The 55,769-nt window shown below is 68.1% G+C and carries 52 protein-coding genes and 2 pseudogenes (1 of these 54 running past the window's edge); 18 read left to right on the top strand and 36 right to left on the bottom strand.

The genetic code is table 11. From position 1 onward, the window contains the following. Positions 1-214: 214 nt before the first annotated feature. The gene (locus H566_RS0111945; protein WP_169732525.1) at positions 215-1,732 is read right to left on the bottom strand and encodes an MFS transporter; all 1,518 of its coding nucleotides are present in this window, start codon (positions 1,730-1,732) and stop codon (positions 215-217) included. An 85-nt stretch (positions 1,733-1,817) separates the two neighbouring features. Here H566_RS0111945 and H566_RS24695 point away from each other — a divergent pair, with 85 nt between their 5' ends. Then, a complete protein-coding gene (locus H566_RS24695; protein WP_034411686.1) occupies positions 1,818-2,753 on the top strand; it encodes a LysR family transcriptional regulator in 936 nt (311 codons plus the stop codon). Between the two features lie 24 nt (positions 2,754-2,777). On the opposite strand, the gene H566_RS0111955 is transcribed toward H566_RS24695, so the two are convergent. Then, entirely contained in the window at positions 2,778-3,158 is a 381-nt protein-coding gene (locus tag H566_RS0111955) for a low molecular weight protein tyrosine phosphatase family protein (protein WP_051378682.1), read from the bottom strand. Between the two features lie 491 nt (positions 3,159-3,649). Further along, positions 3,650-4,465 (bottom strand): abortive infection family protein, encoded by an 816-nt coding sequence (locus H566_RS28320; RefSeq protein ID WP_084545025.1) that lies wholly within the window; start codon positions 4,463-4,465, stop codon positions 3,650-3,652. Positions 4,466-4,551: 86 nt separating this feature from the next. Between H566_RS28320 and H566_RS28325 the strand changes: the two are divergent. After that, positions 4,552-4,890: pseudogene (locus H566_RS28325) on the top strand (transposase); the annotation flags it as partial. 109 nt (positions 4,891-4,999) lie between these two features. On the opposite strand, the gene H566_RS30485 reads toward H566_RS28325, so the two are convergent. Then, positions 5,000-5,515, bottom strand: coding sequence for an NINE protein (locus H566_RS30485; protein ID WP_211238081.1), 516 nt, complete (start codon positions 5,513-5,515; stop codon positions 5,000-5,002). Between the two features lie 63 nt (positions 5,516-5,578). Between H566_RS30485 and H566_RS0111970 the strand changes: the two genes are divergently transcribed. Next, positions 5,579-6,586: an IS110 family RNA-guided transposase gene (locus H566_RS0111970; RefSeq protein WP_034411506.1), complete on the top strand. Its 1,008-nt coding sequence runs from the start codon at positions 5,579-5,581 to the stop codon at positions 6,584-6,586. 470 nt (positions 6,587-7,056) lie between these two features. Here H566_RS0111970 and H566_RS29005 read toward each other — a convergent pair whose 3' ends face one another. The 7 genes from H566_RS29005 to H566_RS0111995 form a co-directional block, all read right to left on the bottom strand. Beyond that, positions 7,057-7,674, bottom strand: coding sequence for a TRADD-N-associated membrane domain-containing protein (locus tag H566_RS29005; RefSeq protein ID WP_156924406.1), 618 nt, complete (start codon positions 7,672-7,674; stop codon positions 7,057-7,059). Positions 7,675-7,784: 110 nt separating this feature from the next. Further along, positions 7,785-8,345 (bottom strand): hypothetical protein, encoded by a 561-nt coding sequence (locus tag H566_RS29010; protein WP_156924407.1) that lies wholly within the window; start codon positions 8,343-8,345, stop codon positions 7,785-7,787. Between the two features lie 531 nt (positions 8,346-8,876). Beyond that, positions 8,877-9,383 (bottom strand): hypothetical protein, encoded by a 507-nt coding sequence (locus H566_RS0111975; protein WP_028311623.1) that lies wholly within the window; start codon positions 9,381-9,383, stop codon positions 8,877-8,879. 215 nt (positions 9,384-9,598) lie between these two features. Continuing rightward, positions 9,599-10,078, bottom strand: coding sequence for a DUF2269 family protein (locus H566_RS0111980; protein ID WP_028311624.1), 480 nt, complete (start codon positions 10,076-10,078; stop codon positions 9,599-9,601). Positions 10,079-10,081: 3 nt separating this feature from the next. Beyond that, positions 10,082-11,425, bottom strand: coding sequence for an SDR family oxidoreductase (locus tag H566_RS0111985; protein WP_028311625.1), 1,344 nt, complete (start codon positions 11,423-11,425; stop codon positions 10,082-10,084). 4 nt (positions 11,426-11,429) lie between these two features. Continuing rightward, positions 11,430-12,047 carry a methyltransferase domain-containing protein gene (locus H566_RS0111990; protein ID WP_028311626.1) on the bottom strand — a complete coding sequence of 206 codons (618 nt, stop codon included), beginning with the start codon at positions 12,045-12,047 and terminating at the stop codon, positions 11,430-11,432. Between the two features lie 51 nt (positions 12,048-12,098). After that, entirely contained in the window at positions 12,099-12,518 is a 420-nt protein-coding gene (locus H566_RS0111995) for a secondary thiamine-phosphate synthase enzyme YjbQ (RefSeq protein WP_028311627.1), read from the bottom strand. A gap of 232 nt (positions 12,519-12,750) precedes the next feature. Between H566_RS0111995 and H566_RS0112000 the strand changes: the two genes are divergently transcribed. Next, the gene (locus tag H566_RS0112000) at positions 12,751-13,698 is read left to right on the top strand and encodes a helix-turn-helix transcriptional regulator (RefSeq protein WP_169732526.1); all 948 of its coding nucleotides are present in this window, start codon (positions 12,751-12,753) and stop codon (positions 13,696-13,698) included. Positions 13,699-13,735: 37 nt separating this feature from the next. Here the strand turns inward: H566_RS0112000 and H566_RS0112005 are convergent, their stop codons facing one another. Then, entirely contained in the window at positions 13,736-15,076 is a 1,341-nt protein-coding gene (locus H566_RS0112005; RefSeq protein WP_028311629.1) for a type II toxin-antitoxin system HipA family toxin, read from the bottom strand. Further along, positions 15,073-15,327 (bottom strand): helix-turn-helix domain-containing protein, encoded by a 255-nt coding sequence (locus tag H566_RS0112010; protein WP_028311630.1) that lies wholly within the window; start codon positions 15,325-15,327, stop codon positions 15,073-15,075. Before H566_RS0112010 ends, H566_RS0112005 begins: the two co-directional genes overlap by 4 nt. Positions 15,328-15,422: 95 nt before the next feature. Between H566_RS0112010 and H566_RS0112015 the strand changes: the two genes are divergently transcribed. After that, positions 15,423-16,022, top strand: a complete 600-nt coding sequence (locus tag H566_RS0112015) for a hypothetical protein (RefSeq protein WP_028311631.1) — start codon at positions 15,423-15,425, stop codon at positions 16,020-16,022. 47 nt (positions 16,023-16,069) lie between these two features. Here the strand turns inward: H566_RS0112015 and H566_RS0112020 are convergent, their stop codons facing one another. From H566_RS0112020 to H566_RS0112045, 6 genes are all read right to left on the bottom strand, one after another. After that, entirely contained in the window at positions 16,070-16,894 is an 825-nt protein-coding gene (locus H566_RS0112020; protein WP_028311632.1) for an alpha/beta fold hydrolase, read from the bottom strand. A gap of 101 nt (positions 16,895-16,995) precedes the next feature. Next, the gene (locus H566_RS0112025) at positions 16,996-18,597 is read right to left on the bottom strand and encodes an MFS transporter (protein WP_028311633.1); all 1,602 of its coding nucleotides are present in this window, start codon (positions 18,595-18,597) and stop codon (positions 16,996-16,998) included. Continuing rightward, positions 18,590-18,985, bottom strand: coding sequence for a DoxX family protein (locus H566_RS0112030; RefSeq protein ID WP_034411509.1), 396 nt, complete (start codon positions 18,983-18,985; stop codon positions 18,590-18,592). Before H566_RS0112030 ends, H566_RS0112025 begins: the two co-directional genes overlap by 8 nt. Further along, positions 18,985-20,883, bottom strand: a complete 1,899-nt coding sequence (locus tag H566_RS0112035; RefSeq protein WP_028311635.1) for an amidohydrolase — start codon at positions 20,881-20,883, stop codon at positions 18,985-18,987. The genes H566_RS0112030 and H566_RS0112035 overlap by 1 nt, the downstream gene beginning before the upstream one ends. Next, complete coding sequence (locus H566_RS24700; protein WP_034411511.1) at positions 20,876-21,214, bottom strand: XapX domain-containing protein; 339 nt, start codon at positions 21,212-21,214, stop codon at positions 20,876-20,878. Before H566_RS24700 ends, H566_RS0112035 begins: the two co-directional genes overlap by 8 nt. Positions 21,215-21,231: 17 nt before the next feature. Continuing rightward, the gene (locus tag H566_RS0112045; protein ID WP_028311636.1) at positions 21,232-21,885 is read right to left on the bottom strand and encodes a hydrolase; all 654 of its coding nucleotides are present in this window, start codon (positions 21,883-21,885) and stop codon (positions 21,232-21,234) included. A 372-nt stretch (positions 21,886-22,257) separates the two neighbouring features. Here H566_RS0112045 and H566_RS29015 point away from each other — a divergent pair, with 372 nt between their 5' ends. Continuing rightward, positions 22,258-23,190 carry a DUF2971 domain-containing protein gene (locus H566_RS29015; protein ID WP_156924408.1) on the top strand — a complete coding sequence of 311 codons (933 nt, stop codon included), beginning with the start codon at positions 22,258-22,260 and terminating at the stop codon, positions 23,188-23,190. 361 nt (positions 23,191-23,551) lie between these two features. Here the strand turns inward: H566_RS29015 and H566_RS29640 are convergent, their stop codons facing one another. From H566_RS29640 to H566_RS0112055, 5 genes and pseudogenes are all read right to left on the bottom strand, one after another. Continuing rightward, positions 23,552-23,737, bottom strand: a complete 186-nt coding sequence (locus H566_RS29640; protein ID WP_211238092.1) for a transposase — start codon at positions 23,735-23,737, stop codon at positions 23,552-23,554. Next, entirely contained in the window at positions 23,713-23,928 is a 216-nt protein-coding gene (locus H566_RS30565; protein WP_425387931.1) for a hypothetical protein, read from the bottom strand. The genes H566_RS29640 and H566_RS30565 overlap by 25 nt, the downstream gene beginning before the upstream one ends. Positions 23,929-23,939: 11 nt before the next feature. Continuing rightward, a pseudogene (locus H566_RS27475) lies at positions 23,940-24,416 on the bottom strand (IS5 family transposase); the annotation flags it as partial. A 352-nt stretch (positions 24,417-24,768) separates the two neighbouring features. Further along, positions 24,769-25,233 (bottom strand): hypothetical protein, encoded by a 465-nt coding sequence (locus tag H566_RS29020; protein ID WP_156924409.1) that lies wholly within the window; start codon positions 25,231-25,233, stop codon positions 24,769-24,771. Positions 25,234-26,744: 1,511 nt separating this feature from the next. Then, positions 26,745-27,464, bottom strand: coding sequence for a pirin family protein (locus H566_RS0112055; RefSeq protein WP_028311637.1), 720 nt, complete (start codon positions 27,462-27,464; stop codon positions 26,745-26,747). Between the two features lie 145 nt (positions 27,465-27,609). Between H566_RS0112055 and H566_RS0112060 the strand changes: the two genes are divergently transcribed. Beyond that, entirely contained in the window at positions 27,610-28,518 is a 909-nt protein-coding gene (locus H566_RS0112060) for a LysR family transcriptional regulator (protein WP_028311638.1), read from the top strand. Here the strand turns inward: H566_RS0112060 and H566_RS0112065 are convergent, their stop codons facing one another. The 4 genes from H566_RS0112065 to H566_RS0112080 all read right to left on the bottom strand — a co-directional run bounded on the left by H566_RS0112065 (position 28,519) and on the right by H566_RS0112080 (position 34,748). Continuing rightward, positions 28,519-31,722 (bottom strand): efflux RND transporter permease subunit, encoded by a 3,204-nt coding sequence (locus H566_RS0112065; RefSeq protein ID WP_028311639.1) that lies wholly within the window; start codon positions 31,720-31,722, stop codon positions 28,519-28,521. It abuts the gene before it with no gap. A 10-nt stretch (positions 31,723-31,732) separates the two neighbouring features. Beyond that, positions 31,733-32,968, bottom strand: coding sequence for an efflux RND transporter periplasmic adaptor subunit (locus tag H566_RS0112070; RefSeq protein ID WP_028311640.1), 1,236 nt, complete (start codon positions 32,966-32,968; stop codon positions 31,733-31,735). 14 nt (positions 32,969-32,982) lie between these two features. Beyond that, positions 32,983-34,275, bottom strand: coding sequence for a TolC family protein (locus H566_RS24710; protein WP_034411513.1), 1,293 nt, complete (start codon positions 34,273-34,275; stop codon positions 32,983-32,985). A gap of 113 nt (positions 34,276-34,388) precedes the next feature. Next, positions 34,389-34,748: a hypothetical protein gene (locus tag H566_RS0112080; RefSeq protein WP_028311641.1), complete on the bottom strand. Its 360-nt coding sequence runs from the start codon at positions 34,746-34,748 to the stop codon at positions 34,389-34,391. 222 nt (positions 34,749-34,970) lie between these two features. On the opposite strand from H566_RS0112080, the gene H566_RS0112085 reads away from it, so the two are divergent. From H566_RS0112085 to H566_RS0112115, 7 genes are all read left to right on the top strand, one after another. Next, entirely contained in the window at positions 34,971-36,140 is a 1,170-nt protein-coding gene (locus H566_RS0112085; protein WP_028311642.1) for a methyl-accepting chemotaxis protein, read from the top strand. A 14-nt stretch (positions 36,141-36,154) separates the two neighbouring features. Then, complete coding sequence (locus H566_RS0112090; RefSeq protein WP_028311643.1) at positions 36,155-36,526, top strand: response regulator; 372 nt, start codon at positions 36,155-36,157, stop codon at positions 36,524-36,526. After that, positions 36,523-36,873: an STAS domain-containing protein gene (locus H566_RS24715; RefSeq protein ID WP_084545028.1), complete on the top strand. Its 351-nt coding sequence runs from the start codon at positions 36,523-36,525 to the stop codon at positions 36,871-36,873. The genes H566_RS0112090 and H566_RS24715 overlap by 4 nt, the downstream gene beginning before the upstream one ends. Continuing rightward, positions 36,870-39,134, top strand: coding sequence for a chemotaxis protein CheA (locus H566_RS24720; RefSeq protein ID WP_051378684.1), 2,265 nt, complete (start codon positions 36,870-36,872; stop codon positions 39,132-39,134). Before H566_RS24715 ends, H566_RS24720 begins: the two co-directional genes overlap by 4 nt. Positions 39,135-39,195: 61 nt before the next feature. Then, complete coding sequence (locus H566_RS24725) at positions 39,196-40,872, top strand: methyl-accepting chemotaxis protein (RefSeq protein WP_034411515.1); 1,677 nt, start codon at positions 39,196-39,198, stop codon at positions 40,870-40,872. A gap of 3 nt (positions 40,873-40,875) precedes the next feature. After that, positions 40,876-41,421 (top strand): chemotaxis protein CheW, encoded by a 546-nt coding sequence (locus H566_RS0112110; protein WP_084545029.1) that lies wholly within the window; start codon positions 40,876-40,878, stop codon positions 41,419-41,421. Between the two features lie 10 nt (positions 41,422-41,431). Further along, entirely contained in the window at positions 41,432-42,394 is a 963-nt protein-coding gene (locus H566_RS0112115) for a CheR family methyltransferase (RefSeq protein ID WP_084545030.1), read from the top strand. A gap of 93 nt (positions 42,395-42,487) precedes the next feature. Here the strand turns inward: H566_RS0112115 and H566_RS0112120 are convergent, their stop codons facing one another. Continuing rightward, positions 42,488-43,681, bottom strand: coding sequence for an MFS transporter (locus tag H566_RS0112120; protein ID WP_028311646.1), 1,194 nt, complete (start codon positions 43,679-43,681; stop codon positions 42,488-42,490). Positions 43,682-43,777: 96 nt separating this feature from the next. On the opposite strand from H566_RS0112120, the gene H566_RS0112125 reads away from it, so the two are divergent. Continuing rightward, positions 43,778-44,746, top strand: a complete 969-nt coding sequence (locus H566_RS0112125; RefSeq protein ID WP_028311647.1) for a LysR family transcriptional regulator — start codon at positions 43,778-43,780, stop codon at positions 44,744-44,746. 21 nt (positions 44,747-44,767) lie between these two features. Here the strand turns inward: H566_RS0112125 and H566_RS0112130 are convergent, their stop codons facing one another. Both H566_RS0112130 and ssuD read right to left on the bottom strand, forming a co-directional pair. After that, complete coding sequence (locus tag H566_RS0112130) at positions 44,768-45,619, bottom strand: amidohydrolase family protein (RefSeq protein ID WP_028311648.1); 852 nt, start codon at positions 45,617-45,619, stop codon at positions 44,768-44,770. 11 nt (positions 45,620-45,630) lie between these two features. After that, positions 45,631-46,863: an FMNH2-dependent alkanesulfonate monooxygenase gene (gene ssuD, locus H566_RS24730; RefSeq protein ID WP_084545031.1), complete on the bottom strand. Its 1,233-nt coding sequence runs from the start codon at positions 46,861-46,863 to the stop codon at positions 45,631-45,633. A 447-nt stretch (positions 46,864-47,310) separates the two neighbouring features. Here ssuD and H566_RS0112140 point away from each other — a divergent pair, with 447 nt between their 5' ends. From H566_RS0112140 to H566_RS29025, 3 genes are all read left to right on the top strand, one after another. After that, positions 47,311-48,642 (top strand): acyl-CoA dehydrogenase family protein, encoded by a 1,332-nt coding sequence (locus tag H566_RS0112140; RefSeq protein WP_084545032.1) that lies wholly within the window; start codon positions 47,311-47,313, stop codon positions 48,640-48,642. Next, positions 48,639-49,697 (top strand): sigma 54-interacting transcriptional regulator, encoded by a 1,059-nt coding sequence (locus tag H566_RS24735; RefSeq protein WP_051378685.1) that lies wholly within the window; start codon positions 48,639-48,641, stop codon positions 49,695-49,697. Before H566_RS0112140 ends, H566_RS24735 begins: the two co-directional genes overlap by 4 nt. 198 nt (positions 49,698-49,895) lie before the next feature. Then, entirely contained in the window at positions 49,896-51,236 is a 1,341-nt protein-coding gene (locus H566_RS29025) for a hypothetical protein (RefSeq protein WP_156924410.1), read from the top strand. Between the two features lie 128 nt (positions 51,237-51,364). Here the strand turns inward: H566_RS29025 and H566_RS0112150 are convergent, their stop codons facing one another. The 5 genes from H566_RS0112150 to H566_RS0112175 form a co-directional block, all read right to left on the bottom strand. Further along, positions 51,365-51,958 (bottom strand): nitroreductase family protein, encoded by a 594-nt coding sequence (locus tag H566_RS0112150; protein WP_028311650.1) that lies wholly within the window; start codon positions 51,956-51,958, stop codon positions 51,365-51,367. Positions 51,959-52,158: 200 nt separating this feature from the next. After that, positions 52,159-53,247 (bottom strand): porin, encoded by a 1,089-nt coding sequence (locus tag H566_RS0112155; RefSeq protein WP_028311651.1) that lies wholly within the window; start codon positions 53,245-53,247, stop codon positions 52,159-52,161. Positions 53,248-53,395: 148 nt separating this feature from the next. After that, complete coding sequence (locus H566_RS0112165) at positions 53,396-54,160, bottom strand: class II aldolase/adducin family protein (RefSeq protein ID WP_051378686.1); 765 nt, start codon at positions 54,158-54,160, stop codon at positions 53,396-53,398. Positions 54,161-54,234: 74 nt separating this feature from the next. Further along, the gene (locus tag H566_RS0112170; protein WP_028311653.1) at positions 54,235-55,233 is read right to left on the bottom strand and encodes a ketopantoate reductase family protein; all 999 of its coding nucleotides are present in this window, start codon (positions 55,231-55,233) and stop codon (positions 54,235-54,237) included. Further along, positions 55,230-55,769 carry the 3' portion of an alpha-hydroxy acid oxidase gene (locus H566_RS0112175; protein ID WP_156924411.1) on the bottom strand. 654 nt of this gene lie beyond the right edge of the window, so the window shows 540 of its 1,194 coding nt (coding positions 655-1,194); its start codon lies beyond the right edge, outside the window — the gene reads right to left on this strand; the stop codon is at positions 55,230-55,232. The genes H566_RS0112170 and H566_RS0112175 overlap by 4 nt, the downstream gene beginning before the upstream one ends.

Here is a 55,769-nt window from a genome sequence, read left to right on the forward strand (position 1 = left end):
CGCGCCGGGGCGGGGGCGTAGCCAGGCGCGGTGTGGCTGGCGCCGGACTCGTCGCGCGCGACGCCCTGCTCGCCCAGTACCAGTGCCTCCTGGCGTTCATCGCGCCCGGCGGCTTCAACGCTCACGCCCAAACCGCGCGCCTCCCGATTGCACGCGGCGCATGACCGGACACGACACCAACCTCCACCGCCAGATGCACAGGGAGCCGCCCCCCTCACCGAATCACCCGCTGCCCTGCCACCACCACCCCCAGCGGCAACACCCCCACCGCCAGCAGCGCAAACACCAACCGCGCCGCCACCAGCCCATCCGCCTCACCCCCGGCCGCCGCCAGCCCGCGCAGCGCATCCGCGATCCAGCCACCCATGCCCGCCCGCGCCCCCTCCCCGCCCGCGAACACATGCAGCGAGAACGTCGCCAGCGCGATGCCCGACGACAGCCCCAGCTGCCGCACCACGTTCTTCACCTGCGTCGCATGCGACAGCACCTCGGGCGGCAGCTCGATGAAGGTGTTGAGCGCGACCGGCCCCATGAACAGCGGCAGCGCCAGCCCCACGAGCAGCCCGGCGCACACCATCGACGGCAGCGCCTCGGTGCCGGTGCGCGCGATCGCCAGATTGCCGGCGCCGACCAGCACCAGCCCCACGAGCATCCACACCCGGTGGCGCGGCCAGCGCAGGCCGTACATCAGGTGGAAGAGCGCCATCGCGAGGCTCGCGACCACGCTGGCCGAGCACACGAGCGCCGTCGCGCCGAGGCCCACGCCGCCGGCCACATGCAGCAGCCAGGGCAGCATCAGGCCGCTCGCGCCGATCAGCGCATAGCCCGCGAAGTAGAGGCACAGCCCGACCAGATAGCGCTGCCGCGCGAGGCCGCGATAGTCGAGCAGCGGCCGCTCGTGATGCCACTGGCGCCAGGCGAAGGGCAGCAGCGCCACGGCCGAGCCGCCGGCCACGAGCGCGAGCATCGGCAGCTCGGCAGGCGCCACGCCGATCGCCTGGATCGCGTATTGCAGCCCGAAGCTGCCCACCGCGAGCCACAGCAGCCAGCCCCAGTGCGCCTGCGAGCGCGCCTCGGGCGGCGTGATGTCGGTGGGCAGATGGCGCAACGCGAGCCGCGTGACCACCGCCGCCCACGGCAGCGCCGCCAGAAACAGCCCGCGCCAGCCCACCGTCTCCAGCAGCAGCGCGGCCAGCAGCGGCGCCAGCGCCGACGCCGTGAACATGCCCGTCACGAAAGCCTTCATGCCCGCGAGCCGGTTGGCCGGCGGCAGCGTGTTGACCACCAGCCGCCCGGCCGTGAAGAAGGTGGCGCCACCCAGCCCCTGCAGCAGCCGCCCGAGCATGAACAGCGCCGGCCCGTCGGCGCAGGCGCACACCAGGCTGCCGGCCGCATGCACCAGCAGCGAGCCGGCCGCGAAGCGCCGGTAGCCCAGGCGCTCGACCATCCAGCGGTGCTTGCACAGCATCACGATCGCGGCCACGCCGTAGAGCGTGTAGGCCAGCCCGAACTGCGCGGCCGTCAGCCCGAGCGCGTGCATGAGCTGGGCCGCGCTGAACATCACCATGCCGTTGCCGAGCAGCTCGACGCCGGTGAGCGCGCCGATGCCGAGCAGCCGCGTCCGCAGTGGCGCGGCCGTCGCGGGCGCGCCGGCGACGCCGGTCGCGGCCGTCGGCCTGCCGTCCGACAGGCTCGGCGAGGGACTGGAACTGGCGGCGGGAACAGCTGACATCGACGGCATCCTGGACGGCAAAGGGCCGAGTCTAGGCAGCCGCCAGTCATCAAGGAAATCGATTGGCCTGATGGAGAATATCGGCATGAACAATGCCGATCTCGCCCTCTTCCGCCGGCTCGACCTCAACCTGCTGGTCGCCTTCGACGCCCTCGTCACCGAGCGCAATGTCACGCGCGCCGCGACGCGGCTGCATCTGGGCCAGCCGGCGGTGAGCGCGGCACTCGCCCGGCTGCGCGAGATGTTCGGCGACGAGCTGCTCTACCGCGAAGGCGCGGCGATGGTGCCAACCGCCCGCGCGCTCGAACTCGCGCCGCGCGTGCGCGCCCTGCTCGACGAGGTGAGGCTCATGACCACGCCAGCCGAGCGCTTCGACCCGGCCCGGCTCGCCGGCGAGGTGAGGCTCGCGCTCAACGATCCGCTGGAGGCGCTGCTGCTGCCCGGCCTCACGGCGCGGCTGCGCGAACTCGCGCCCCGGCTCGACCTGCGCGTGCAGCCGATCCCGGCCTCGCAGCAGCTCGACCGGCTGGACGCCGGCGAGATCCGGCTCGCGGTCGGCTATTTCGGCGAGGCGCGCGCGGTGCATGACGAGCAGGCGCTGCATGTGGCGCGCTTCGTCTGCGTGTTCAACCCGGCGCTGGTGCGGCTCGACGCGCCGGTCACGCTCGCGCAGGTGGCGACGCTGCCCAACATCCACACGAGCTACGGCGGCGAGGGGCCGGGGCTGGTGGACCGCGCCTTCGCGCGGGCACGGCTCAAGCGGCGCGTGGTGGTGCGCACCGCGACGCCGCTGTCGATTCCGTTCGTGCTGCGGCGCAGTCCCTTCGTCGCGCTGGTGCCGGAGCTGATGACGCCGCTATTCGGCGGGCTGGCCGATCTGCGCTTCGCGCCGCTCGCGGATGCGGAGGTGGAGTTTCCGGTGTCGATGGTGAGTCACCGGCGGGATCGGTCGGATCCGCTGGTGGGGTTTTTGCGGCGGGAGGTGGCGGGGGTGGCTGCCGAGGTGTTTGGGGCGGGATGAGAGACGGCAAGGTGACGCCGCAATTCATGCCTTCGGCAGGAAGCGCGGCAGCTTCGATTCGAGAATTTCGACGAGCGCCGGGTCCATGAATTGATAGTCGTCGGAAATGTCGAGGCAGACGATGCGGGCCTTGCCGAGATGCTTTCTGAACTTCTGCGAAAGCTTGCTGCGGTGCGCCTTCTCCATGACGAAAATGATTTCTGCCCATTTGAGAAGCTCGGGCGTCACGGGATTGTCGGCATCGTGGTTCACCCCGGCCGAGGCGCATTCGAAGCCGGGGTATTTCGAGAATACCTGCTCGGCGGTCGGACTGCGCAGGCGGTTCTTGCCGCAAATAAAGAGGATGCGGGTAGCGCGAAAGCCGATATCCAAGTCGCTCTTCCCCTTTGGCGTTGGATATTCCATGTCTGCACGGCAGACCATGCCAGCAAACCGGCACGAGCCGGTAGCGCGTCAACCAAGCCGTGCGGCCAACTGCTCTGAATGAACTACCTTGATGAGCGCCAAAGCATGCTGTTTCCAGCGACGTGAATGATGGCCTTGACGGGTATCGACTTACCGAGATGACAACAGCGCCCGCCAAGGTATAAGACAACGCCGACCGAATTCCAAGAAAGGCTGATAGCCGTCAAGGCGTTGATGGCACCGGATACGCATTGAGGAAGCAGGAGCCGCCAAGGAATGATGTTTCCATTCCAGGCGTTGACGACGACTTCGACGGACTATTCAAGAAGATCACTTTCAACAATGCGCGGCGGGACCATAAGCTGATTAACGCCAAGGTTAACCGGCGCCGGAGCGTGAAGCGCGGAGGGCACCAACACTGGCCATGAAAATGCCAAAGGCATGGCCAGTGTTGGCGTCCGCGTTGAACCGACAGTTAGACCACGGGCGGCTCATTTTTTCCTTTTGTCCCACGACTCAATGACATAAAGCGCAACGGTATGGGCTGCATGTATTGCAAGCCTGGCGTGACGTGGCTCCAGCTTGTATGACTTCTTGCCTGCGCCGTGCGCTGAACTTGCATGTGTTCGGAGGGCGCCGATGCCATCAACGACGGCAAATAGCCCCGTTAGGATGGTTTGAAGGTCTTGGTCTTCAACGATGCTTGGATCAAAGCCCAAATGCTTGCGAACAATGGTCCAAACAGGCTTCAAATCCTGTTTGGCTGGCATGTCGATCTGTTCTTCTGAGATGTGGACCTTACACAGTGATTCAAGGATGTTGCTTGCTGCAGAGACAGCCTCTCGCGGACCTGATTCGACATTTTCCATCGCACGATGAAATTCCTGCTCGATGGATGGGATGTCGCGGCCTCGAATGAACTCTTCGAGGGTTCTTGTTGGCGCCCCGAGCGAAGCGACAATGTGCCCGCCCCGCATGTACTTCAGTTCATAGCGGGCTAGTGCTTTGTTGATCTTGTCCTGCTCCGGCGTGACCGTAGCCGGAGGAAAGTCGTCAAAGGGACTAGCTGTGGGTGGCGGCTCCTCCATGTAGCCCTCAATGATTCGACCGAGGACTTGAAGCGGATTGGCACATTCCTTATTTGTTCGTCGAAGCCACTCAAGTGCTTTGACATGCTTGCTGCCTGCCGGAGGTTCTTCCGGCGCACCACCATGCAGAAATAGGCTATCGAGCGAGGCATGCGTCTCTCGCTCAGCCACAATGTCGGCGACTGCGCTAATTAACGGCGATGGAATTAGATTCGACATTTCGAAGAGTGGTCTAACGTGCTAGCTCACGGGGGCCTGTCAGAAATTTCGTGCTTGCGGCATAACCCCTCCCTGAAGGAGCCGCCATGACCCGCAAGGCCAAAGCCACCGCAGCCTACGCCAATCTCCCGACGATTCCGAAGGAATTGCTCGATCAATTGGGCAATGGCCCGATGACCGCCGACGCGATCAACGCCGCGTCGCTCGCTTTCAAGAAGGCCCTGATCGAACGCGCGCTCGGTGGTGAATTGAACCATCACCTCGGCTATTCCTCCGGCGAGGCCAAGCCCGCCGAGCAATCCACCCGCCGCAACGGCAAGAGCGAAAAGACCGTCCTCACCGACGACGGCCCGATCCGCATCGACATACCACGTGACCGCGATTCGAGTTTCGAGCCCATTCTCATTGCGAAACACGAACGCCGTGACCGGCGCACAGCGGCGAGGGGCCGCGTGGCGCTCTGTGAAATCGTGCGCCACGCGGCCCCTCGCCGCTGTGCGTCCGTGTCGACGGTTGAGTTAGAACTCGTTTCGGTCACGTCAGCTTATCTCCCGCTGCGTCGTACGTTACGGTAAAGCACTCGATGACAACCCAGATTAAGACGATCACAAACCCGATCACAAACCAACCAAGAATCAGCACCGTGAGCAACTGCGCGAAGCCCCGTCCTAGGTAGCCAGCATAGAAATTGTGGACACCAAGCATGCCAAAGAATAGTGCGAGGATGATGTAAACGCCGCGGCTTCTTGCCGACTTCACAACCTGCGGAGCCGGAGGAGGCGCGTAAGTTGAGCCCGCGCTTCCGGTTTCCGAGTAGTAGGGGTTGTCCGCCAGCAGTGACTTCGGTGAAGCAGTGGGCGGCAAAGCCTTTGCGGCTTCTCGATCGCGCTTTAGCGGATAGCCACAGTGAGGACAACTATCAGCCTGGTCAGAGACCTGGGCCTTGCATTCCGGACAAGCAATAAGCGGCACTGTTCCCCCTATGGGTTCTAACGAATAAAAGGGACTTTCCCGTCCCGAAGCTGCGGCGCAGAAGCCGCTGAACGGCACTGACGTGCCACGAGGAGTTTCTCACGACTCATCACGTTTATTTTCGAAGGTAGCGAAGTCCATATGCGAGTTGGTATCGATCTTGCGCTGCAAGTTTTAGCACTCCATGCCGTCAATGAATCCTGCAAGGCGATTCTGGTGAGGCCGAAGGTCAGCAGGAAGGAACTGCTCGGCGCGATTGCAGCTCTCCCGCCGTGCGTGATCGGCATGGAAGCCTGCTCGGGCGCGCATTTCTGGGCACGGCAGTTCGAGCGGTTCGGTCATACGGTCAGATTGATGGCGCCGAAGCTGGTTGCGCCTTATCGAATGTCGGGTAAACGCGGAAAGAATGACGCCGCCGATGCGGCAGCCATTTGCGAGGCGGCCAGCCGGCCGAGCATGCGTTTCGTGCCGATCAAATCCGAGCATGCGCAGGCGGTGCTTTGTCTGCATCGGGTGCGCACCGGCTTGGTCAAGGAAAGAACCGCGACGATCAATCGTCTGCGCGGATTGCTCAGCGAATTTGGCGTGGTGCTGGCGCTCAAGGCACAAACCGTTCGCCGGGAAGCCGGTGCTGCGCTTGATGGCTTGCCGGGCTACGCGCAGCGGGCCATCGGCGATCTGCTGTCGCATCTGCATTTCCTCGACGATCGCGTCGGTGAATACGACGTACTGATCCGGGAGGCGGCCCGTGCCGATGCACGCAGCAAGCGCCTGATGGAAATGCCCGGCATTGGTCCGACGACAGCCAGTGCGCTTCTCGCCAGCATTGGCAATGGTCATGATTTCAGGGCGGGGCGGCAATTCGCGGCCTGGCTGGGATTGACGCCGGGGCAATACAGTTCGGGTGGCAAAGCCCGGCTCGGAAGAATCACGAAGGCCGGTGATGCCTATTTGCGAACGCTGCTCATTCTGGGTGCCCGTGCCGTATTGGCGAGTGCGAAGGAGAAGACCGACCGAATCAGTCGATGGGCCATGTCGATTGCCGAGCGACGCGGCTATTGGCGCGCGGTGGTGGCAATCGCGGCGAAAAACGCGCGCATGGCCTGGGCGATGCTGGCAAAAGGTGAATCCTTTGCACCAGTTGCCTGACACGATTTCCACATCGGCCCCGATCTACATTTTTGATTGAGCAGTACCGGCTTGTTCGTTCGCGTGACTGCACGCGTTGATGTGCAAGGTTGGACCTGCGCGGGGATGGCCTGTTGAATTCTGGGGGATGGCGTAATTGCCAAGCCCGGCTAACGATCGAGGCCCCTGCGCGCGTCTTTCATCAGGGTCAGAGGTGATTTGATTGCCTCGCAAAGACCGGTTGTAGTTTCGCAGTCCTTTCCTTGCCGATTCGACGCTGTCAGTCCTTATTGAACGATTCGCCGAATGCCGTGATTCAATGGCTGGTTTTTCGTGAGCCTGCAATCATTCAGGTCGGGGCCGGCTTTTCTTGACAGACGGGGAAGCCCTTGTAGACGGAGGTCAGCGGCAGGCCGACAGCGTAGCTGGCGGACTGTCCGCTGGACCGGATTGTTAGCCAGAAATTTGGAGTGCACCTGATCACCAGTATTTTAACTTAATTCTTTATTTTGATCGGATGCCAATTTGGATGCATATGATCCGTTGACAAAGGATTCAATTAACTTGGCTTTGGTTGCTGATTTTAAATCATTGGGGGCGGAAATTTCGGTCATCGTGTCCAGTATCTGCATGGCCATGCCTACAGAGTTGATCCGCTCCATCATCTTCATTTGGGTTTCAGTACGATTAATTGAGGATTTATATAAAAGTAAAAAAGTTGCCCCAATAAATTGAGAAACGACTCCGCTAACGGCTGCGAGTATGCCGGAATTATTGTTTGCGGGCTGGGTGTATGAAAGAACTACACCAAACATTATTATGCCAAAGCCAAATATCATCGATAAGAGACTCAGTTTATAGATGAGGGATGCCTGTTCAATATTTTGAAGAAAATGTTTTTCTAAGGTCAGTCTGGCAACATCCCACGAAGCCTTGCTATTTTCCGGCCCCTCCTTAGATTTGGATTCCGCAGCATCTATTTTTTGTGTGATCTCCTTAATTTGTTTTGAACCGCTGTATGTTCCGAAATAGTAGCTTGCAATCTCTACTATCGTCACCGCTGACGCACCTGCAACAAAACTAATTAAAGAAAATTGTCCTTCAAGCATATTTCACCTTGATGTAGAAGGAAGAGCCCGTCATTGAGGGCTAACGTTCGACATGAGCGGCGTGACGCGGCAGGCGAAGCCTGCCGTGGCACGTCCGCTCGATGGAGGGGTTAGGCCTCGCCCGGCTTCGGACTGAATGTTTCAACTGCATTCTGTACAACCTTCGCAACGTACTGTTCCTCCGTGAGTTCACCGAAGTAGGGTTCAGCGGTCGCTTGAATTCTGTCGAGAATGTGAGCGATGCGTTGCTCTACTTCTTTGCTTTGCGGAACAGCCGGGCGCCCCAGAGAAACGGCGATCATTACGTGAAACGCCACTTTTGCGGCTACGCGGATCTCTTTCATGTATTCCTGAAGCCGACTGCAGCCATCCGGTGTCTTGATGTCAAACCACGGCGCCATGAAGAGGTTGTGTACAAACAGATTTCGCTTCTCAAGAAGTTCATCGAATGTGTCTGAGAAGTGCTCCGGCAATTCAGTACGTTCCGCGAAGTGCTTCATCAATCGGCCGAGCGTCTCCTTGTCTCGGAGTAGAACTTTCTGGAGCTTTTGATCTGCTTCCGAGGCAGTGACCATGCTGAGAAGTACGGCAGCCAAGTAATGTTCGAACTTCTGAAGAACAAGCACCGTTTCTCCAATCATGAGAACGGTGAAGTCGCGGGTGCTTTGCATGTTAGGCCTAACTAGTTTTATCGTGCACACCGCGCCGGATAACACCTTTCCTGACGCGACACCTACGCGCAACCATAACCGCAACCTACTGATTGGACTAACGATTCCTCTGGTAGGACAATGCAGTCCGAGTACTAAAACTCACGTCAAAGGCAGCATTCCACAACGGCGACCACAGGTCGTGCGTGATAACACCGTCAATGCGTAATAACACCACCAACAAGACCAAAGAAATCTTCATTCAATCAACGAGTTACAACGAGGCATAAGGGTATTCGCTGATACTAACTGCACGTGCACAGCGCCGTCGAACGACGCTAGTTGTCCCGCTCAATGACAGGTAGCCGAGTTGAATGCAGGCGATTGAAATTGACGATTATTCCGCCAATTCATTGATCAAACTGAACATATGCGCCGACCGCAATCCTGCGAACGTATTGCACACAATGAACCAACCGAAACCAGCAATCCCCGCCCTCCTATCCATTCCGCCACCGCAATACGCCCCCGCCAATTGCCATCCCCAATTCCTCAATCCTCTACCCTCCGCAAGAACCCCGGCCGCACCGCCCTCCCCCTCCCCCGCCTCACCAGCGACGCCGCTGCCAACCCCAGCGCCAGCGCCCCGTAAACCCCCGCCATCGACCCCATCCGCAGCCGCTTCTCGAACCCCGGCGTGAACCGCTTAGGCGTGAGCCCGTAATCGACGAAGCATGCGAGCGCCGCGACCGCCGCGCCGCCGCACAGCGCATGCACCGCGCTCCTCTCGGCGCGCTCGCCGAAGGCCTTCTCGTACACTGTGCTCCAGACCATCGTCGCGCCGTGGTGGGTCGCGTAGCCGAGGGCGGTGTGCTTCACGTCGGCTTCGTCGCGCGCGGCGGCACGGTCGCCCCAGTACCAGTGACTGGTCGCGTTCATCGCGGCGGGCGCGCTGCCCGATTCGCGCTTCGTGCGCCAGGAGGCGACGAGCGCCGAGGCAAGGCTGGCGAGCGCTCCGGAGAGCATCGAATCGTGCAGGGCCTGGTTCCAGGTCTTCATGGCGGGGTTCCTCTCGGCTGATGGCGTCAGGCATCAGGCTGGAGCCGCGCGGCGCCCGGCACGCCCGGCCGGCGCGCCTGCGGCCTGTCGGCGGGCGGCGCGGGCGCTTGCGCGACAAGGCCCACACACCGCACCGCACCGTGCCGTGCCATGCACGGGCGCCCGAGCCGGAACCGCGCCATCGGCAGCCCACCCGCGCCGTCAGCCGAACGCCGTCAGCCGAACACCCCGCCCGCCGGCTTCGCCACCATGAGCCAGAACACCACCACCAACGCGAAGAACGCCGGAATCCCCAGCCCTACCCACACCGCCAGCCAGCGCCAGTACTCGCGCGGCAGCGGCCCGCCGGCATCGGCGGCGGTCTGGGCGATGTCGCGCAGGCGGATCTGTATCCACACCACCGGCGCCCAGCACAGGAAGGCGAGTCCGTAGAGCAGCAGCGCATGCAGCACCCAACCGCTCAGGATCGGAAAGCCCGCGATGTGCGCGAGCCAGAGGCCGCTGGCGATCTGCACGACGCCGCTGCTGCCAGTGAACAGCCAGTCGCCGATGACGACGAGGCGGCCGACGCCGGCCGTGAGCTTCGCGTCGCGGGTGAGCGCGGCCATGAACATGTAGAACGCGGTGCCGATGCCGGTGCCGAACAGGATGGTCGCCGAGACGATGTGGACGACCTTGAGCGCGAAGTAGTCCATGCGTCAGGCGCTCCGGTCGAGCCGGTGCAGCAGCCACAGCGCGGCGAGCATCGGCAGGTTCTTGAGGATGGGGCCGTAGGGGTGGAGCCAGAACTCCGGCAGCCGCCAGGTGATGACGAGCGTGTAGCCGGCGATGAGCGCGGCCTGCGCTGCCCAGAGCCAGCGCGGCCGGCCGGGCCAGAGGCAGGCGATGCCGAAGGCGAGGTCGAGCAGCGCGGCGCCGACCAGCGCGATGACGCCGGCCTGGCCGGTGATGCCGGTGCGCGCGAGCAGGTCGAGGCTGGCCGCCACCGGGTAGAGGCCGAGCGAGACGATGGCGGTCCAGATCCACACCGCCGCGATCGCCACGCGCAGCAGCGGCAGCAGCCAGTCGAGCTGGGCGCGCAGGGCCGCAAGCGCTTGCAGGTCGGGCGAGACGAAGCTGCCGACCGGGCGCGGCGGGTGGCCGAGCAGGGCGGTGGTGGCGGCCGGGTCGGCGGTGTTGCCGCGTTCGAGCATGCCGAGGCTGGCGCTGTCGATGGGCAGGGCGTGCCAGCGGTCGCCGAGCGCGGCGATGGGGCGCATGAGCGCGGCGGGCACGGGCAGGAAGCGCGGCCGGCCGGCGATGCCGAGGGCGGCGCGCAGGCGGATGAGCCAGTCGCGCAGAGTGAGCGGCTCGGGGCCGACGAGGGGGAGCGTGAGGCTGTGCGGCGCGGCGCCGGCGACAAGGGACCGGTGCGCGGCGGCCTTCACCGCGAGCGGCAGTTCTGCCGCCCTGCCCTCGACCAGCGCCACCAGCGCCGCGACCAGATCGTCGATGTGGATGGGCTGGATGCGCTGCTCGCCCCGGCCCGGCAGCGCGGTGACGGGCGCGCCGGCCATGAGGCTGAACAGCCGCGCGCTCGCGCCGCCGGTGCCGAACACGATCGACGGCTGGACGATGGCCGAGTCGATCGGCAGCGCGCGCAGCGCCTCGTCGGCGGCGCGCTTGCTGAGGTGGTAGGCGCTGCGGGCGTCGGCATCGGCGCCGAGGGCGGAGATCTGCACGATGCGCTTCACGCCCGCGCGCGTCGCGGCCTCGAACACGGCGCGCGGCGCGGCGTCGTGCAGGGCCGCGAAGGTTTGCGAAGGCGTCTCGCGCAGGATGCCGACGGCGTTCACCACCACGTCCACGCCCGCGAGGCGCGGCAGCCAGACGGCGGGCGAGAGGTCGCGCGTGAAGTCGGCGGCGATCGTGGCCGGGCCGGCGCGGCGCGCGGTGCCGAGCACATGGTGGCCGCGCGCCGCGAGCGCCTCGGCGAGGTGGCGGCCGATGAAGCCGCGCGCGCCGAGGATGAGGACGGTGAGCGGCGGCGGCGCGGCGTTCATGGCGTCAGCGCCTGACGAGCCGCGCGGCCAGTTCATGCCCCGCGCTCAGGTTGGGATGCGGCACGCGCGCATACGGCGGCTTCGGCCAGTCCCACACCGTCTCCGGCAGCAGCGCGCGCATGCCGTTGATGTCGCAGTGGTAGGGCGGGCCTTCGATGAGCCCTTCGTCCATCGCGCCGGGGCGCGGCATCTGCATGAACAGCGCGAACAGTTCGCCGCCGGGGCGCAGCCATTGCGCGAGCCGCGCGGTGTAGGCGGTCCAGTGCTCGGGGTGGAGGGCGCAGAGGCAGGTCTGTTCGTAGATGGCGTCGAAGGGCGCGGTGGGCGTGTAGGCGAGCACGTCGGCCTGCACGACGCTGGCGTCCAGCCCTTCGGCGGCGAGGCGGGCGCGCGTGGTTTCGACGGCGGCGGCGGTGTAGTCGATGCCGGTCACGTCAAAGCCTCGGCGCGCGAGTTCGGCCACTTCCCAGCCCTTGCCGCAGCCGGGCACGGCGACGCGGCAGGGCTTGAGCGCGCCGCCGTCGAGCCAGGCGAGCAGTTGCGGGCTCGGGCCGCCCCGGTCCCAGCCGGTCTGCCGGGTGTCGAAGCGTTGCTGCCAGAAATCGGGCGTGGGGCCGGCCATCGTGCTTGTCCTGTGGGTGGGTGAAGCCGCGATGTTGCACCGCTGCCGGCGCTAGTCACCCATCAGATGCAACACGACCTGTCGCCGGTGCGGCGCATGCCGGTGCTCGAACACGTACACGCCCTGCCATGTCCCGAGCACGAGCGCCCCGCCGATCAGCGGCACCGACAGCTGCGTGGCCGTCAGCGCGCACCGCACATGCGCCGGCATGTCGTCGGGGCCTTCGCTGCGGTGGATGAACAGCGGGTCGCCGTCGGGCACGAGGCGGTCGAGAAACGCTTCTAGGTCGGTCTGCACGTCGGGGTCGGCGTTCTCCTGGATCAGTAGGCTGGCCGAGGTGTGGCGGATGAAGACGGTGAGCAGGCCGTCGCGCGCGCCGGTGCCGCGCAACCAGGGGCGGATGGCGTCGGTGATCTCGGTCAGGCCCCGGCCGCGCGTGCGGATGTCGAGGGTGGTGTGCCATTGGCGCATGCGTGTCTCTCGCTGAAGGGGTTGCCGGCGGGCGCGAATTGTCGCAAGGCGGGCGCGGTCGCCGCGGGTCCGACCGCCGGGCACGAATTTGTGACGCGGCGACGGCGCGAGGACCGGGCCGTATCAGAATCCGTCGGGGCTTGCGCGCCGGCATCCGTCATTGCACGGTCCGGCGCGATCCCGGACCGGGCGCATCCCGACGCCCGGCCGCACATGGCGCACTGGAGTTCCGATGACGATCGTGTCAGCACTTCCCCGAGGCGCCTCGGCGCCGCCCTCCCCATCGCGGCCGGTGGCCGGCGCCACCGACACGCTCGGCTGCCAGGCCTCGCGGCTCGCGCGCAGCCAGGAACTCGCGCTCGACGGCATGCGGCTCTATCGCAAGTCGGCCGGGCCGGAGCATCTCGATGTGGTCGAGACCGCGCCGTCCTCGCGCGGGATGCTGCTCGGCGTGTCGCTCGCGGGCGGGCATCGGCGCCGCATCCTCCAGTCGCATCGCGCGACGGCGGTGGACTTCGAGCGCGGCTCGATCTATCTGCGCGATTTCGGCGAGCGCTACCGCGCCGACATGAAGACGCCTTTCGACTTCCTGCTGCTGGAGCTGCCGCAGGCGCACTGGGCGCGCGCCGCCGAGGAGGCGGGCGGGCCGCCGGGCGCCTCGCCGGGCTGGGTCGCGGGGGTGCGCGACGAGGTGCTAGAGCATCTGGCGCTCGCGCTGCTGCCAGCGCTTGCAAGGCCGACACCGGCGACGCGGCTGTACGCCGAGCAGGTCGCGGTGGCCATGACGACGCACATCGTGCAGCGCCACGTCGGCGGCATGCACGCCACCTCGCGCACGCGGCGAATGCTGTCGCGCGGGCAGGAGCGGCGCGCGAAGGACATGCTGCGCGGCAGCCTCGACGGCAGCATCACGATCGCCGCGATCGCCGAGGCCTGCGAGCTGTCGCGCAGCTATTTCATCGCGGCCTTCCGCCAGACCACGGGGCTGACGCCCTACCAGTGGCTGCTCGCCCAGCGCGTCGCGCACGCGCAGACGCTGCTCGGCAATTCGGACCTGCCGCTCGCCGACATCGCGGCGGCCTGCGGCTTTGCCGACCAGAGCCATCTCACGCGGGTGTTCACCCAGCATGTGGGGCTGCCGCCGGGGCGGTGGCGGCGGGAGGCGGTGCTGGGGCGGTGAGGCGGGCGGGCGTGCCCCGCCGAAAAACCCGACCGCCTCACGGCTTCCCGAGCAGCGGCGACCGCCCGATCCTCTCCGTCTCCGCCTTCAATTTCTCCGGCGCCGAGAAGCCCTCGAACGCCTCCCCCGCCCGCCACTCGCCGACCGCGTACACGCGCCGGTCGCGCAGACCGTTCACACCTTCGGCCCAGGCCAGCAGCATCCGCTTGCCGATGTCGCGAAAGCCCTCGTGCGTCGCCATCGCCGCGCGCACGGCCAGCCCGGTGTCGGCCACGGCGTCGCTGATCGCCTCGACCAGCAGCGCCTGCTCGCGCGGCGCGATGCCGAAGCCGGCGGCGATGAAGGCTTGCAGCTGGCGGCCCGGCGTCCAGGTCTTCCGGCCCATGAACTCGATGGCCGGCGGGTTGTGCTGGAAGCCGGCGTACACGCTCGTGCTCAGCAGGTCGTAGGCCGGCGACAGCCGCGCGTCGGCGCGGCCGGTGTAGACGAGCGCGAGGTTCTTCGCATGGCAGTCGGCGTTGCGCAGCGCGTAGGTGAGGAGCAGCAGCGCCGCGAGCCGGCGGAAGCTGTCGAGCCTCAGCTCGCCCGGCACGTGATGGCGCACCGCACGCGCGATGCGCTCCCAGGTCGTCTCGTACTTGGCGGCCGGGCGCAGCCCGAGCAGCGCGCAGAAGTCCTCCATGCCGAGATGCGGCTGACCGGCCTCGTCCACGTCGAAGCGGTGCACGACCAGCGCCTGACCGTCGTCCGACACCTCGGTGCGCGCAGTCGGCACCACCTTCGCCGCCACCTGCATGCACAGATGCTCGTTGAGCGCGACGAAGGGCAGCTGCCGGCTCGATCCCTTGATGATGTGGCGCCGAGTGATGACGCTCGCCTTGCGGTGCCCGCCGATGAGCGGCGCGGCGGGCGCGGCCTCCTCGGCCTCGTCGAGGAACTTGGGCACCACGCCCGACACGCCGCTCGTCGCATGCCGCCTGACCAACTCGGCGAAGGCGGCCTCGGAGTTGTCGCCGCGCAGCAGATCGGCAACCTCGACCGGGCTGGCCGGCTGATCGAGCGTCGCGCCCGGCGGCGCCACCCGCACCCGCCCGACCATGTTGCGGCCGATGACCGTGAGCAACGCCAGCGGGCTCGCGCCGATGTGCGGCCCGAACTGCTCCTGCAAGACCTGGAGCAGATAGCCCTCGGGCAGGTTCATCTGGAGCACGGGCGGCAACTGGTCGTCCCACACCCAGGATTCGGTGCGCACCGGCATCGTGAGCGACACGAAATCGTCGGGCGCGGTGCCCGCGTGATAGCCGAGCACGCTGCGGAAGTCGCCCGCCGATTCGAGCACCGCGACCTCGCGGCCGAGCACATGCACGGCGAGCTTCATGAGGCGTTGCGCTCGCGGCGCAGTTCGTCGAGCGTGCCGGCCTGGCCGCTCGGCGTGATGTCGAGTTCGAGGCCGAGCACCGCCAGCACCGCGAGCAGCTTGCGCGCGCCGAATTCGGCGCCGCGCCCGCGCTCGAAGCGCGACAGCGATTCGGCCGTGATGCCGGCCAGTTCGGCCACGGCCTGCTGCCGCAGGCCGCGCGCCTTGCGATGCGCGGCGACGGCTTCGCCGAGTTCATGAAGGGTTTGCATCTTGATATTTGTATCAAGAATCTGGCTTTTTACGCCAGAACTTGATGCAAATATCAATTTTCTTCGGTGCCACGCTTCCGGCGCATCATTGCCGCATGCCCGCCACCTTCCGCCTGCCGATCAGGCCCGCCTGCCCGGGCGCCCTGCTCGCCGCGCTCATCCTCACTGCCTGCACCCACGCACGCGACATCCGCCCGATCGACCTGCCGCTGGCCGCCACCGTCATCGAGGTGCGCGACGAGCGTCCGGCGCGGCGGAACCGACCCGAGGGCAAGCCGGTGCGCGTCGGCCACGACACCAACGGCTTCGGCGAATCGGTCGATCCGAGCTTCATCCTCGCGGGCCGCATCGAAGACGTCGTGCGCGATCACGCGCTGGCCGCGCTCGCGGCGCGCGCCGCCGGCATGCCGGCGGATACCCGGTTCGAACTGGGCGTGCGGACCTTCCACGCCGAGGTGCGCGACCGCTGGCCGGGCAAGGTGATCGTCGCCGAACTCGATCTCGCGGTGCGGCTCGCGGGCGCCGGCCGTCCACCGGTCGATTGCCGCATCACGCTCGCGCGTACCGGCGCGGCCTTCATGAACTGGCGCGGCACCACCGGCTACGAGGACCGCGTCGCCGCCGCGCTCGCCGCCCTCCTCGACGAAGGACTCGCGCAACTGCCGGACGACACCGGCCCGGGCGGCTGCCACTGACGGCAGGCCGCGAGCATCCGGGCCAGCCCGCCGGCCTTCCACGACGGTCAGCCCAACCCGCCCACAAACGCCATCAGATCCGCATTGAGCCGATCCTTGTCGTTCCACGCCGTCGCATGCTGCGCGCCCTCGTACACGATGAGCTTCGCGCCCGCGATCATCTTCGCCGCCAGCCGCCCGGTCGGCTCCAGCGGCACGATCTGGTCATCGTCGCCGTGGATAACGAGCGTCGGCACGTCGATGCGCGCCATGTCGGGCCGGAAGTCAGTCTCGCTGAAGGCGGTCACGCAATCGATCGTCCCCTTGATCGACGCCTGCATCGCGATGCCGAAGGTCTGCTTCAGCACACCCTGCGACACGCTGATGTGCTCGCGGTTCGTGCCGTAGAAGATGGCCGCGAAGTCGTCGAGAAACTGCGCGCGATCGGCCGCGAGCCCCGCGCGGATGCCGTCGAACACCGCCTTGTCCGGCCCGTCATGGTCGGCCGTCTTCATGAACATCGGCGTGACGGCGCTCACGAGCGCGAGGCCGCGCACGCGCGACGAGCCTTCGCGCGCGAGGTAGCGCACCACATCGCCGCCGCCCATCGAGAAGCCGACGAGCACCACGTCGCGCAGGTCGAGCGCCTCGATCAGCTCGCCGATGTCGTCGGCGAAGGTGTCGTAGTCGTAGCCGTTCCAGGGCTGGCTCGACCGGCCGAAGCCGCGCCGGTCGAAGGCGATCACGCGCCAGCCGCGCTCCGCGAAATGCAGCATCTGCGCATCCCACATGTCGGCATTCAGCGGCCAGCCGTGGCTGAACAGGATCGGGCGGCCACGGCCCCAGTCCTTGTAGTACAGCTCGGTGCCGTCGCGCAGGGTCAGCATGGTCATGGCGTTCTCCGGTGGAGTGGAAGGAGGCCGCCGCGCGGGCGGCCGATGCGGGCGCCGGCCGCGCCCGATGCGCCGCCCGCCGACCCGCGAACTGGCGCGCCCTAGAGCGCGAGGAAGTGCCTCACCTCGGGCCGGCCGCCACCGCGCTGGAAGCGCAGCAGCCCGGCCTGGAGGTCGGCATCGGCATGAGACACGCGGTGGTGCTGGCGCAGATGCTCGGCCCAGGACTCGACGAGAAACCACTCGACCACGCGCTCCGGGTCGGCGGCGTCCTCCTGCACGCCCCAGGCATAGGCGCCGTCGCGCCGGCGCTGATCCGACAGCCGCCGCAGCACCGCGAGGAAGTCGGCGCGCTCGTCGGCGCCGATGCGGTACTCGATCTGCACCATCACCGGCCCGCGGTCGTGCGCCACCTCGTCGGCCAGCGCCGGCTCGGGCCAGTGGTGCGAGGGCGTGAGGTCGGCCTCGCCGGGCGGCAGGCGCAGGCGGTGGAAGACGGCCGCCATCAGCAGCAGGCCGGCGGCCGCCGCCACGAGCGTCATCGGCACGCCGACGCGCTGCGCCACCAGCCCCCAGCCGAGGCTGCCGGCCGCCATCGCGCCGTTGAAGACCGTGAGGTACACCGCCAGCCCGCGCCCGCGTACCCAGTTGGGCAGCACCGATTGCGTGACGCCGTTGAGCGAGGTGAGCGCGACGATCCAGCCCACGCCCAGCAGCGCGAGCAGCGCCACCGCGAGCCATTGCGGCGGCGCGAGCACAAGCCCGCCGAGCACGCCCGCCGCGATGAGCGAGGCGAGCAGCAGCAGGCCGTTGGCATCGAGCCGCGCGCGCAGCCGGGGCATGACGATGGCGCCGCCGATCGCGCCCGCGCCCACCGCGCCCATGAGCAGGCCGTAGAAGCCCGCGCCGCCGCCGAGCATCTGGCGCGCGACCAGCGGCAGCAGCGCCCAGGCCGCGCTCGCGAAGGCGAAGAACACCGCCGCGCGCAGCAGCACCACATGCAGCTCGCGGCTCGCGCGCGCAAACCGCAGCCCGGCGCGGAAAGCGCTTGCAAAGCTCTCCTGCAAGCCGTCCTGCGGCGGCGGCGGACGCTTCCACCACAGCAGCGCGGCGATGACGAACACATAGCTCAGCACGTCGGCGCCGTAGGTGAGCGCCGCGCCGAAGGCCGCGAGCAGCGCGCCGCCGAGCGCCGGCCCGACCGCACGCGCGATGTTTACGCCGAGCGAATTGAGCGCGACCGCGCTGCGCAGGTCGGCGCGCGGCACCAGCTCCGGCACGATCGACTGCCAGGTCGGCCCCATGAGCGCCGCGCCCACGCCGCCCGCGAAGGTCAGCGCGATCAGCAGCTCGACCGTGAGCGCGCCCGCGCGCGACAGCAGCAGCAGCGCGAGGCTCACCGCGCCGAGCAGCAGCTGCACGCCGATCAGGAAGCGGCGCCGGTCGAGGATGTCGGACAGCACGCCGGCCGGGATCGCGAGCAGGAACACGGGCAGCGTCGCCGCCGTCTGGATGAGCGCGGCGGCGGCGGGGCTGGGCGACAGCTCGGTCACGAGCCAGCCGCTCGCCACGTCGCGCATGAAGCTGCCGATGTTGCCGAGCACGGTCGCGATCCAGAGCACGGCGAACACGGGCCGGCGCAGCGGGGCGAAGCTGCCGCCCGAAGCGGCGGCCGGCGCGGGGGAAGGGACGGCTTCAGTCATCGCGCGGCTCCCGCAGGTCGTGCCAGGCGACGAGCAGGAAGCCGCCGACCAGGCCCAGATGCTCGAAGAAGGCGTTCTCGGCCATGAAGCGCTCACCGGCCGGCAACTCCCAGAAGCGCAGCGCGACGAAGGTCGCGCCGAGCGTGAACAGCGCGAGCAGCAGCGCGCCGAGCCAGCGCGCGACGCCGCTGAGCACGAGCGCCGAGGCGCCGAGTTCGAGCGCGATCACACCGACCGCGAGCGGCAGCGCCGGTTGCAGGCCGAAGTGCCGCATCTCGGCAACGGCGCCGGCCGGATCGAAGGCCTTGACCAGGCCACCCTGGAGGTAGGCGGCGCACAGCAGCAGCAGCGCCACCCAGCGCAGGCGCGGATCGAGGCGCGCCCCCATCACACCGCCCAGCAGGCGCAGCCGAGCGCGCCCCAGAAGCCCGCGGTGTCGGCCACCGGCACGCCGCTGCCCCAGGCCCGCGCATGCGCATGGCCGTGCACCCCGCAAGCGCTTGCACAACCGCAGCCCGCGCCCGCGAGCACGCCCGGGCCGGCGCGCAGCGCGGCCTGCATCGGCCGGCCGCCCTCGCCCCAGGCCGCATAGCCGCCGTAGCGGCGCACCGGCGACCAGTCGGGCATCGCGGGCGGCGGGCCGTCGGTGTCGAGCGCGGCGAAATCGCCCGCGCCCCACACCACCTTGCCGCCCACCATCGTCAGCAGCGAACTCGTGCCGGCGATGTCGGCCTCGGCGCAGGCGAAGAAGTCGCGGTCGGGCACGACCAGATCGGCGAGCTGGCCCGGCGCGATGCGACCCTTCTTGCCTTCCTCGTTCGAGAACCAGGTGACGTTCTCGGTCCACATGCGCAGCGCGTCGTCGCGGCTCAGGCAGTTGCGGCGCGGCGTGAGCTGGAGCCCGCCCACGGTCCGGCCGGTGATGAGCCAGCTCAGCGACACCCAGGGGTTGTACGAGGCGACGCGCGTGGCATCGGTGCCGGCCGACACCTTCACGCCCTTGCCGAGCAGGCGCGCGACCGGCGGCGTGGCCTCGGCCGCCGCCGCGCCGTAGCGCGCGACGAAATCCTCGCCCTGGTAGGCCATGCGGTGCTGCACGGCCACGCCGCCGCCGAGCGCCGCGACGCGGTCCATCGACGCCTCGGAAATCGTCTCGGCATGGTCGAAGAACCAGTTGAGGCCGGCGAGCGGAATGTCGCGGTTGACGCGCTCGAACACGTCGAGCGCGCGGCGGATGGTCTCGTCGTAGGTGGCGTGCATGCGCCAGGGCCAGCGGTTCTCGGCCAGGATGCGCACCACCTGTTCCAGCTCGCCTTCCATCTCGGGGCCGAGTTCGGGGCGCGGCTCGCGGAAGTCCTCGAAGTCGGCGGCCGAGAACACCAGCATCTCGCCCGCGCCGTTGTGGCGGAAATAGTCGTCGCCCTGGCGGTAGCGCGAACTCGCGGCCCAGCGCAGGAAGTCTTCCTTCTCCTGCTTCGGCTTTTGCGTGAACAGGTTGTAGGCGAGGCGCACGGTGAGCTGGCCGGCCTCGGCCAGTTCGCGGATCACCTCGTAGTCCTCGGGATAGTTCTGGAAGCCGCCGCCCGCGTCGATCGCGCCCGTCACGCCCAGCCGGTTCAGCTCGCGCATGAAGTGGCGCGTCGAGTTGATCTGGTACTCCGGAGGCAGCTTTGGCCCCTTGGCGAGCGTGGCGTAGAGGATGCCGGCGTTGGGCTTGGCGAGCAGCAGGCCGGTCGGGTTGCCGGCGCTGTCGCGCGCGATCTCGCCGCCGGGCGGCGCGGGCGTGTCGCGCGTGTAGCCGACGGCGCGCAGCGCGGCGCCGTTGAGCAGCGCGCGGTCGTAGAGGTGGAGGATGAAGACCGGCGTGTCGGGCGCGACGGCGTTGATCTCGTCGAGCGTCGGCAGGCGCTTTTCAGCGAACTGGTGCTCGGTGAAGCCGCCCACCACGCGCACCCATTGCGGCGCGGGCGTGATCGCCACCTGCGCGCGGAGCATGGCCATCGCGTCGGCGAGGCTGGTCACGCCGTCCCAGCGCAGTTCGAGGTTGAAGTTGAGCCCGCCGCGGATCAGGTGCAGGTGGTTGTCGATGAGGCCGGGCAGCACCGGCCGGCGGCGCAGGTCGATCACGCGGGTGGCCGGGCCGGCAAGCGGCAGCACGTCTGCGGCCCGGCCGACGCTGGCGAAGCGGCCGTCGCGGATGGCGACGGCGTCAGCCTCGGGGTTGGCGCGGTCGAGCGTGGTGAAGCGGCCGTTGTGCAGGATGAGGTCGGGGGCGGTGTCAGCCATGGCGCGGCTCCTTCGAAGGGTGGGCGGGCGCGGCGGATTCGCCGGCGGCGTCTAGGCGGGCGGCCTCGGCGCTGCCGGCCGCGAGCGCGACCGGCGCGGCGCAGCGCGGCAGCTCGCCGAACACATGCGGCTTCACCTGCTCATGCAGCCAGGACTGCCGCGCCACCGGATCGACCCAGCGCTTGACCAGCGGCGGCAGCTGCTCGCCGACGAGGATGCCGAGCAGTCCCACGAGCGCGATGACCGGCGGCGCCGGCGAACGCACCTGGAACAGCGCGTAGATGACGCCGACGAGCATGCCGACGCCGAGCGATAGCAGGTAGGGCTTCATGGCCGCGCGCTCCCGCCTCAGCCCTCGTGGGCGTTGAACATCGTCTTGGCGTAGTTGATGCCGATGCCGTAGGCGCCGCCCCAGTGCCTGGCGATGCCGGTGGTCATGTCGTAGGTCTCGGTGCGGGCCCAGTCGCGCTGGAGTTCGAGCAGGTATTGCAGCGAGGTCATGGGCCGCGCGCCGGCCTGGACCATGCGCTGCATCGCGCGTTCATGCGCCTCGGCCGACACGTCGCCGCAGGCGTCGGCAATCACGTACACCTCGAAGCCCTGGTCGATCGCCGACAGCGCCGGCCCGACGATGCACACGCTGGTCCACAGCCCCGCGAGCACGATGCGCGTCTTGCCGATGCGGTTGACCTCGGCGATCACGGCTGCGTCTTCCCAGGTGTTCATCGAGGTACGGTCGAGCATCGCCTTGCCCTCGAAGGCCTCGGTGATCTCGCTGAACATCGGGCCGGAAAAGCTCTTCTCGGCCACCGTCGTGAGGATGGTGCTGACGCCGAAGCCGGCCGCCCCGCGCGAGACCAGCGCCGCGTTGTTGCGCAGCGTGACCGCGTCGATGGAATGCGTCGCGAAGGACATCTGCGACTGGAAGTCGATGAGGATGAGGGTGTGGTCGGCGGGCGAGAGCAGGAGGGCGCCGGGGGTGGGCTTGGCTTCGATCGACATGGGGGGCTCCGGGGGTTGAAGGCGGAGCGATCGTCGGCGGTGGAGCAAACAGGCGTCTTGTCGAAAGGTACTGACGTTTGAAGCCTCGTATCACCCTTTCATCACCTTCTGGCGAGCAGCCCAACACGGCCAAAACATGGCTGCTCAGACTTTATGGAGATAAATAGCCCCAATCCGACAATTCGCTCTCATTCCGCAAATCACTTCAACTGAAACACTTCACCTTCTTCTCTAACGTGGCAAATTCACCAATCCACGACCAACAAGCATCAAGGAAGAGCTATAGCCTCAAGCGCAATCGCGCACAACATAGTGCTATGCTGCAGTAAACAATCGCGAACAACCCCCTAGATATTTGATTCGGAGAAAAACGTGGCACTACAAACCCATGATTGGATTTCATCTCAGGTCGATTTATGCAAATCAAAAAATACTTTCCCCAAAAAATTATATCGATTTCGCACAATTAGACAAAGCAACGATAATTACAAGAATTTTATCGTGGATAGGGAAATTGCCTTGGGTGAAGTTTTTTTAGCTCAATTTGGCCAATTAAATGACCCCGCCGAAGGAAATTTTATTCTTTCTTTTGGTGACATCGAACGCGCAACGGAATATTTTGCCCGAATCCTCACGCCGGAGTCGTGGCGACAATCTGTTCCACCAAACCCTCAATTAAAAAAGATCATTCTTGCAGAAGCAAGAGCGAGAGCCACTCAAGTAATCTACGAGTACGGCAATTATGTAAGCAACGTAATTCAAGACATGCGCTTCTTTACGAGAGAGTTCATTCGTTCCGCCAGTTTTTGCGAAATGCCAGACAATCAAATGATGTGGGCTCACTATGGAAAAATGATAAATCATATAGGAGATGAAATTCCCGGCGGCGGCATTTGTCTCGAATATGAAGTGGATCAAACTTGGTCACGAGCCAATTTAGACAAAGTCATTTACAGCGACTCAACGCCAGTATTCGAAATCTGCAATCGGCAGCACAATGAGCAGCATTGGTTGCAACAAGCCATTTATCGCAAAAATACAGCTTGGCAAGGCGAAGCAGAATGGCGAATTTCATCAGTATTCCCCATGAAAGCAGATCAAAATAGAGCAGTAAATAGAACCACGCAAGGCTCGATTGTCCACATTAACAATGCACCATCAAGAATTATATTTGGGCACAAAATGCCCGGCGACTTTAAGGAGAAAATAGCAACCGAAATCAGAGAAAAGAAAAGAGACGCAAGAATAGCAGAGGCCAAACTCCAGATGTCAAATGGAACAATTCAGATTATAGATCTGGAATAACCGATTATTCGCAGTAAAGCTTATCGGCACCTGTCATGGAACGTCTGAAATTATCAGACCAAGATCAGCTTCTTGACAGACGGGGAAGCCCTTGGCCCCAGTTAACGGCGAATCCGAGGCATTTTTGTCGAAGTTGAACCTACAGTTAGGCTGGTGACAAATTTTGAAGAGAATACGCCACTAGGGATACTCTTCACAAAGCCCCTCAACGCGACAGCTTCGTATTTCGAGGGTGAAGTTGGATGAATTGCCGAGGCATTTTCGCTTCCAATGCCGTTTTACTTGGCGAACGGATCATATTCATCTCCCCGGCAGCGACTCAATCAGGCTCGATGCCACTTGCTGCCTCCATTCGCACCGCCTATACCAACTGCCGGCGTGCCATGAACAGATTCGTCAACGCAAACAGCGAATGAATCTGCGCGGTGTTCTTCTCCAGCCCGCGATAGCGAACGTTGGTGAATCCGAGCTGCCGCTTGATGACCCGGAACAGATGCTCGACCCACGCCCGCACTTTCGAGATCAGGTGATTAATCTGGCGATCCACCTGCCAGCGTGGCTCACCAGGCGTCTTGCGAAGGGCAATGCCGAGGAATTGCCGGCGCTCGGCGCAGCGCCAGCGATATCGGGATAGTCGTAGCCGCGATCCGCCCAGACGACTGTCTCCTCGCCGTGCAGCAGATCGTCGAAATGGCATTTGTCGTTGACGCTGGCGGCGCTGGGGACGACGGTATGCACCAAGCCCGTTCAGCATCGACGCCAATATGGGCCTTCATGCCGAAGTACCACTGCTGGCCATTTTTCGTCTGCGTCATGTCCGGATCGCGCTGGCCATCGGCATTCTTCGTCGAACTTGGGGCGTTGATGATCGTGGCGGTGCGCAGGATCAGCCCGCGCGACTTGAGCAATTGCTGGACTTCGGTGCCGATGGCTTCGGTGAGCTTGTGCTTTTCCAGCAGGTGGCGGAATCGCAGGATCGCGGTGTTGGACGAAATGGCGTCGTCAATCAGGCTCAGCCCGGCAAACCGACGTATCGATTCGCTTTCGTGCAGTTCGTCTTCCATTGCCAGATCGGATAGCGCGAACCATTGCTGCATGAAGTACACGCGCAGCATCGCTTCGAGCGGCAGCGTCGGGCGGCCGCCGCGCGGATTGGTCTTCGGGTAATGGGGTTCGATTACTGAATCGTTCACGAGACTGCTCGCGTTGATATGCAAGGTTAGAGCTGCGTGGGGATGCCCTGCTTAATTCTGTGGGACCGCGTAATTGCCAAGCTCAGCCAACAATCGAGACCCTTGCGCACGTCTTTCATCAAGGCTAGAGGTGATTCGAGTGCCTCGCAAACCGGTTGTAATTCGTAGTCTTTTCCTTGACGATTTGACGTTGTGAGTTCTTATTGAGCAATTGGCCGAAGGTCGTGATTCAATGGCTGGTTTTTCGTGTGCCTGAAATCATTCAAGTCGGGGCTGGCTTTTTCTGACAGACGGGAAAGCCCTTTTAGTGGACTTGAGGGGCGCGACGCTTGCGGCGCGTCCCAGCCCCCGTAGGAGGCAAACTCGAGCCACGGGTTAGGGGATTTCAAATATTGCATCTACTTATTTCTCCGCCAACCGCTCCGCTGCCGGAGTCGTCGGTATAAACGCCATAGAATCCCCCCTTTGTTTCTAGGCTCACTATCTTTGTGAGTTTGTCGTTAACGAAATACAGGCTGTACTCGCCATTACGTTCGGTTCTTGCAGGGAGCGGGACTAACCCAAGACAAACAACAGCACCAGACCTAACTTTTCGGGAGGATGGATATTTGTATATGACGAAATCATCTTGCAGCAGGTGTGTTTCTGGATTACCAAGCATGCTAACCACTTCGCTAGTTGAAGCACCAATCTCGATTTTTTTCGCATACTCTTTTGTTTCTTTAACTTCGCTGACGTATATCGATTTCTTTTCAACCTCAATCGGTTTCAGCGTTTCAACTCCGAGCCATACGCATCCATTGAGCGCGAGCATAAACACAAGGACAAGCAAGCGAGAAATACTAGGCATATATAACCCCTAATTAGATTCATCATGCACGCTGTGCCGGATAACGATTGAATTCAGCGGCCGCCGAAGGCGGTCCGCTGGAATGATGGGTTAGCCAGCGTTGAGTACCTCAGTGACGCGACCATTGCCAACGTGACGTGCCCCCTCATGAATTCGCCAAATGGTACCGACGGCCAGCGGCGGAAAGTTGGAAGGGTAAACAAATCGGACAACGGCCGAGCACGAGGCCCCTAGGTCAAGCCACCCTTGGCCCTCAAACGTCACGGAGCCTGGAATTGCGGATTCACACTCTGCGAAGAAATGATTCGGGCGAACGCCTGATTGATACCCAGCGGTCTTGCCGCTCACTGAGTTGGCGAACAGCTCCACCTCTGCTCGAACAACAAGAAGGTCTTGCATGTTGGCTAACGAAGCCCTTGTAGTTTGAGTTCAGCGGCCGTCAAAGGCGGTCCGCTGCAACGATGGGTTGGACCGCATAATTTGACTACTTGCTTGGTACGAACATGTAGACATTTGTCCCTTGCGGTTCGGATGTAAATAATCCAACTATGCCAAGCCACCCCGGCGAGTCAATGGGGAGTAGTCCAAATAAACTCATGAAACCGAAGACAATGAATTGAATTGCGGCTAATGTGAGCGCGACCTTCAGCGCACTTTTTGAAGGTTCAAGTGCCTTCGCGCGCGGTATGACGATCTGTACCAAGCGGCCTAGCAAGACAACGAAGCTCGTAAATAACAGCCCGCAAGCAACCCCCATTGTGATAGCAACGATACCAATTCCGCCGAAGGTCCTGCAGCTCCAATGCTGCGACCCGCAATCCACATCAGCGCTAAGCAGCGAGAAGCAAATAAGGCTAGCGATAACTGTGCTGGCTAATAGCCATGCCAGAGTAATTCGGGACGGTGCGTTACGCATGTGTTTTCTCTGCGGCCCAACTGGTTTTATCGTGCAAGCCGCGCTGGATAACAATTTATCCTGACGCGACACCTAGACCAAACTATAGCCGCAGCTGCTTGATTGCGCTGGCAATTTTCCTCAAAAGACAATTTTGTCCAAGTACTAAAACTCAAGGCAAAGGCAGCACATCCCGTCATAACGGAGTGGTGGCACTCGATAACACAGCGCACGCTTGATAACACCAGCGCAGTAGCGCAGAGGAATTCCTACAACTCAAGCATTTGAACGAATGATAAGTTAATTTCCCAATACCAATAGCGCATGCATCAATCCTTCCTGCACCCCACCCGCATCACTCACCCATTCCAATGACATAAGGCAATCATCCAATCCCTCTAAGAAGAATTGCCAATACTTCAGTGCGCAACGGCTGCAAGCCCCAGCAATCATCCGGCATTCATATAGCGACTCTTCCCGATTCATTTCCATCCATCCAGCACCGGAAAGCGAACCCGCCGAGCAGCAGCCCACGCAAGCGCACAAGCCCGCAAACCCGGCGATGCCCACAAGCCAAAAGCCGGCTACCCCTCCCCCGGCAACCGGCCCAATCCCATCAAAACTCCGGCAACTCATTCCCCCGCAGATCGAACACCAGCACCTCGGCCTCCTGCCCGTTCGCCAGCGTGATCTCCCGCGCATCGCGGATGCGCGCCCCGTCGCCTTCCCCGAGCCGCTCGCCGTTCACCTCGACGCTGCCGCGCGCCACATGCACATAGGCGTTGCGGCCGGCGTCGAGCGCGAGCGTCGCGGTCTCGGCGCCGTCGAACAGCCCGGCGTAGAGCCGCGCGTCCTGATGCACGACGAGCGAGCCGTCGGCGCCGTCGGGCGACACCACGAGCCGCAGGCGGCCGCGCTTTTGCTCGTCGCCGAAGCGCGTCTGCTGGTAGCCCGGCGCGACGCCCTTGCGGTCGGGCACGATCCAGATCTGCAGGAAGTGCGTGACGCCGGCCTGCTCGTGGTTGAACTCGCTGTGGCGCACGCCGGTGCCGGCGCTCATGAGCTGCACGTCGCCCGGCACGATGACCGAGCCGTTGCCCATCGAGTCCTCATGCGCCAGCGCGCCGTCGAGCACGTAGGAAATGATCTCCATGTCGCGGTGCGGATGGGTGCCGAAGCCCCGGCCGGGCTGGACGCGGTCGTCGTTGATGACGAGCAGGTCCGAGAAGCCGACCTGTTCCGGGTCGTGGTAGTGGCCGAACGAGAAGGTGTGATGCGAATGGAGCCAGCCGAGGTTGGCGAGGCCACGGTCTTGCGAGCGACGGATTTCAAGCATGATCTGCTCCCTGATGTTCGATCGGTTTCACGGTTCGTCGCTGGCTTGGTTGCGACGGCATGGGAAGGATGATCGGGCTCGGAGGCAGGCCCGCGGTCGAGTCTTTTGCAGGCCTATCATCGAAGTTTTCGAACATGGAGCGGCGATGCTCAGGCTCAGCCTCGATGCGATCGAGATCGTCGAAGCGATCGACCGCCACGGTTCCTTCGCGGCGGCGGCGACGCGGCTCAACAAGGTACCGTCCACCATTTCGTATTCGGTCGGCAAGCTTGAGGAACAGCTCGGCGTGAAGCTGTTCGAGCGCAACGGGCCGCGCGTGGCGCTCACGCCGGCCGGCGCCGAGCTGCTGAAGGAAGGGCGCTGGCTGCTCGCGGCGGCGGGCGATCTCGAATCGCGGCTGCGCCAGATCGCGACCGGCTACGAGACCGAGCTGCGCCTCGTGCACGACTCGCTCATCCCCACCGAGGCGCTGCTGGCCGACATCACCGCCTTCGAGGCGCTGGCCTGCGGCACGCGGCTGCGCCTGGGTGCCGAGGCGCTGACGGGCACCTGGGAGGCGCTGCGCGACGGCCGCGCCGATCTCGTGATCGCGGCCGGCGAGGGACCGGCGGGCGGCGGCTACCAGTCGGTGGAAGTGGGGCGGCTCGACTTCGCGTTCTGCGTCGCGCCGATGCATGCGCTTGCAAGGCTCGGCCGGCCGGCGACGCGCGCCGACCTGCTGCCGCATACGGCCATCGTCGTCGGCGACAGCGCGCGCAGCCTCACCGACCGCACCGTGGGCCTGCACTCCGGCCAGCCGCGCATCGCGGTGCCGACGATGACCGCGAAGATCGCCTGCCAGCGCGCCGGCCTCGGCCACGGCTTCCTGCCGCGCGCCTGCATCGAGGCCGATCTGGCGCGCGGCACGCTGGTCGAGCTTGAGGTGGAGGAGCCGCGCGCGCCCGAGCCCTTCCGCCTCGCGTGGAAGACCGGCGCCGACGGCCAGGCGCTGCGCTGGTGGCGCGCGCGGCTGAGCCGGCCGCTGGTGCCGGCGCTGCTGCCGCGCTCGCGCTGATCAGCCCGGCGCGGTCAGGCCCGGCGCGGCCCGCGCCCCGACGCGCCGTCCGTGCGCGAGCCGGTAGAGCACCGGCAGCACGAGCAGCGTGAGCAGGGTCGAGGACAGGATGCCGCCGATCACCACCGTCGCGAGCGGGCGCTGCACCTCGGCGCCGGTGCCGGTCGCGAGCGCCATCGGCACGAAGCCGAGCGAGGCCACGAGCGCGGTCATGAGCACCGGCCGCAGCCGCGTCAGCGCGCCCTCGCGCAGCGCCGCCTCCAGTCCGATGCCCTGCTCGCGCAGGCCCCGGATGAAGCTGAGCATCACCAGCCCGTTGAGCACCGCGACGCCGCACAGCGCGATGAAGCCGATCGCCGCCGAGATCGACAGCGGAATGCCGCGCAGCCACAGCGCCGCCACCCCGCCCGTGAGCGCGAACGGAATGCCGGTGAACACCAGCAGCCCGTCCTTCGCATTGCCGAACATCATGAACAGCAGCGTGAACACGAGCGCGAGCGCGACCGGCACCACGACCCGCAGGCGCGCCGTGGCCGATTGCAGGTTCTCGAACTGGCCGCCCCATTCGATCCAGTAGCCGGGCGGCAGCGCCGCCTCGGCGGCCACGGCCGCCTGCGCCTCGGCGACGAAGGAGCCGAGATCGCGGCCGCGCACATTGGCCGTCACCACGACGCGGCGCTTGCCGTTCTCGCGGCTGATCTGGTTGGGGCCGGGCTCCAGCGCGAGCGTCGCCAGTTCGGCGAGCGGCAGGTAGCGCAGCTCGTCGCCATGGCTGCGGCGCGGGTCGGCGGCATCGGCGCCGCCGGGGCGCGCGCCGGCCGGCAGCGCGATCGGCAGGCGGCCGAGCGCGTCGAGGTCGTCGCGGCGCGCGTCGGGCAGACGCACGACGATGTCGAAGCGCCGGTCGCCCTCGAACAACGTGCCGGCCACCGTGCCGCCGATCCAGGTCGAGACGCTGTCCTGCACGTCGCCCGCGTTGAGGCCGTAGCGCGCCGCGCGCTCGCGGTCGATGCGTACCGTCAGCACCGGCAGGCCGGTGGTCTGCTCCACCTTGACCTCGGCCGCGCCTGCAATCGCTTGCAGCCTCGCGGCCACGCGCGCCGCGCCGCGCTCGAGCAGCGCCATGTCGTCGCCGAACAGCTTGACCGCGACATCGCTGCGCACGCCCGAGATCAGCTCGTTGAAGCGCAGCTGGATCGGCTGCGAGAACTCGTAGGCATTGCCGGGCAGGCGCGCGAGCGTCGCCCGCACCGCTTCGATCAGCTCGTCGCGCGTGCGACGCGGCTCGGGCCATTGCTCCCGAGGCTTGAGCATCACGTAGGCATCGGAGATGTTGGGCGGCATCGGGTCGGACGCGACCTCGGCCGTGCCGGTGCGCGCGAACACGCGCTCGATCTCCGGAAACCGCGCCTTGAGCGTGGCCTCGATACGCTGCTGCATCTCGACCGATTGCGTGAGGCTGGTCGAGGGCATGCGCAGCGCCTGCACGGCAAAGTCGCCCTCGTTCAGGCTCGGCACGAACTCGCTGCCGAGCCGGCTCGCCATGGCGAGCGCGAGCGCCACCGCGCAGACCGCCGCCGTCACCACCACGGCCGGGTTGCCGAGCGCGCGTTCGAGCAGCGCGGCGTACACGCGGCGCGCCCAGCCGAGGATGCGCGGCTCGGTCTCGGCCACGCGCTTGCCGATGAACAGCGTCACCGCCGCCGGCACGAAGGTGACGGACAGCAGCATCGCCCCGAGCAGCGCCGCCACGACGGTGAAGGCCATCGGATGGAACATCCGCCCTTCCACGCCGCCGAGCGCGAAGATCGGCAGGTACACCACCATGATGATGAGCTGGCCGTAGATGAGCGGACGGCGCGCCTCGCGCGCGGCCTCGAACACCTGGGCGAAGCGCTCGTCGCGCGCGAGCGGCCGGCCGAACGCCTGCTGGGCATGGGCGAGCCGGCGCACGCAGTTCTCGACGATCACCACCGCGCCGTCCACGATGATCCCGAAGTCGAGCGCGCCCAGGCTCATGAGGTTGGCGCTGACGCCGCGCGACACCATGCCGGTGAAGGTGAACAGCATGGCCAGCGGAATCACGAGCGCGGTGATGAGCGCCGCGCGCAGGTTGCCGAGGAAGACGAACAGCACCGCGATGACGAGCAGCGCGCCCTCGACGAGGTTCTTGCGCACGGTGGCGATGGCCTTGTCCACGAGTTGCGTGCGGTCGTACACCGTCACCACCTCGACGCCCTCGGGCAGCGTGCGGCGGATCTCGTCCATGCGCCTGCCGACGGCCTCGGCCACGGCGCGGCTGTTCTGGCCGATGAGCATGAACACGGTGCCGAGCACGACCTCGCGGCCGTTGTCGGTGGCGGCGCCGGTGCGCAGCTCGCGGCCGATGCCGATGCTCGCCACGTCGCGCAGGCGCACGAGGCTGCCGTCCACGGTCTTGACGACGATGGCGCCGATGTCGGCGGCGGTCGCCACCTGGCCCGGCGCGCGCACGAGGTATTGCTCGCCGCGCTTCTCGATGTAGCCGGCGCCGACGTTGGCGTTGTTGCGGCCGATGGCGGCGGCTAGCTCGCGCAGGTCGAGGCCGTAGGAGGCGAGCCGCGCCGGGTCGGGCGCGACCAGGTACTCCTTGGTGTAGCCGCCGATCGAGTTGATCTCGGTCACGCCGGGCACGGTGCGCAGCTGCGGGCGGATCACCCAGTCCTGGATCTCGCGCAGGTCGGTCGGCGTGTACGGCGCGCCGTCGGGCTTGCGCGCGTCGGGCCGGGCCTCGACGGTCCACAGATACACCTCGCCGAGGCCGGTCGAGATCGGGCCGGGCGCGGGCGTGATGCCGGCCGGGAGGTTCTCGCGCACCTGGGCGAGCCGTTCGCCCACGAGCTGGCGCGCGAAGTAGATATCGGTGCCGTCCTCGAAGATGACGGTCACCTGCGACAGGCCGTAGCGCGACAGCGAGCGTGTCTGCACGAGGCGCGGCAGGCCGGCCATCGCGGTCTCGATCGGGAAGGTCACGCGCTGCTCGGTTTCGAGCGGCGAATAGCCGGGCGCGGCGGTGTTGATCTGCACCTGCACGTTGGTGATGTCGGGCACGGCGTCGATCGGCAGGCGCTGGTAGCTCGCGACGCCGAGCGCGGCCATGCCGAGCACGGCGAGCAGCACGAGCCAGCGCTGGCCGATGGCGAATCGCAGGAGGCGTTCGAACATGGCGGCTCCTTCAGTGCGAATGCTCGGCGCTGCCCTTGGCCAGATCGGCCTTGAGCAGGAAGCCGTTGCCGGCGGCATAGGTCTCGCCCGGCGCCAGGCCCGCGACGATCTCGACCTGCGCGCCGTCGGCCCGACCGGTCGTGACCGGCCGGGCCTCGAAGCCGACCGCGGTGCGCACGAACACCGAGGGCCGGTCCTCGACCGTGTGCAGCGCGTCGGCCGGCACCGCGACCGCCACCTTCGCCTGGCCCGCGACCACGCGCGCGTTCACGAACAGGCCCGGCCGCCACAGCCCCTGCGGATTGGGCAGCACGATGCGCGCCGTGGCGCTGCGCGTGCTCTCGCCGAACAGGTTGCCGACGTAGGACACGCGGCCCTCGACCGGCGCGCCGCCGCCGGCGGCCGTGACCGAGGCGCGCGCGCCGACCGGCACCTTGCCGATGTCCTGCGCGCTGACCACGAGATCGATCCACACGGTGGACAGGTCGGAGATCATGAAAACGCTTGCATCGGCCGCGACCGACTCGCCGAGCGCGAGCCGCTTCTCGACCACGATGCCGTCGAAGGGCGCCCGGATGGCGAGCCGGCCGAGCGCGGACGGGTCGGCGGCGAGGTCGGCGCCGAGCGCGCGCAGCCGGGTCTCGGCATTGCGCTGCTCGATCTCGGCCTCGCGCAGGGCCTGGCGCGCGAGCAGGTAGTCCTGCTCGGCCGACACCTTGGCTTCCCACAGCCGGCGCTCGCGCTCGAAGGTGGCGGCGGCGGTCTCGCGCCGTTCGCGCGCCGACAGCAGCGCGGCGCGCTGTTCCGACAGCGTGGCGCTGCCGATCACGGCCAGCACCTCGCCGCGCCGCACGCGCTGGCCGAGGTCGGCCGCGACCGACTCGACCACGCCCGCGACGCGCGGCACGACCTGGGCCGTGCGGTCGGCGTTGAAGCGAACCTCGCCGTGGAAGTCGGCGCCGAGGTCGAGCGTGGCCGGGCCGGCGCTGGCGACGGTGATGCGGCTGGCGGCGATGACGGCGTCGGGCATCGCGATGGCGTCGGGGGCGGCGGCGTGGTTGGCCCCGTGGTCATCGCCGTGGTCATGGTCGTCGCCGTCGTCGTCGTGCGCGCCGGCCTTGCCGCCGTGGTCATGGGCTTCGGCGGCGGCGCCGGGCGCGCGGCCGTCGTGCAGCAGGATCGCGCCGCCGGCAAGCGCCGTGGCCGCGACCAGCGCGAGGAGGGTGAAGAGATTGGTTCTGGTCATGGGGAATCCGGTGGTCAGAAGGCGGGCGTGCCGAGCAGGCGTTCGAGTTCGGCGGCGGCGCGCCGGGCGTCGGCGAGGGCGCGCAATTGCTGGGCGCGCACCTGGAACAGCGTCCGCTGGGCGTCGAGCACGTCCAGCACGCCGAAGCGGCCGAGCGAGAAGCCGAGCGTCGCGGCGTCGCGCGCGCTGCGGGCGTCGGGCAGCAGGCTGTCGTCGATGAGCGCGGCCTGGCGCCGCGCGCTGTCGAGCAGCGCCGCCGCCACGCGCGCCTCGCCCTCGACCCGCAGCGCGGTCGCGCGCACGAGGTCGCGGCCCTGGTCGGCCCGCGCGAGCGCCTCGCGCAGCAGGCCCTGGTTGCGGTCGAACACCGGCAGCGGAATCGACAGGCCCACCAGCGCCTGGTTGCGGCCCAGCTCGTTGTTGCGCTGAAGACCGAGGCCGACGTTCACATCGGGCACGGCACGGCTGCGCTCGATGTCGACCTGGGCCTCGCGGCGGGCGGCGTCGTGGCGCGCCGCGACCACCTCGGGCGCGGCATCGACCAGCTCGGCCAGCCGCGCGGGCGCGGGCGCGGCGGGCGGCAGCGTCAGCTCGCCATCGGGCTCACCCAGTTCGGCCGGCGCCAGCGCCAGCAGCGCCGCGAGCCGGGCGCGCGCCGCCTCGCTGTCCTGGGCGGCCTGGCGCGTCTCGATCTCGACCGCGCCGAGCGCGAGCCGCGCGCGCGTCTCGTCCACCGGCGACACCTTGCCGGCGGCGACGCGCCGCGCCACCACGTCGAGCGCCTCGCGCGCCAGCGCCGCCGATTCCTCCGCGAGCTGCCGGCGACGGCGCGCCGCGAGCGCATCCCAGAACGCGGCGGCGACGGCGGCGCGCAGCGCGAGCGCGCGGGCCTCGACGAAGGCACGCGCGCCGTCCTGGCCGCGCTCGGCCGCGCGCCGGCGCGCCTCGCGCTTGCCGCCAAGTTCTATCTGCTGGCTGATCTGGAAAGCGCTGGTGCGGCTGCCGCTGCGCAAGTCCTCGACCGAGCCGGACAGCACCGGATTGGGCAGGCGGCCTGCCTGGTCGAGCAGGCCGTCGGCGGCCTCGATCTCGCGCCGGGCGGCGGCGAACTCGGGCTGGCGGTCGAGCGCGAGGGCGAGGGCCTGGTCGAGCGTGAGCGGCGCGGTGGCACGGGCGGAAGCCGCCACGCCGGGGTCGGGCTGCGCCGTCGCCGCCAGCGCCGGCGGGCAGGAAAGCGCCGCGCCCGCCGCGAGGGCGAGCAGCAGCATTCGCGCGGCGACGGACTGCGCGGGCATGGGGTGAGGCATCGAATTCTCCGAAGGTGAACGGGGAGGAATCCGACGAGCGACATCACCCGGCGCGGCGCCGGCAGGGCGCCACGCAGGCGGGAATCAGGAAGCGGGGAGAGTCGGCTCGCCGGTCAGGCCGGGGCGAGCCACTGGGGGCGGTCGATCGCGCGCGGATCGGCCGAACTGAAGCGCGCGGGCGGCGCGAGACTGCCGGCATGGGCGAGCGGCGGCGAACCTGCAAACCTGTGCATCGCCGGCAGCGATTGGGTGAAGTTCATGTGGCAGGCGCCGCAATCGCCGTCCTGGCCGAAGGCCGGACGTCCGCCGTCATCGGCAGGGACATCGGCGGCCGGGGCCTGATGCTCGTGCGCGTGATGCGCGAAATGGCTCGCCTGCTGGCCCGATTCATGACCGCATGCCGAACCCATGCCGGCCCAGACGGACTGGAGCGACATGAACGCGAGCAGGACGATGACGAGAAGGCGGGGCATGCGAAGAAGTATAGCCGCGGCGTCTTATGCGGCCTCTAGCACGCCGCACGGGCGGCGGCCGACCACCAATCAGCACCCAACTGCGGGTTATCCCGCACAGGAAGTGTCCACACGAGATCTAGGGCATTCCACCCCGTCTGCTCCAACGATCGAAGCCGGATCGCGGCTGGCAGTCTCGACCGCAAGCGCCTCCGCTTCCGATCGACTCACGGAAAACTGCCCATGCCCGCATCAGTTGCCCGCCCCGCCACTGCCGGCGCCAGCCTGCTGCACAGCCCCGTCCTGCGCGTGACCCTCGTGGGCGCGCTCGGCCTCGTCATTGCCGATGGCCTGTCCGGCGCGCGCTGGCCCGCCCTGATCCTGCTGCTCAGCTTCGGCGGCTGGGAAGCATGGCGCGCCAGCCTGCCCGCGCGCGACGGCGCCGACCGCTCGGCCTCGGCCGCCGATACCGCCGCGGTCGGCGTCGGCCGCGCGGCGCTGCCGGTCTGGACCCGCCTCGTCGACTACGCGCGCCACTGCGGCGTGCAGGCCATCGACGAGCTGGCCAACCGCTTCTCCACTCTGTCGGGCCGGCTGCGCGCCGTGACCGAATCCGGCAACCAGCACGGCGGCGACGCGATGCTGGCCGCCGTCGAAGAAACCCGCGTGCGACTCGACGCACTCATGAAGCGCCAGGAAACCGCGCTGGCCGAACGCACCCGCCTCATGGACGACGTGATGGCCGCCGGCGAGTTCGTCGACCAGCTCCAGAAGATGGCCGGCCAGGTCGGCCTGCTCGCGCGCCAGACCACGCTGCTGTCGGTCAACGCGGCGATCGAGGCCGCGCGCGCCGGCGAGCACGGACGCGGCTTCGGCGTGCTGGCCCAGGCGGTGCGCGAGCTGTCGCAGCAATCGGGCGCGACCGGCGCCGAGATCGCCAGCGTGGTCGCGCGCTTCGACAGCTTCATCCGCGACGCGCGCCGCAACTGCGCCGATCTCGCCCGGCAGGACCAGGGCATGTTCGCCGAGGCCAATGCCTGCATCGGCGAGGTGGTGGACCACCTGCGCGGCGGCACCGACCAGCTGCTCGACGCCTCGCGCGCGCTGACCGACGAAGGCATCGCGATCCGCCACGAGATCGACGACATGCTCGTCTTCCTGCAATCGCAGGACCGCGTCAGCCAGATGCTCGACCACACGCAGCTCGACCTCGCGCGCTATGCCGCGCTGCTCGACGCCAGCGCCGCCGAACGCGCCGCCGCCAGCCCGATGCAATGGCTTGCAACGCTGGAGGCGAGCTACACCACACCCGAGGAACAGGCCGCGCATGACGGCCGCCCGCTCGAATCCGTCCAGCCACCCGCCGGCACCGCTTCCACCTCGACCGCCAGCGCGGCGGTCGATTTCTTCTGAGCAAGGAGAACCGCGTGACCCCCAAGAAGATCCTCGTCGTCGATGACTCGTCCTCGTTGCGCTCGTCGGTGCGCACCGCGCTTTCGGGCGCGGGTTACGAAGTCGTGGAGGCCGCCGACGGCGCTCTCGCGCTCCAGCAGCTCGACGGGCGCAAGTTCCACCTCGTCATCAGCGATCTCAACATGCCCAACCTCGACGGCATCGGGCTGGTGACCGCGCTCAAGGCCAAGCCGGCCTACCGCTACACGCCGGTGCTGATGCTGACCACCGAGTCGGCCGCCGCCAAGAAGGAAAAGGCCAAGGCCGCCGGCGTGAAGGCCTGGATCACCAAGCCCTTCACGGTGCCGGTGCTGCTCGACACCGTGTCCAAGCTGGTGATCGCATGAGCGCCGCGCGGCTCGACATCGAGGGCGAGCTCACGATCTATGTCGTGCACGAGCTGAAGGACCGGCTGCTCGCCGCCTTTCCGCCCGACGGCCACCTGCGGCTCGACCTGACGCGCGTGGCCGAGGCCGACGGCGCCGGCCTGCAATTGCTGCTGTCGGCCGAACGCGAGGCCGAGGCGCGCGGCGGCCGGCTGATCGTGGCCGGCGCCTCGCCCGTCGTGCGCGAGATGCTCGCGCTCGCCAACCGCGCCGACCTCATCGACGACGACGCGCCCGCCGCCGGCACACCGGCCGGCGCCGATGCCGACGCCCCCGCCCCGACCGCCGCGCTGGAGCTGACCGAATGAACCTCGACGAAGCGCTCTCGCTGTTCGTGTCCGAAAGCCGCGAGCTGCTCGAACAGATGGAGGCCGGCCTGCTCGAACTGGAGCAGCGCCCCGGCGATCCGGAAGCCATCAACGCGATCTTCCGCGCCGCCCACACCATCAAGGGCAGCGCCGGCATCTTCGGCTTCGACGCCATCGTCGGCTTCACGCATGTGGCCGAAAGCGTGCTCGACCAGGTGCGCGAGGAAGTCATCGGCATCGACCCGCCGCTCGCCAGCCTGCTGCTGCGCAGCGGCGACTACCTGCTCGAATGGATGGACGGCGTCGCCGCCGGCGCCGGCGACGAGCGCGACGCGTCGATGCTCGAACGCGGCGAGGAACTGGTGACCGCGCTCGGCCGCTATCTCGAGCCCGGCGTGGGCAGCGCGCCCGTGGCCGCGCCGCCGGCCGAGGCCGCGGCGCCCGCGCGCATCGCCGCCGACGCGAGCGGCACCGAGCACTGGCACCTGTCGCTGCGCTTCGGGCGCGAGCTGTTCCGCGACGGTTTCGACCCGCTCAGTTTCGTGCGCTACCTCGGCAGCATGGGCGAGATCGCGCATCTCGAGACCTGCGCCGCGAGCCTGCCGCGCCTGTCGGAGTACGAGCCCGACGACTGCCATCTCGGCTTCGAGATCGCCTTTCGCGGCGACGGCGGGCGCGAGCGCATCGCCTCGGCCTTCGACTTCGTGGCCGAGGAGAGCGACATCCGCCTGCTCGAGCCGCATGCGCCGCTGTCCGACTACCGCGCGCTGGCCGAGGCCCGCGCCGCCGCCGGCGAGCCGATCGCCGAGCTGCTGCGCCGCTGCGGCTCGCTCGACGAGGCCGAGCTGGCCGCGCTCGCCGCGCCGGCCGACGCCGAGCCCGCCTGCGACGCCGATGACGACGCGGCGCCGGCCATCGCGCCTCACGCCACGCCCGCCACCGCCCCGGCCGCGCGCGCCGGCGGTGCCGCGCCGGCCCATCCCGCCACGACCGCCCCCCGCACCGCCGCCGAGGCCGGCGACGCGCGACGCGCCGACGCCGCGCCCGCCGCGCGTGGCGGCGACGTCAACATGGTCCGCGTCGACGCAAACAAGCTCGACCATCTCATCGACCTCGTGGGCGAACTCATCGTCGCCGGCGAGGGCGCGGCGCAGATCGCGCGCCGCAACCGCAACAAGGAACTGATGCAGGCCACGGCCCAGGTCGGCCGGCTCATGGAAGAGGTGCGCGACTGCGCGCTCAACCTGCGGATGGTGCAGATCGGCGGCACCTTCAACCGCTTCCAGCGCGTGGTGCGCGACGTGAGCCAGGAACTCGGCAAGGACATCGCGCTGCGCATCACCGGCGGCGAGACCGAGCTGGACAAGACCGTGGTCGAGAAGCTGGCCGATCCGCTCACGCACCTCGTGCGCAACTCGATCGACCACGGCATCGAGAGCGCCGCCGAACGCGAGCGCGCCGGCAAGCCGGCCCAGGGCACCGTGAGCCTGCACGCGTATCACACGGCCGGCTGGGTCGTGGTGGAGGTCGGCGACGACGGCGGCGGCCTGAGGCGCGACCGCATCCTGGCCAAGGCGGTCGAGCGCGGCCTGGTCGCGCCCGACGCCACGCTCAGCGACCGCGACGTGTGGCAGCTCATCTTCGAACCCGGCTTCTCGACCGCCGCGCAGATCAGCAACCTGTCCGGTCGCGGCGTCGGCATGGACGTGGTCAAGCGCAACATCACCGCGCTGCGCGGCAGCATCGACATCCGCTCGCAGGAAGGCGTGGGCACCACGATCTCGATCCGGCTGCCGCTCACGCTCGCGATCATCGACGGCTTCATGATGGCCGTGGGCGGCGCGGCCTACGTGGTGCCGCTCGACACCGTGGTCGAGTGCATCGCGCTCAACGGCCCGGCCATCAACGGCCAGGGCTGGCTCGACCTGCGCGGCGAGGTGCTGCCGCTGGTGCGCCTGCGCGAGCTGCACGAACTCGGCGGCGAGCCGGGCCGGCGCCAGAACGTGGTCGTCGTCGATGGCGGCGGCATGCGCGTCGGCATCGTGGTCGACCAGCTCATGGGCGAGTTGCAGACCGTCATCAAGCCGCTCGGCAAGGTGTTCCGCCATGTGCGCGGCGTGGGCGGCTTCACGATCCTCGCCAGTGGCGCCGTGGCCCTGCTGCTCGACGTGCCCACGCTCATCCAGGAAACCGCGAGCCGCGCCCAGCGCGGCTGTGACGCGGGCGTGTCCACTCCCTCCGAAGCGCTTGCGATGCGCTGAGCACGCCGCCGCTCCAACCTCCAACAAACCGCTTTCGTCCCCGCTCCCAGGAGAGCACCCAATGAACCGACTTACCGTCACGCAGAAATTCGCGCTGCTCATCATCAGCGCCCTGATCGGCATCGGCAGCCTGAGCGCGCTCGCGCTGCGGCAGATGGAGAAGGTGTACGAGGCCGCCAGCTACGGCACCGTGAACACCGTGCCCAGCCTCATCAATCTGGCCGAGCTCAACACCACGGCCGCCAAGGTGCGCGTGATGACCTGGCGCCTGCTCGCCAGCAACAAGGCCGACGAGCGCGAGGATCTGGAGCAGAAGATGCGCGCCCTGCTGCCCAAGATCGAGGACACGATCCGCCAGTACGAGGCCAACTACCTGTCGGACGACAAGGACAAGGCGCTGATCGGTCAGGTGCATTCCGCGATCCAGACCTGGGTTGATCTGCGCTCCCAGGCGGTCAACCTGGCGCTGGCCGGCAAGCGCGAGGAAGGCGTCGAGCTGCTCGGGCGCAACCAGGCCGCCTTCGCGCGCATTGAGGAAGCGCTGAACGAGCATCGCGCCTACAACGAGAGCCTCGGCAAGGCCGGCGGCGAGCGCGCGGTCGAGGTGCGTCGCGATGCCAATGTCATGAGCCTCACGGTCGCGGCGGCCACCCTGCTGGTGGTGACGATGATCGGCGTGTTCATCGCGCGCAGCCTCATCAAGCAGCTCGGCGGCGAGCCGGCCTACGCGGCCGAGGTGCTCGAGCGCGTGGCGGGCGGCGACCTGACGGTCAAGGTCAGGCTCAAGGCCGGCGACACGACCAGCATGCTGGCGACGATGAAGGACATGGTCGATCGCCTCGCCGACACCATCGGCCAGGTGCGCAGCGCCTCGGGCGCGCTGGCCTCGGCCTCGGAGCAGGTGTCGGCCACGTCGCAGTCGATGAGCCAGGGCGCGAGCGAGCAGGCGTCGAGCGTGGAAGAGACCTCGGCCTCGATGGAGGAGATGTCCAGCTCGGTGCAGCAGAACGCCGAGAACGCGCGCATCACCGAAGGCATGGCGAGCAAGGCCGCGCGCGAGGCCGGCGAAGGTGGCGAGGCGGTGCTGGCCACGGTGGCGGCGATGAAGACCATCGCCGAGAAGATCGGGATCATCGACGACATCGCCTACCAGACGAACCTGCTGGCGCTCAACGCCGCGATCGAGGCGGCGCGCGCCGGCGAGCACGGCAAGGGCTTTGCCGTCGTGGCCGACGAAGTGCGCAAGCTGGCCGAGCGCAGCCAGGAAGCGGCGCAGGAAATCGGCGAGGTGGCCAAGTCGAGCGTGTCGCTGGCAGAGCGCGCCGGTTCGCTGCTCGACACCATCGTGCCGTCCATCTCCAAGGCGTCGGACCTGGTGCAGGAGATCACCGCCGCGTCCAACGAGCAGTCGTCGGGCATCGGCCAGATCAACACCGCGATGGCCCAGCTGGCCCAGCTCACGCAGCAGAACGCCGCCGCGTCCGAAGAACTGGCCGCGACCGCCGAGGAGATGAACTCCCAGGCCGACCAGCTCGAACAGCTCATGGCCACCTTCACGATCGACGGCACCTCGCGCGCCGAGGTGGCGCGCACGCTCCAGCGCGTCGCGCGCCGGCCGCAGCCGGCGGCACGCCCCGCGGCCGCGCGCCCGGCGCCGATCGCCGCGCGCCAGACCCGCACGGCGCCGCAGCGCACGAGCGAGGCCGAGCTTGAGGAATTCGTGCCCTTCGAGGATTGAGCCATGAGCCAGCCACAACTCGCCGCCGTGGGCGGCCGCGCGCCGGGCCGCGCCACACCGGCGCAGACCAGTCAGTACCTCGTGTTCTCGCTTGCGCGCGAGCAGTTCGGCGTGGGCACCCAGCGGGTGCGCGAGATCATCGAGTACCGCACGGTTGCCAGCGTGCCGATGGTGCCGCGCTACATGCGCGGCGTGATCAACCTGCGCGGCGCCGTCGTGCCGGTGATCGACCTCAACGCGCGCTTCGGCCGCGCCGAGACCGAGCTGTCGCGCCGCACCTGCATCGTCATCCTCGACGTGCAGGCCGGCGACGAGACCCATGTGCTCGGGATCATCGTCGACAGCGTGACGGCGGTGCGCCAGATCGAGGCCGACCAGATCGAGCCGGCACCGAGCTTCGGTGCGGGCATCCGTGCCGACTTCATCGAGGGCATGGCCAAGGTCAACGGCAACTTCGTGATCCTGCTCGACCTCGCTCGGGTGCTGTCGGTGGACGAGCTGTCGGCCATCGAACTCGGCGCCGAACGCGGCGCGGCGGCCGCGGCCTGAGCGGGGCAGCATGCCGAATTCCGCCGTGGCGGATGCGGTTGCCGACGGCGCCGGACCGGCGCGCGCCGACCGCCGAGCCGGTCCGCGTCCGCCGGCTCCCGCCAAGGAGCCGGGGCCGTCGGGCCTGACCGCGACCCGCGCCGCCGGCACGACAGGCGCCGGCTACCTGAACGGCGGGCCGCGCCTGCCGTTGCCGCTGTTCCGTCAGCTGCGCGAGCTGTTCGAGCGTGAGAGCGGCGTGCATCTCAAGGACGTGAAGCTGCCGCTGGTCGAGGGCCGGCTCGCCCGCCATCTGGCGCGGCTCGGCGCCGACGGCTGGGACGACTACCTCGCGCGCGTGCGTGCCGACACGAGCGAGCGCCAGCACTTCATCGACCTGCTGACGACCAACGAGACGCACTTCTTCCGCGAGCCGGCGCATTTCGAACTGCTGCGCGACACGATCCTGCCCTCGCTGCCGCCGGGCCGCCGGCCGAACCTGTGGTGCGCCGCCAGTTCGACCGGCGAGGAGCCCTACACGCTGGCAATGGTGCTGGCCGAGGCGCTCGGCCCGACCGGCTACGACCTGCTCGCCTCCGACATCAGCACCCGCGTGCTGGAAGTGGCGCGCGCGGGGCGCTATCCGGTCGAGGACGCGGCCGACATCCCGGCGCCGCTGCGTCGGCGCTGGTGCCTGCGCGGCACCGGCTCGCAGGAAGGGCGCTTCGCGCTCAGCCCGGTGCTGCATCAACGGCTGCGCTTCGAGCAGATCAACCTGTGCACGCCGCTGCCCGCGATCGGACCCTTCGACGTGGTGTTCCTGCGCAACGTGATGATCTATTTCCCGCCCGCGACCAAGCGCCGCGTGGTGGAGAGCGTGACCCGCACGCTGCGCCCTGGCGGCTGGCTCATCACCAGCCATTCCGAATCGCTGCACGGCTTCAGCGACGAGCTGAAGACCTGGCGGCCGTCGGTGTATCGCAAGCCCGAGTGAGGCCGGCGCCGCCTCGGGCATGACCGGACGGGAGCGCGGACCGGCCGGCGCTCGTGGCGGCCGGTCCGCGCCCTGCCCGACCGGCGCCACGCTTCACCCCCGCAGGCGCACCACCAGCGCCGCCACCGAAGCCAGAACCGCCAGCAGCACTACACCCACCCAGCCGGCTTGCGCCAGCGCAAGACTGCCGAGTGCCGCACCGCTCGCCATGCCGACGAACACGCCCACGAACAGCAGCGCGTTGAGCCGGCTGCGCGCGGCCGGGTCGAGACCGAAGACGATGGTCTGGTGCGCGACCAGCGTGGCCTGGATGCCGAAGTCGAAGCCCACCGCGCTCGCCGCCACGAGCCACAGCCGCGCCTGCGGCGGCAGCGCCGGCATCAGCGCCATCGCCGCGAAGCTCGCCGCCGCGAGCGCCGCGCCGACCCGCGTGACGGTGGCCGGGCCGCGCCGGTCGGCCAGCCGGCCCGCGAGCGGCGCCGCCAGCGCGCCCGCCGCGCCGGCCAGCCCGAAGGCACCGGCCACCCCGCTCCCGAGACCGAAATCGCGGTCGAGCATCACCGCGAGCGTGGACCAGAAGGCACTGAAGCCGACCGACAGCAGCCCCTGCGCGAACGCCGCGCGGCGCAGCTCGGGCCGGGCGCGCCACAACTCGCCGAGCGAACCGATCAGGCGCGCCCAAGGCAGCGTGCTGGTCGGCGGGATCGACGGCAGCCAGCGCGCGAGCGCCAGGCCGACGAGCGCGATCGACGCCGCCGCGCCCGCGTACACCGCGCGCCAGCCCCAGTGCGCCGCGATCACGCCGCTCGCCACCCGCGACAGCAGGATGCCGAGCAGCAGCCCGGTCATCACCGTGCCGACGATGCTGCCGCGCCGTTCGGCCGGCGCCAGCGTGGCCGCCGCCGGCACGATGTCCTGCGCGAGCGTCGCCACCAGCCCGAGCAGCGCGCTCGCCACGGCCAGCGCCGCGAAACCCGGCGCCCAGGCACTCAGCAGCAGCGCCAGCACCAGCAGCACCGCCTTCGCGAGGATGACGCGGCGCCGATCATGCAGATCGCCGAGCGGCGTGAGCAGCAGGATGCCGGCCGCATAGCCGAGCTGGGTGAGCATCGGAAGCAGACCGACCGCGCGCTCGCTCGCGCCCAGATCGCGGCCGAGCAGCGCCAGGATCGGCTGGCTGTAATAGAGCGACGCCACCGCCAAGCCGCAGCCGGCCGCAAGCAGCAGCACCAGGGCGCGCGCCGGACCGGCACTCGCGGACTCATGCGTGACAGGAATGGAGGACATGAAAGCACCTCGACTTGTGGAAGTGCCGTGAGTGTCCGCCGACGGACGGCCAAGGCGGAATACCCGCCGCAGGCAAGCCGGCTATACGCTCGGCGTATGGACAAACTTGAACTCGACGCCGCCGGCGGCCAGGACCGGCTCGCTCTCCTGCACAGCTTCGTGACCGTGGTGGACGCCGGCTCGCTGTCGCGCGCGGCCGCCCGTCTCGGCACCACCCAGCCCACGATCAGCCGCCGGCTCCAGCAGCTCGAAGCCCTGCTCGGCCTCAACCTGCTGCAACGCACGACGCGCGGCGTGCGCGTAACCGAGGACGGCCAGCGCTGCGCCGAGCGCGCGCGCGAACTGCTCGGCGACTGGGACGCCCTCGCCACCGACCTGCGCGCCGGCGGCGAACAGGCGCGCGGCAATCTGCGCGTGGTCGCGCCGCATGCCTTCGGTCAGGCTCAGCTCGTCGAGCCGCTGGCCGACTTTCTCGCGGCCAATCCGGAGGTGAGCGTCGAATGGCTGCTGCACGACCGCCTGCCCGATTTCGCGCGCGCGGGCATCGACTGCGCGATCCATGTGGGCGACGTGGACGACGAATCGCTGGTGGCGATCGGCCTCGGCGAGGTGACGCGCGTGATCATCGCCGCGCCCTCGCTGCTCGCGCGCCACGGCGGACGGGCCGAGACGCTGGCCGAGGTCGGCGCCCTGCCCTGGCTCGCCTTCGGGCACTTCTACCGGACCAGCGTGCGCCTGCGCGACACCGCGAGCGGCGAGCTGACCGAGCTGCCGATCACGCCGCGCCTTACCACCGACAGCCTGTTCGCGCTGCGCAACGCGGTGCTCATGGGCTGCGGCGTGGCCGTGGTGTCGGCCTGGAGCGTGATCGACGACATCGCCGCCGGCCGCCTCGTGCGGCTGCTGCCGGGCTGGCAGGCGCCGCCGCTGCCGGTGCGGCTGCTGTATCCGCAGGCCAGCCATCTGCCGGCGCGGCTGCGCAAGTTCATCGAACTGATGCGCGAGCGGCTGCCACGCATCGCGGGGGTGATGCCGCCGGGCAGCCAGAGCGCCGGCGACAGCTAGCGCCGCCGCCGGTCGCGCGGCTCACAGCCCGAACAGCCTCGCCGCATTCCCGTAAAAGAACTTCTCCGCCACCTCGTCACGCAAGCCAAGCGCCAGCGCGTCATCGATGCTCTGCCGGATCGGCCGGAAGGTGTACGACGAGCCGAACAGCAACTGGTCGGCCAGAAAGCCGTTGGCCGCCTGCACATAGGCCTCGCTGCCGGGCTGGAACAGGTACATGTCGGGCACGAGATGCACGTTGTCGTAGCGGAAGGCGACGCCGATCGCCTGCTGCACATTGGGCCACCAGCCGTGGTAGCAGACGAGCGGCAGCGTCGGATAGCGCTGCGCCACGCGCGCGAGCGGCGCCGGATCGTTGAAGCGCAGGTCGGGCGTGGTCGGGCCGGTCATCAGGAACACGGGCACGCCGCGGTCGCGCGCGTATTCGTAGATCGGGAAGTAGGCCGGGTCGTCCACATGACGCGGCGGCTCGCCGAAGCCCGGTTCCAGGTCGATGCCCGCGAGGCCGAGCACGTCGATGGCGCGCGCCGCCTCGGCCAGCGCGGCCTCGGTGCCTTGCAGCACCGGGTCCACCGCGCCGATGCCGATCAGCTCGTCATGCCCGCGCACGATCTCGTGGATGCGGTCGTTGGGCAGATGCTGGGCCGGCGTGTGGCGGCCGACGATGACCGCCTTTGCAAGCCCCGCGTCGCGCACCTCGGCCAGAAAGCCTTCCTGCGTGAGCGAGCGTTCGAAATGGTTGTCCGGCCCGCGCGTGCCGACGCGCCGGTTGAGCCAGCGCGCGGTCGCGTGGGCCGCGTTGCCCGGCGTCGCGCCGAAGAAGTCGTGCAGAAAGGCCGGGCGGCAGCGCAGGTCGATCACCTTGTGGGACATGGCGGCGCTCCTCAGGCACGCGACGCGGCGTCGGCATAGCCGCCGGTCGCGGCAAAGCTCGGCAGCGGCGCGGCCTCGGGCCGGCTCGCGGCGGCGCGCGCATCGGCCGGCGCGGGGGCTTCGCCGCCGAGCGTGCTCGCGTCGAACGGCCCGCCCGTGAAAGCCCTTGCATCGCTCGTCACCGGCTTCTTGCCGGGCAGCAGCGGGAACACCAGCTCGGCGAAGCGGTAGGCCTCCTCCAGATGCGGATAGCCCGAGAGCACGAAGCGGTCGACGCCGAGATCGACGTACTCCTTGAGCCGTTGCGCGACCGTCTCCGGATCGCCCACCAGCGCCGTGCCCGCGCCGCCACGCACCAGGCCCACGCCGGCCCACAGGTTGGGGCTGACCTCCAGCCGGTCGCGCCGGCCGCCATGCAGCGCGGCCATGCGCGCCTGCCCGACCGAATCCATCTTCGCGTAGCGCGACTGGATCTTCGCGATCGTCTCGTCGTCGAGGTTGCGGATGAGGCGGTCGGCGTCGGCCCAGGCCTCGTCGTTCGTCTCGCGCACGATCACGTGCAGACGCACGCCGAAGCGCACGGTGCGGCCCCGGGCGGCGGCGCGCCTGCGCACGTCGGCGATCTTTTCCGCCACGGCGGCGGGCGGCTCGCCCCAGCTCAGATAGGCGTCCACATGCTCGGCCGCGAGTTCGTGCGCGGCCTCGGACGAGCCGCCGAAGTAGAGCGGCGGATGCGGCTTCTGCACGCCCGGAAAGTAGTTGCGGCTGTCCACCACCTTGTGATGCTTGCCGCTGAAGTTGACGGTCTCGCCCGCGAGCACGGCCTTCCAGATGCGCAGGTATTCGTCGGCGGCTTCGTAGCGCTCGTCATGCGAGAGGAACACGCCGTCGGCCGCGAGTTCGGCTGCGTCGCCGCCGGGCACGACGTTGAGCAGCACGCGGCCCTGGCTGGCCTGGTCGAGCGTCGCGGTCGCGCGCGCCACCGACACCGGATTGCCGAGCGAGGTGCGCAGCGCAACGAGGAACTTGAGCCGCTTCGTCTGCGGAACCATGTGCGAGGCGACGGCCCAGGGGTCGTGGCAGCCGCTGCCGGTGGGGATGAGCACGCCGTCGTAGCCGAGGTTGTCGGCGGCGACGGCCACCTGGCTCAGATAGTCGAGCGTGGGCGGGCGGCCGAAGCCGGACTTGCCGAGATAGCGGGTGTCGCCCGAGGTGGGCAGGAACCAGAAGATGTCGAGGGACATGACGTGATGCGTCCTTGGCGAGGCAGGTGAGCGGAGCGCGGCCCTCGCGGCGGGGCCGTCGGCGAGGCTTTCGCGCCGTGCCGGCGGCCGCGATGCGGCGTCGGCTTTGCCGGGCTTTCGCAGCGTCCGTGCCACGCCGGTGGCGAGGGGCTGCAATCGCTTGCATGGCGTGCCGGCTGCTGCCGTGGCAGCAGCGCCCTGCCGTGGGGAGACAGCACTGCTGCGCCGCCAGCAGTGCACATGCGGCACGCCTCTGGCTGCCGGCCGCATCGGGTCGGCTGAATGCGGCATAGCCACCATGTCGACTGCTGCCTTTCAAGCAGTGCTGCTGCATTTCCACCAGCCTGGCGGCCTCCGACACGCGATCGCGTCCTCGACGGGCGGGCACGGCATCTGCTGCCTGGGCCGCACGCATCCGCGCCCACCGCTTCGCCCGCGACCCGCCGCATGACCCTCCAGCTCAGCCCCGCCCTGCTCCACGACCCGACCACCGCCGCCGACCTCGCGCCCGCGCGCGGCGACGCCGCCGATGCGCCGCCGCCGCGCGCCCTCGCGCTCGCCGACCTGCCCGCCACGCGCGACGCCCTCGTCGCCCGCTTCGCGCGCACGGCCGCGCGGCGCGACCAGCTCGGCGGCACGCCCAAGGCCGAGCGCGACGCGCTGCGCGCCAGCGGCCTGCTCGCGCTGTCGATTCCCGAAGCGCTCGGCGGACTCGGCGCCGACTGGTCGGTCGTGCTGCGCACGGTGCGCGAGTTCGCGCGCGTGGACAGCTCGATCGCCCATCTCTTCGCCTTCCACCACCTGATGCTCGCGACCGTGCGGCTGTTCGGCAGCCGCGCCCAATGGGAACCGTGGCTGCGCCACACCGCGCGTGGCGACTGGTTCTGGGGCAACGCGCTCAATCCGCTCGACCCGCGCGCGACCTGGCGCGCGGTGGACGGCGGCATCGAGATCTCGGGCCGCAAGAGCTTCTGCTCGGGCGCGCTCGATTCCGAGATGCTCATCGTCTCGGCCGTCGGCGAAGACGATGGCGGCAGGGATGCGGACGGCGCCACCGTCGCGCCCGCCGCGCTCGGCAGCGGTGCTGGCGCGGCGAGCCTGCGCATCGCCGCCGTGCCCACCGCGCGCAGCGGCATCCGCCTCAATGACGACTGGCACAACATCGGCCAGCGCCAGACCGACAGCGGCAGCGTCGAGTTCGACCGCCTGCGCGTCGAGGCGCATGAACTGCTGCTCGACCCCGGCCCGCTCGCCACGCCGCGCGCCTCGCTGCGGCCGCTGCTGGCCCAGGCCATCCTCGCCAACATCTACATCGGCATCGCCGAGGGCGCCGTGGCCGACGCGCGCGACTACACGCTGCGCGAGGCGCGGCCCTGGCCACCCTCGGGCCTCGCCCGCGTGACCGACGATCCGCATGTGCTCGTCGCCTTCGGCGACTTCCACGCCGGGCTCGAAGCGCTGCGCCTGCTCGGCGACCGCGCCGGCGCCGCGATCGACGCCGCGCTCGCGCAAGGCGAGGCGCTCGACGCCGCCGGCCGCGCCGAGGCGGCGCTCGCCATCGCCAGCGCCAAGGTCGTCGCCACGCGCACCGGGCTCGACATCTGCAACCGGCTGTTCGAGGTGACGGGCGCCCGCTCGACCCACGCCGGCGTCGGTCTCGACCGCCACTGGCGCAACCTGCGCACCCACACGCTGCACGACCCGCTGCACGGCAAGCTGCGCGAACTCGGCGAATGGCTGCTGCTCGGCCAGACGCCGGTACCGGGGTTCTACTCGTGAACCGACCCGCGCCCGACGGCGGCGTGGCGACCGTCGCCAGCCTGCCCTTCACCGACGTGCGCAGCCGCGCCCTGCTCGACAGCCTCGCCCGCCTCGCCGCCGACGACGGCGCCACCGTGCTGCTGCTCGGCGAGGCCGGCACCGGCAAGGACGTCTTCGCGCGCGCCCTGCACGACGCCAGCCCGCGCGCCGCCGGCCCTTTCGTCAGCCTCAACTGCGGCGCCTGCGCCCCGGCCGACCTCGACCGCGCCCTGCTCGGCTGCGAAGCCGGCGCCGCGCCCGGCGCCTTCGCCGCCAGCCCCGGCGCGCTCGAACAGGCCCACGGCGGCACCCTCTTCCTCGACGAGATCGACCGCCTGCCGCCCGCGCTCCAGGCCAGCCTCATGCAAACGCTTGCAGAACGCGCCTGCCGCCGCCTCGGCGCCAGCGACGCCCGGCCGGCCGACCTGCGTCTCGTCGCCGCCAGCGCGGCCAATCTCGACCGCGCCATCAGCCGCGCCCGCCTCCTGCCCGAACTGCGCGCCCTGCTCGACCGCCATCCGCTGCGCGTGCCGGCGCTGCGCGAGCGCCCCGGCGACATCCTGCCGCTGGCCCATCGCTTTCTCGCGCGGCTGCGCGCCGGCCTCAACTACCGCGCCACGCGCTTCAGCGCCGACGCCGAGCGCCGCCTGCTGCGCCACGCCTGGCCAGGCAACCTGCGCGAGCTGGAAAACGTCGTGCACCACGCGCTGTTCGTCTGCCCCGGCGACGAGATTCTCGGCGAGCACCTCGCCATCGGCGGCATGCGCATCGCGCCCGCCACCGACGCCAGCACGCAGGCCGCAGCCGACGACGCCGACACGCCCAGCGCCGAGGAAGCCCTGCGCGCCGCGCTCGAACGCCTGTGCGCCGAAGCGCCCGACGGCCTGCATGAACTGGTCGAGCGCAGCCTGATGCAGGTGGCGTTCGCGCATTGCGGGCGCAATCAGGTCAGGACGGCGCAATTGCTCGGGGTGAGCCGGAATGTGCTGCGGGGGCGGTTGATCGGGTTCGGGGAGATTGAGGCGAGGAGGTGAATCGTCTGACCTCACCAAAGAGGCGGCATTCGACCTATCGCGACATGATCGGCGGCCCGACAATCAGATCGCGACCGTACATCGCGACGTCGCCGCGCACCTTGGCCCACCTCCGACGCCGCAATTCCGTCAGCCCAGCGGCTCGGCAAACCACCCAACCCGCGATCGCCCCGGCCGACTCGATCAAATCTGATATCCGTGAAAAAACGCCTCGTTCAACCACGCTCGATAACGACCTCTGCAAGCGCATCCCGGGCACAGCAGCATAAGCCAGATTTCAACGCGACATCGACCAACAATAATGGAAAGGGTGCTTCAAATCGATTGCGCCATATCCAAGCCTGCATTGAGCGATCGCCGCGTACTCTGACGCAGCGGCGGATAATTGAAACGCTGAACGGCAAACGGGCAGCTCACGACAAAGTGTACGGAACGAATGCCATCTCGGCGAATGACCGGCAGCCCGAAACCGTTGCATTGCAATCGTCAGCTGAGAATGCACCTACCAAACTCACGGCAAGCACCCTGCAATGCAGCTTCGGAGCAGACGCACGCAAAATGCTTGGACTCCTGCGCGGTATCCCTCGAACCCATGAAGACGTCGGCAGCGGAAATACCACACCCAATTCGTCGACGGCATCGGCAGAGCGCGATGCCGCTCAAATCAATCGAAGCGTCCCGCTCAAACTGATGCCTTACCCACGGAAGGTCAGGACATTGACGAACGAGGCCCTTCCACTGTTGCGAGGCAAACCGGAGCGGAAGGAACTGATTGCAAAACATCTTGTGCAACAAGCGCTCGCAAAGGACTTGTACATACCTTCCCCGAAAGTCACGCCATATGCGTTGCAGCAGTGGGCAATTTCATTCGGCTATCCCCAAGAATATGCATACAGGCTAGCCTTTAATTCGCCCTTTACGCTGAATGACGTGCGAGAACGGACCGTATTGAATGATGAATCTTCCGAGAAAAATGCTGGCTGGCGGTCGGAAATCGAAGCAAGGTCAATGACACACATTGAATTCAAGCACGCCATTTCGCTCAAAAACACGAACGATCATCAATTATATTTTCGCAATTCCTTTTTGCCGGGAAGCTGGACAATGGCGGTCAACATGCGCAACCCTGTGCTGGCCGATTTCTTTGCCGATGAAGTGGCTGGAATGCAGGCGCAACTAGTGGAGCAACACAGGGCCACGCTGATCGCCAACGCAAAAAACGATCAGACTTCCGAGCGGGACAAGGACGACAATCCCGAGCAGGAAATCTCGGAAATCATCCGGGAAAATGTGGTTTCAGTATCTGGAAAGAATTGGGTGACGAATAACAGGATCAGACCAGGAGATTTGTCGCCTGACGATCTCTCATCCTTCCTTAAAACAGAAAATGGAAAAAGCAGCGAGCGGATAGCTCTAGGAATGGAAAAGAAGATTGTTTCCGCCCGCGCCGTGCAAGGAAGCATGGGTCTATCTATTCATTTGAAGCTAGACAACATCGCCCCTACAGCAAAGGCTGCAAATAATCGTCGGCAGGATTGAACGGCTGCGCTCCCGTCAGCCAGCGGGGATCGCAAGCCGACGAGCCGCAGCCATCGGAAACACGAGCGCATGGGAGCGTCGGACAGGCTGCCAAGATCTGCCGACGCACTCCACCGCCTGACGCAACCTCAGCCGCCGAACCTCCCCTTCACCGCCACCTCCGCCAGCGCCAGCCGCCCCGACGGCGCCTCCCGCCCTTGCAGTCCCTCCGGCAGCTGCGCCTTGTCCCCGCGCTTGCCGACCGCGATCACCGCATGCGCCGCGAAGCCCTCGGGCAGCCCGATCGCCACGGCCAGCTTCGCCGCGTCGAAGCCGGCCATCGCATGCGTGAACCAGCCGGCCAGCGTCGCCTGATGCGCGAAGCTGCCCCAGGCGGCGCCGGCGTCGAAGGCGTGCCAGCCGTTGGGCTTGCTCTCGGTCGAGCCGGGCGGCACGAAGGTCGTGCGCGAGGCGACGACGACGAGCGCCGACGCGCGCTTGGCCCAGCCCTGGTTGAACTCCAGCAGGCTTTCGAAGATCGGCGTCCATTCCGGTGTGTCGCGCAGCGCGTAGACGAAGCGCCAGGGCTGCACGTTGTAGGCCGACGGCGCCCAGCGCGCGGCCTCGATGAAGCCCAGCAGCTCGGCCTCGGCAATGGCCTCGCCGGTGAAGGAGCGCGGCGACCAGCGCTGCGTGAACTGGGGGGCGATCTGGTGTTCGGTGACGCGCGTGTTCTCGGACATGGCTTTCTCTTTGGGTTGCGAGGAAAGCGCCCGCGCGGCGGCGGGCGTCGGCCGAGTGTAGGCAGCTCGCGTCGCGCGCGCGAGGGCGCGCGGCGATCGGCGCGTCAGATGCTCATGCAAATTGCTTCGATGCAGGCGACGCCGGCGCGGCGCCGGGCCGACCCGGTGCCGCGCCGGCGCGCGATGCGGCCGTGCCGGCGTCAGAACGCGTGCTGCATGCCCACGCGCAGGATGTTCTGCGAGCTGCCCGAGGCCGCGCCGGCCGAGGCCATGAGCGCGGCCTGCACCTTCTCGGCGTCGCCGGTGGCGTGCTGCCAGCCGAAGCTCGTGTAGACGTTGGTGCGCTTCGAGAAGAGGTAATGCAGACTCAGGTTCACCTGGTGCGCCTTGTTGTTCGTGAGCACCTCGTTGCCCTTCATGTAGGTGTACTGACCGATCGCGCGGGTGTTGGTCGTGGGGCTGAACAGCAGCGCCGTGGCGAAGGCGCCGATGCGCGCGTCGTTGGCCGTGTTGCGGCTGTTGGTGTAGACGCCGCTCCAGTGCACGCCGTCGCCGAAGTCGTAGCGCGCGCCCGCGCCCCAGGTGCGCACGCCGTCCTCGCCGTTGCCGAGCGCCGCGTAATTGACGCTCGTGTACGCGGCGGTGAGGGTGACCGGGCCGCCGGTGTAGTCGGCGCTGTAGCTCTTGCTGGAGCTGTTGTTGGTGCCGGCGGTGGTCGATTCGCCAAAGCCGTAGAGCGCGCCGAGTTGCACGCCGTAGACGCGCGGGCTGTCGTAGCGCACCGCGTTGCCGATGCGGCTGGTGTTGCCGGTGCGGTCGAAGTCGGCACTCGGTGACTGGCCGCCCGGGCGGCCGAAGCCGTCGAAGGGGCCGCGCCGCATGAACTGGATCGACACGAACGGGAACATCGGCCCGTAGGTCTTCTGCGTGAGCGTGGTGAACATGAAGTCGTTGAGGTTGCCGGCCTGGATCTGGCCGAACCTGCCTTCGAGGCCGACGCCCGCGTAATGGCCCCAGAGGTTGCCGACCTGGGCGCCGCTGTCCATCTGGAACTGGCTTTGCAGGCGGAAGAAGGCGCGCATGCCGTCGCCCAGATCCTCGCTGCCGCGAATGCCGATGATGTTGGGCGAGAGGATGCCGGTATCGACGGCATTGAGCGACTTGCCGTTCACGTTGCTGGAGCGGGACAGGCCGCCATCGATCACGCCGTAGAGCGTGACGTTGGACGACTGGGCCTGGACGGTGACGGCGCAGCCGGACAGCGCGGCGCAGGCGAGCAGCTTCTTCATGGAGGACCTCGTGGGTTTCGCGTTGGTTGTGTTGATGTGGCCGGGCGATGCTCGGACCATCTTCGGGCGGCGCTGCTGAAGGCGCTTGCACTCCCGTCCGCGACTGCCTGGACGAGCGTGCAGGCGTGGGATGAAACGGGGCGCGGGATCAGCGCGCGCGGTCGGCCGGCAGGCGGCGCACCATCGCGGCGAAGAACTTGTCGGCGAAGTCGTTGTCGTGGATCAGCATCTGCGTGAGGTCGGCGCAGCGCTGGCCGATGCTCGCGGGCAGCCTGGTGTCGGCGCCGGCCATCGAGCGCGCGAGGCATTGCACCTCGGCCGCGCGCTGCACGGTCCAGAGCAGGAAGAAGGCGCGCGGGATGTCGATCTCGCCGACGGCGATGCCGTGGTTGCGCAGCACGAGAATGTGCTTGTCGCCGAGGCTCGCGAGCATGCGTTCGCGCTCCTCGGCGAACAGCGTGATGCCCTCGAAGGCGTGGTAGCCGACGCGGCCGTAAAGCTGGGCGCCGTAGAAGTCGTCGTGATGGAAGCCTTCTTCCTTGAGCGCGATGGCCGACACCTCGGTCGTGTGGGTGTGGATCACGCAATGGATGTCGTCGCGCGCCTCGTGGATGCAGCCGTGCAGCGCGAAGCCGGCCGGGTTGGCGTCATGCGGCGAGGGCTCGACCTTGTGGCCCCGCGTATCGACCTTGAGCAGGTTGGCCGGCGTGATCTCCTCGTAGTTGAGGCCGAAGGGATTGACGAGGTAGTGGCCGGTGCCGGGCAGGCGGGCCGAGATGTGGTTGAAGATGGTTTCGGTCCAGCCGAAGTGGGCGACGAGGTGGTAGCAGTCGGCGAGCTGCACGCGCAGCGCCCATTCGGCGTCGCTGCAATCGGCGCGGCGGCCCTGGGCGGGAGTGGTCATGTCGGTCATGGTCGTTTCTTCAGGCTGAGCGGGGGCCTGCCGGGCGTGCCGGCAAGCGGTGGACGAAGGAAAGGGTCAGGAAGTCAGGCGGCCAGCGCGGGCCTCGCGGCGTGGCGTGCAAGCGCTATCACGGCGCTCGTGGTGGGCATCGGGATGGCGTAGAGCGCGGCGAGTTCGAGCACCGCCTCGCCGATCGCGGCCAGCTCCAGCGGCCGGCCGCGCTCGTGGTCCTGGAGCATCGAGGTGCGCACCGCGCCCATCGCGCGACCCAGCTCGATGAACTCGATCGGGTCGATCTCCAGCCGCGCGCCGTGGCTCGCGGCGACCACGGCGATCTCGCGCATCATCGCGCGCACGATCTCGACCAGCGCCGGCTCGCCGTAGATGCGGTCGAGCGTCGCGCCGGTCACGACCGACAGCGGGTTGGACGTGAGGTTGGCGGTGATCTTGGTCCAGAGCTTGTCGCGGATGCGGTCGAGCGGGCGGCCCTCGATGCCGGCCGCGTCCAGCGCGGCGCAGGCGGCGCGCAGCCGCTCGCTGCCGCCGCCGCCCGGCTCGCCGAGCATGACGAGATGCGGCGTGGTCGAGCGCACGCGGCCGGGGCCGAGCATCTCGGCGGTGATGAACACGATCGCGCCGAGCACCTGGTCGAGCGGGATCAGTGCCGCGAGCCGGCCGTCGGGGTCGACGGCCTCGACGCGCCGCCCGTCATGCCGGCCGCCCTCGCGGTGGAAGTACCACCACGGCACGCCGTTGGGCGTGGGGATGACGACGGTGTCGGGGCCGAGCATCGGGCGCGCGGCGGCGGCGAGCGCGGCGAGGTCCTGCGACTTGCTGCACAGGAACAGGAGGTCCTGCGGGCCGAGTTCGTCGGCGCCGCCGGCGTGCACGCGCGCCTCGACGCGGCCACCCAGGTCGTCGAGCGTGATGCCGTGCTCGCGCAGCGCGCCGAGCGTGGCGCCGCGCGCCAGCACCGACACGCGCTGGCCGGCGGCGGCGAAGCGCGCGGCGAGGGTGCAGCCGATGGCGCCCGCGCCGGCGATGCCGACGCGCAGCGGCGGGAGGAAGGAAGCGAGGGTCATCGGTGAATCTCCGGCGCGGCGACGACGAGGTGAAGGCCGAGTTCCTCCGGCGCGGTGCAGCCGAGCAGCGCGAGCGTGCGGTCGAACTCGGCGCCGAGCAGGTCGAGCGCGCGGCGCGCCCCGGCCTCGCCGCCGGCCGCGAGGCCGAACAGCGTGGCGCGGCCGGTAAGCACCGCATCGGCGCCGAGCGCGAGCGCCTTGGCGATGTCGGTGCCGCGCCGGATGCCGCCGTCGAGCAGCAGCGTCGCGGCCGGGCCGACGGCCGCGCGGATCGCCGCGAGCGCGTCGAGACTGGCGATGGCGCCGTCGAGCTGGCGGCCGCCGTGGTTGCTGACGATCACGCCGTCGGCGCCGTGTGCAAAGGCTTGCAGGGCGTCGTCGGCGCGCAGCACGCCCTTGAGCAGCAGCGGGCCGTCCCAGTGCGCGCGCAGCCAGTCGAGGAAGGCCCAGTCGAGCGCGCGGTCCATCTGGCCGTCGATGAAGGCCACCGTCCGCGCGACGCTGCCCTGGCCCGCCGGCAGATAGGGCGCGAGGTT

The sequence above is a fragment of the Derxia gummosa DSM 723 genome (assembly GCF_000482785.1).
In the GTDB taxonomy this organism is placed as follows: domain Bacteria; phylum Pseudomonadota; class Gammaproteobacteria; order Burkholderiales; family Burkholderiaceae_E; genus Derxia; species Derxia gummosa.

What these genes read in the sequence shown, in the direction of transcription:
- H566_RS0111945 (WP_169732525.1), bottom strand. Translation starts at nt 1,732, where the DNA reads ATGTCAGCTGTTCCCGCCGCCAGTTCCAGTCCCTCGCCGAGCCTGTCG.
- H566_RS24695 (WP_034411686.1), top strand. Translation starts at nt 1,818, where the DNA reads ATGAACAATGCCGATCTCGCCCTCTTCCGCCGGCTCGACCTCAACCTG.
- H566_RS0111955 (WP_051378682.1), bottom strand. Translation starts at nt 3,158, where the DNA reads ATGGAATATCCAACGCCAAAGGGGAAGAGCGACTTGGATATCGGCTTT.
- H566_RS28320 (WP_084545025.1), bottom strand. Translation starts at nt 4,465, where the DNA reads ATGTCGAATCTAATTCCATCGCCGTTAATTAGCGCAGTCGCCGACATT.
- H566_RS0111970 (WP_034411506.1), top strand. Translation starts at nt 5,579, where the DNA reads ATGCGAGTTGGTATCGATCTTGCGCTGCAAGTTTTAGCACTCCATGCC.
- H566_RS29005 (WP_156924406.1), bottom strand. Translation starts at nt 7,674, where the DNA reads ATGCTTGAAGGACAATTTTCTTTAATTAGTTTTGTTGCAGGTGCGTCA.
- H566_RS29010 (WP_156924407.1), bottom strand. Translation starts at nt 8,345, where the DNA reads ATGCAAAGCACCCGCGACTTCACCGTTCTCATGATTGGAGAAACGGTG.
- H566_RS0111975 (WP_028311623.1), bottom strand. Translation starts at nt 9,383, where the DNA reads ATGAAGACCTGGAACCAGGCCCTGCACGATTCGATGCTCTCCGGAGCG.
- H566_RS0111980 (WP_028311624.1), bottom strand. Translation starts at nt 10,078, where the DNA reads ATGGACTACTTCGCGCTCAAGGTCGTCCACATCGTCTCGGCGACCATC.
- H566_RS0111985 (WP_028311625.1), bottom strand. Translation starts at nt 11,425, where the DNA reads ATGAACGCCGCGCCGCCGCCGCTCACCGTCCTCATCCTCGGCGCGCGC.
- H566_RS0111990 (WP_028311626.1), bottom strand. Translation starts at nt 12,047, where the DNA reads ATGGCCGGCCCCACGCCCGATTTCTGGCAGCAACGCTTCGACACCCGG.
- H566_RS0111995 (WP_028311627.1), bottom strand. Translation starts at nt 12,518, where the DNA reads ATGCGCCAATGGCACACCACCCTCGACATCCGCACGCGCGGCCGGGGC.
- H566_RS0112000 (WP_169732526.1), top strand. Translation starts at nt 12,751, where the DNA reads ATGACGATCGTGTCAGCACTTCCCCGAGGCGCCTCGGCGCCGCCCTCC.
- H566_RS0112005 (WP_028311629.1), bottom strand. Translation starts at nt 15,076, where the DNA reads ATGAAGCTCGCCGTGCATGTGCTCGGCCGCGAGGTCGCGGTGCTCGAA.
- H566_RS0112010 (WP_028311630.1), bottom strand. Translation starts at nt 15,327, where the DNA reads ATGCAAACCCTTCATGAACTCGGCGAAGCCGTCGCCGCGCATCGCAAG.
- H566_RS0112015 (WP_028311631.1), top strand. Translation starts at nt 15,423, where the DNA reads ATGCCCGCCACCTTCCGCCTGCCGATCAGGCCCGCCTGCCCGGGCGCC.
- H566_RS0112020 (WP_028311632.1), bottom strand. Translation starts at nt 16,894, where the DNA reads ATGACCATGCTGACCCTGCGCGACGGCACCGAGCTGTACTACAAGGAC.
- H566_RS0112025 (WP_028311633.1), bottom strand. Translation starts at nt 18,597, where the DNA reads ATGACTGAAGCCGTCCCTTCCCCCGCGCCGGCCGCCGCTTCGGGCGGC.
- H566_RS0112030 (WP_034411509.1), bottom strand. Translation starts at nt 18,985, where the DNA reads ATGGGGGCGCGCCTCGATCCGCGCCTGCGCTGGGTGGCGCTGCTGCTG.
- H566_RS0112035 (WP_028311635.1), bottom strand. Translation starts at nt 20,883, where the DNA reads ATGGCTGACACCGCCCCCGACCTCATCCTGCACAACGGCCGCTTCACC.
- H566_RS24700 (WP_034411511.1), bottom strand. Translation starts at nt 21,214, where the DNA reads ATGAAGCCCTACCTGCTATCGCTCGGCGTCGGCATGCTCGTCGGCGTC.
- H566_RS0112045 (WP_028311636.1), bottom strand. Translation starts at nt 21,885, where the DNA reads ATGTCGATCGAAGCCAAGCCCACCCCCGGCGCCCTCCTGCTCTCGCCC.
- H566_RS29020 (WP_156924409.1), bottom strand. Translation starts at nt 25,233, where the DNA reads ATGCCTAGTATTTCTCGCTTGCTTGTCCTTGTGTTTATGCTCGCGCTC.
- H566_RS0112055 (WP_028311637.1), bottom strand. Translation starts at nt 27,464, where the DNA reads ATGCTTGAAATCCGTCGCTCGCAAGACCGTGGCCTCGCCAACCTCGGC.
- H566_RS0112060 (WP_028311638.1), top strand. Translation starts at nt 27,610, where the DNA reads ATGCTCAGGCTCAGCCTCGATGCGATCGAGATCGTCGAAGCGATCGAC.
- H566_RS0112065 (WP_028311639.1), bottom strand. Translation starts at nt 31,722, where the DNA reads ATGTTCGAACGCCTCCTGCGATTCGCCATCGGCCAGCGCTGGCTCGTG.
- H566_RS0112070 (WP_028311640.1), bottom strand. Translation starts at nt 32,968, where the DNA reads ATGACCAGAACCAATCTCTTCACCCTCCTCGCGCTGGTCGCGGCCACG.
- H566_RS24710 (WP_034411513.1), bottom strand. Translation starts at nt 34,275, where the DNA reads ATGCCTCACCCCATGCCCGCGCAGTCCGTCGCCGCGCGAATGCTGCTG.
- H566_RS0112080 (WP_028311641.1), bottom strand. Translation starts at nt 34,748, where the DNA reads ATGCCCCGCCTTCTCGTCATCGTCCTGCTCGCGTTCATGTCGCTCCAG.
- H566_RS0112085 (WP_028311642.1), top strand. Translation starts at nt 34,971, where the DNA reads ATGCCCGCATCAGTTGCCCGCCCCGCCACTGCCGGCGCCAGCCTGCTG.
- H566_RS24715 (WP_084545028.1), top strand. Translation starts at nt 36,523, where the DNA reads ATGAGCGCCGCGCGGCTCGACATCGAGGGCGAGCTCACGATCTATGTC.
- H566_RS24720 (WP_051378684.1), top strand. Translation starts at nt 36,870, where the DNA reads ATGAACCTCGACGAAGCGCTCTCGCTGTTCGTGTCCGAAAGCCGCGAG.
- H566_RS24725 (WP_034411515.1), top strand. Translation starts at nt 39,196, where the DNA reads ATGAACCGACTTACCGTCACGCAGAAATTCGCGCTGCTCATCATCAGC.
- H566_RS0112110 (WP_084545029.1), top strand. Translation starts at nt 40,876, where the DNA reads ATGAGCCAGCCACAACTCGCCGCCGTGGGCGGCCGCGCGCCGGGCCGC.
- H566_RS0112115 (WP_084545030.1), top strand. Translation starts at nt 41,432, where the DNA reads ATGCCGAATTCCGCCGTGGCGGATGCGGTTGCCGACGGCGCCGGACCG.
- H566_RS0112120 (WP_028311646.1), bottom strand. Translation starts at nt 43,681, where the DNA reads ATGTCCTCCATTCCTGTCACGCATGAGTCCGCGAGTGCCGGTCCGGCG.
- H566_RS0112125 (WP_028311647.1), top strand. Translation starts at nt 43,778, where the DNA reads ATGGACAAACTTGAACTCGACGCCGCCGGCGGCCAGGACCGGCTCGCT.
- H566_RS0112130 (WP_028311648.1), bottom strand. Translation starts at nt 45,619, where the DNA reads ATGTCCCACAAGGTGATCGACCTGCGCTGCCGCCCGGCCTTTCTGCAC.
- ssuD (WP_084545031.1), bottom strand. Translation starts at nt 46,863, where the DNA reads ATGTCCCTCGACATCTTCTGGTTCCTGCCCACCTCGGGCGACACCCGC.
- H566_RS0112140 (WP_084545032.1), top strand. Translation starts at nt 47,311, where the DNA reads ATGACCCTCCAGCTCAGCCCCGCCCTGCTCCACGACCCGACCACCGCC.
- H566_RS0112150 (WP_028311650.1), bottom strand. Translation starts at nt 51,958, where the DNA reads ATGTCCGAGAACACGCGCGTCACCGAACACCAGATCGCCCCCCAGTTC.
- H566_RS0112155 (WP_028311651.1), bottom strand. Translation starts at nt 53,247, where the DNA reads ATGAAGAAGCTGCTCGCCTGCGCCGCGCTGTCCGGCTGCGCCGTCACC.
- H566_RS0112165 (WP_051378686.1), bottom strand. Translation starts at nt 54,160, where the DNA reads ATGACCGACATGACCACTCCCGCCCAGGGCCGCCGCGCCGATTGCAGC.
- H566_RS0112170 (WP_028311653.1), bottom strand. Translation starts at nt 55,233, where the DNA reads ATGACCCTCGCTTCCTTCCTCCCGCCGCTGCGCGTCGGCATCGCCGGC.